This is a genomic window from Luteibacter sp. 329MFSha, from assembly GCF_900111665.1.
In the GTDB taxonomy this organism is placed as follows: domain Bacteria; phylum Pseudomonadota; class Gammaproteobacteria; order Xanthomonadales; family Rhodanobacteraceae; genus Luteibacter.
In genome coordinates, this window is the sequence record NZ_FOJE01000004.1 from 48609 (window position 1) to 104800 (window position 56192).

Sequence of the window (56192 nt, forward strand, 5' to 3'; positions counted from 1 at the left end):
GCCCCCAGCTGTGGGAGCGCACCTGGGCGCGACATCTCTTGAGGCCGTGCCCCGGAGCTGGCGCGCCACCTTGGGAACCGCGGCGAAAAGCTGTCGCGGCCTGGTCAGATCTCCTCGGTGCGCGTGACCTTGGCGCGGCGCATCAGCCATGCCACGCCGCGCAGGTCGGCGAGGCCGACCCAGAGGCGGTCGAGCATGCCGTACTTCGACGTGCCGGCAGTGCGCGGGCGATGGCCCACCGGCACGCTCATGCTGGCGAAGCCCGCGCGCTTGACCAGCGCCGGCAGGTAGCGGTGCATGTGATCGAAGTAGGGCAGGCGCAGGAACGTCTCGCGCTCGAACAGCTTGAGGCCGCAGCCGGTGTCCGGCGTGTCGTCCTGGAGCATGCGCGAGCGCACCGCGTTGGCGATCTTCGACGAGATGCGCTTGTTGAAGCTGTCGCGGCGCGTCACGCGCCAGCCGGCGAAGAGCTTCAGCTCCGGCGCGGCGTCCTTGCGGGCGGCGAGCAGTTTGGGGATGTCGGCGGGATCGTTCTGGCCGTCGCCGTCCAGCGTGGCGATCCACGGGGCGCGCGCGGAACGCACGCCGTTCCACACGGCCGTGCTTTGGCCGCTGCGCGTGATGTGGCGAACGATCCGCAGCTCGGGATACTGCGCCCGTGCCGCGCTCAGCACGGCGACGCTGTCGTCGGTGCTGTCGTCGTCGACGTAGATGATTTCGAAGTCGATCCGGCCACGCAGGGCCGAGGCGATCTCGGCGAGGAGGGGCGGGATGTTGTCGCGCTCGTTGAAGACGGGCACGACCACGGCGAGATCGGTCATCGCGGTTCCGGTGGCGGCGGGATTCGGGGCGGCATTATCGCCCAAGCGGCGGCCGAGCGGACCCCCGCGCCCGGCACCGTTCAGATCCGGCCGACGCTCGGCGCCTGCTGCCCGTCGATGGCATCGCGCCAACCGCGCGCCACGGCGTCCATGGTGCGCCGGCTGGCGCCCTGCGCCAGCACGACCAGCGTGCCGCCGCTCAGGGCCATCTCGCGGCCGTCCCACCCGTCGCGGTGGAAATCGGAGTCGCCGACGGTCATGGTCCCCGGCATGTAGAGCGCGACGACGGGTTCGTCGTTCATCCGGGTGACGAGGTGCACGGCGCGGTACGGACCCACCCAGCAGTCGTGCACGTACGTCACGCCCGCCGGGGCGGGCCCCTTCAGGCGAGCGCCGCGGCCTTCGAAGCCCGCGTCGACCTGGGCGTCGGTCATCGGCCGCGTGAGGTCCAGCGCGTCGAGTTCGCCCGGCATGTGGGCGACCGCGAGCGCCGGCAGCGAGTTCAGGTCCGCGTGGCGCCAGTACATGCCCGCGCCCATGAAGGCGATGATCAGCGACGCGGCCATGGCGAGCCAGCCGCGACGGCGGACCACCTGACTGCGACGCTCGCTCGTCGCCTGCGCCAGCAGGATCCGATCGGCGAGACCGTCGGGCACCGGCACGGCCATGGCCGCCTCGATGTCGTCCTCGAAACGCTGGGCGCGCTGCCAGAACGCGCCGCATCCGTCACGGCAGGCATCGCGGTGGGCGAGGAGCTCGGGATCGCGCGAGCGAGGCTCGGCGCCGATGCGGCGGCGGAAGTCGAGGCAGTTCATTTCCGGCCCCCTTCGGCCACGGCGCGTCCGCCGAGCAGGTCCTTCAGGCGCTGCCGTGCACGGAACAACTGGGTCATCACCGCACCGGGCTGCTGGCCCGTGCGTTCGGCGATCTCGTCGCCGGTCATCCCGCCGAGCACCTGCATGGCGAGCGGGTCGCGGTATTTCTCCGGGAGCCTGAGGATGGCGTCGCGCACCTGCGCGGCGTCGCCGCTGCGTTCGGGGCTCGCGAAGGGCGCGTCCTCGGCCACGGTGTCGTCGAGTTCCACGGTCTCGAAGCGCTTGCGCTCGTACAGGCGCGCGTGTTCGCGGCGCAGGATCGTGAACAGCCAGGGCTTCGCCGACTCGGCGTCGCGCAAGGAATCGAGATTCTTCCACGCGCGCAGGAACGTCTCCTGGACGAGGTCCTGAGCTGTGGCTTCGGAGCGCGACAACCAGTAGGCGTACCGGTAAAGGTCGGCCGACAGGGCGCGCACCATGGCTTCATACTGGCGCTGCCTGGGATTCACACCCTTCTTGACCGGCGCCATGGCCCGTTCCTTACACCGTGTCCTCAGCGGACCTTTGAAAGGATGCCGTCCAGCTCGTCGAGGCTGTGGTAATGGATCACCAGCTTGCCCTTGCCGCCGCGGCCGTGCGCGACCTCCACCCGGGCGGCGAAGCGCTCGGCGAGCTCACGCTCGAGGTTGGCGATGTTCGGATCCACGGGCGCCGCCTTCGCCTTGCCCTTGGGTTCGAGCTGCGCCTTGCGGGCCGCGTCCTCCAGCTCGCGCACCGTCCAGCCGTGACGGGCGGCCTCGAGCGCCAGCGGCTCGGCGATGGTGGACGGCAGCGTGAGCAGGGCGCGCGCGTGACCCATCTCCAGCTTGCTCTCGTCGAGGAGCTGCTTGATGGAGGCCGGCAGCTCCATCAGGCGGAGCAGGTTGGACACGGCCGCGCGCGAGCGGCCGACGGCGTCGGCGGCCTGCTGGTGCGTCAGGTCGAACTCGTCGATCAGCCGCTGCAGGGCCTGGGCCTCCTCGAGCGGCGTCAGCTCCTGACGCTGGATGTTCTCGATCAGCGCCATGGCCAGCACGGACTGCTCGGGCACGTCCTTCACCAGCGCGGGGATCTCGCTCATGGAAGCGCGCTGCGCGGCGCGCCAGCGGCGTTCGCCGGCGATCAGCTCGTAGCTGTTCTTCCCGATGGCGCGGACGACAACCGGCTGGATCAGACCCTGCGCCTTGATGGAGGCCGCGAGTTCGTCGAGGGCTTCATCGTTCCAGTGGCGGCGCGGCTGGTACTTGCCGGCCTGGATGTGGTGGATCGGCAGCGTGCGCAACTCGCCTTCCTGCTCGACGATCGACGGCGGGGCATCGGGCCCCGCGCCACCGCCCAGGAGGGCGTCGAGGCCTCGGCCGAGTCCACGTTTCTTCGCTGCTGCCATGGGAGCTCCTTAAGAGATCGTCGGGGCGGCGCCGGACGGGTCCGGCGCGGCTTCGTCGATGTCGGTCGCGGTATCGGCCGCGCCCTGCGTCGCCAGCGCGCGCTCGCGGCGGATGATCTCGCCGGCGAGGCCGATGTAGGCGATGGCGCCGCGCGAACCGCGGTCGTAGAGATGGATCGGCTGGCCGTGGCTCGGCGCCTCGGCGAGGCGGACGTTGCGCGGAATGATCGAACGCAGGACCTTCTCGCCGAAATGCTGCGTGAGCTGGGCGGACACCTCGTTGCCGAGGTTGTTGCGCACGTCGTACATGGTGCGCAGCAGGCCCTCGACCTCGAGCTTCGGGTTCAGGCGCTGGCGCACGGCTTCGATCGTGTCGAGCAGGCTGGACAGCCCTTCGAGCGCGAAGTATTCGCATTGCACCGGGATCAGCACGCCATCGGCGGCCGTCAGCGCGTTGAGCGTCAGGAGGTGCAGCGAGGGCGGGCAGTCGATCAGGATCGTGTCGTAGCGATCCGCGACGCGCGCGAGCTGCTCCTTCAGGCGCTGCTCGCGGGCCATGGCGTCCATCAGCTTCAGCTCGGCGGCCGTCAGGTCGCCGTTGCCCGGGAGCAGGTCGTAGCCGGCCTCGGTACGCACCAGCACGTCCGCGATGGCGGCCTCGTCGAGCAGGACCTCGCAGCCGTTCGGCTTGGTGTTGTACTTGTCCACGCCCGACGCCATGGTGGCGTTGCCCTGCGGATCGAAGTCGACGAGCAGCACCTTGCGCTTCGCGGCGGCGAGGGCCGCGGCGAGGTTGACGGAGGTGGTGGTCTTGCCGACGCCGCCCTTCTGGTTGGCGACTGCGAGGATGCGGGCCATGGGGTACCGGTAGCTGCCGTGCGCGGAAAGGGCGCTAGCGTAGCATCGCCGCGCGATGGCCGCTGCCGTGGGCGCGTCAGCTCCGCCGGATGACCACCAGGTGGCGCTCGCCATCGACCCCGGGAACCTTCAGCGCGTGGATCGCCTCGACGCGGAAGCCTTCCGGTACGCCGTCCAGCTCGTCGGCCGGGTGCTTGCCCTTCATCGCGAGCCAGGTGCCGTTCGGCGCGAGCAGGTGGCCGCCCCAGCGAAGCATGTCGGCGAGCGTGGCGAAGGCACGCGCCGTGACGCATTCGAAGGTGCCTTCGACGTCCTCGACCCGGCTCTGCAGCGCGCGGCCGTTGGTCAGCTTCAGCGAGCGGATCGCCTCGCGCAGGAAGCGGACCTTCTTCCCGTTGGAATCGACCATGAGCACCTCGCGCGCAGGCTCGGCGATCGCGATGGGGATGCCCGGCAGGCCCGGGCCGGTGCCGAGGTCGGCCAGGCTGCGGCCGTGCACGTAGGGAAGGATCGCCAGCGAGTCCACGAGGTGGCGCGCGATCATTTCCTCGTCGTTGCGGATCGCCGTGAGGTTGTAGGCCGCGTTCCAGCGCTCCAGCAGCTCGCGATAATCGAGCAGGCGCCCGATGGCGTCGTCCGGCAACGACACGCCGAGGCTGGCGATGCCGCGTTCGAGTTGGGCTTGCAGAACGTCGCGCGCGGTCATGCGGCACCAGGGAGGGGCGAGGGTCGCAAAGTATGGAAGCGCAGGCGCGATGGCGCCAGCGCGACGATCAGGCGGCGTCGAGCTCGACGCGGGTGACCAGCATGCCGCGAGCGCGGAGCGAACCGTTCACCGCGTGCTTGAGCTGGGTGCCGACGGCACGGCGGTCCGCCGTGTGGCCGGTGCTCGCGTCGCGCAGAGCGGCGACGACGTTGGTGCGGATGAGCTCCGGCGCTTCGTCGATCACCTCGTCGGCCACTTCCGGCTCCAGCACCTGCCAGTAGACGGTGCCGCCGTCGAAACGCAGCACCTGGCCCCCAAGGTCGATCTTGTGCGCGACACGGTCGATGACGGGCAGCACGACGTGCGTGCCGGCGCCGAGCAGCGCCGGCGAACGGCCCAGGCGGCGAACGCTGTAGACCGTGCCCTCGGGAATACGCCGGACCGACACCGCCGCGAGAGCGAAGGCAACGAGAGTCGTGACGATGAGGGCGGTGGTCAACATGGCTGCTACATCAACGTGTTATTGGCTTTTCCTGTCGCACCGCGTAGCGAGACGCCGCATCACGATGATCGGTGGGGTGTTAATTCTAATTTAACGGCGAGCGTTAACGCCAGTTTTACCAAACCCCGATGTTCAGTTAGCGGTCGGGTTGGTCAAAACTTGAGCAGTGGGCAAATTCTGCTCAGCGGTCGGAGATTTTTCTCATGGGAGTGACCGAGGGCGTCCCTGGCGCAGGGCACGCCAGCCCACGCCCGTTTGACCGGTCCGGCGCGAATGATAATAATTATCAATCAGTCACCTGCCCGGCGCGTCCCATGAACATCCTCGGTTGTCTGGCGGCTTTCATCGCCATGGCGCTCGCCTATCTCTGCTCGCGCAACCAGCGGCTTCTCGCGCGGCCCATCGGTCCCGCGGGGCGGATCGGAGCGGCCGCCTTCGCCGTCGTGGCGCTGGTCGCCTGGATCGCCGGCGAGACGTCGTTGCCGGGGATCTTCGCCGCGGCGACCGCCCTGATGTTCGGCGCCGTGGCGTTGCCCTACATCACCTGGCTGTTCCGCCCCGCCACCGCCCGGAAGACGCCCTGATGCTGGGCAAGACTTTCGCCGGCATCCTGCTCGGGCTGCCCCTGTCGATGGCCCTCATCTCCTTCGTCATCTGGGTGTGGCCGCATTCGAGCGAAGCCGTCTTCATCCCGATGATGGTGGCGTTCTTTCCCCTGTGGATCGGCATCATGGCCGCCACGTATCTCTTCCGCAGCGGTGTCCGCGCCTGGGCCTGGCTCGCCGTGGCGAACGTCGCGGCGTTCGCCGCGTTGTTCCTCGCCAAGCACACGCTGCCCGGGCTCTGACCGATGAAAGCTTCCACCATCCGCACGTTCACCACCGTGCACACCTGGACGGGCCTCCTCGCCGGTTTCGCATTGTTCATCGCGTTCTACGCCGGCGCCCTGACGATGTTCCACGAAGAGATCGACGCGTGGGCGCTGCCGAAGGCCGAGATGGCGCGCGCGGACACGATGGATCGCGCGCACGCCATGCTCGCGGACATCGTCGCGAAGCATCCCGCCGCGGCCGAGCAGATCGGCGTCACCTACCCCGCCGACCACCCGTCGCACGAGGTCGCCGCCTACTGGATGGAAAAGAACGGCGACTGGAAGACGCAGTCGCTTGGCGAAGCCGCGCCGCGCGACTCGGAAGACCACGAACACGGTCTTGCCGACTTCGTCTACGAACTGCACTACGACCTCGGCATCCCGGTGGTGGGCATCTACCTCATGGGCGTCGTCAGCATCGTCTACGGACTGGCGCTGCTCACGGGCCTGCTGATCCACCTGCCCAACCTGACGCGCGAGCTGTTCGCGCTGCGCCCGGGCCACAACCTGAAACGCCTCTGGCAGGACGCGCACAACGTCATCGGCATCCTCAGCCTGCCCTTCCACATCGTCTTCGCCATCACGGGCGCGCTGCTGTGCCTCACCCTCGTGATGCTGGTCGCGTTCAACACGCTGACGTTCGACGGCAAGGTGATGGGCGCGTTCGAACGCATGACCAGCGCGCTGCCCGCGTCGCAAGGCAAGGGCGGTAGCGCGCCGATGCTCTCGCCGGCGGAACTCGGCGCGCGTGCGCGCCAGGCCGCGCTCGCCGCTGGCGCCGCGAATTTCGATCCCGACTACATGCGCTACATGCATTACGGTCAGCAGGGCGCCACCGCGGAAGTGCGCGGCACCTCCGCGAAGACCCTCGGCGAATACGGCGCCGTCGCGCTCGACGCCATCGACGGCCACGTGATCAACGTGCAGCTGACGGGCGCGCGCGACGCGAACCACGCGACGTATTCCGCCATCTTCGGCCTGCACTTCGGCACGTTCGGCAGCCTCTCGCTGCGCTGGCTTTACTTCCTGCTCGGCCTCGCGGGCGCGTTCCTGTTCTACTCGGGCAACCTGCTGTACATCGAGTCGCGCCGCAAACGGCGCAGCGCGGAACAGCCGATGAAAGTGCGCGCGATGGCCACCGCCACGGTCGGCGTGTGCATCGGCGCGTGCTTCGCGATCTCGACGACGTTCCTCGGCAATCTCGTCGGCCCGCTGTTCGGCGCCGAACCGACCGCGATCGTGCAGCCGGTATGCTTCACCGCCTTCGCCGGCGCCATCGCGTGGACGTTCTGGCGGCGTCCCGCGAAAGCCGCGGTCGACCTGCTCTTCGCCACCGCCGCCGTGAGCGTGGCCGTCGGCGTGCTCGACGTGGTGGTCCACCACGACCGCCTGCTCCGCACGCTGGCCGAAGGCCGCTACGCGGTGCTCGGCGTCGATCTCGTCGCCATCGCCATGGGCGCGGGCTTCGCCTGGCTCGGCGTCGCGACGCGCCGCCGTGCGGTCGATGGCGACCCATGCAGCGTATGGTCGTCGCGGCGGGCTGCGGCGAAGGAAGCGCAGCGCGAGCTCCAGGAAGCCTGACCCCGTCGCCAGCAGCACGCGTCCGCCGAAACATGCCGCCCCGGTGTCCGACAGCGCCGTCGGCTTCCACCCTCGGTGCGACTTGCGGAACCGAGCGCGGCGGGCGGACGAAATGTAACGCCCGTTACGTGGTGCTGACCATGGCAGCTATTTATTTCGGTGAAGGCCTTGTGCATGGATCGCGCTGCGTCGCAGCATCCTGCTACGTACCACTCAAGCGCCTGTCTGCATTCGCGAAATTCCTGGTTCTTATCAAGTGGTCTGCAAGTTCGAGTGAGATAGTTCCGCATCGCAGCAAGCCCCTGTTTTCGAACGCTTTACAAGCTCCTGTGAAAACGTTTACGTTCCGCGCCGTCGAGACCCGGGAGGGGTCGCTTTCAAGGGCGTGTACTGGTGAGTGTGACGATCAAAGACGTCGCGAGGATGGCCAACGTGTCGGTGGCCTCGGTCTCGCGTGCGCTCAACGGACACAGCGGCGTGACCGCGGAAACGCAGAAGCGCATCCGCGAAGTGGCCGCCCGTCTTCGCTACGTGCCCCATAACGCCGCCCGCAGCCTCATCACCCGGCGCACCCAGACCATCGGCGCGCTGCTCCCGGACCTGCATGGCGCGTTCTTCTCCGAACTGATCCGCGGCATCGATCTCGCGGCGCGTGCCCGTGGGCTGTACCTGCTGGTGTCGAGCTCGCACGGCGATGCCACCGAGGCCGCGATCGCGCTGCGCGCGATGCAGGGCCGCGTGGACGGACTGCTGGTGATGTCGCCGCATGCCGACGAAGCGTTCCTCGACGAGAATCTTCCGCTGGTGCTCCCCACGGTGCTGATCAACAGCCACGTGCGTTCGGAGCGCCACGCTGCCCTCGACCTTGACGACTTCGGCGGCGCGTACGCGATGACGGAGCATCTGCTCTCGCTCGGCCGCAAGCGCATCGCCTTCATCAACGGCCCCGAAGTGAACCACGACGTGCAGGAGCGTTGCCGCGGCTATCGCGAAGCGATGGCCAAGGCCAGCCTCGCCGATCGCGCGGTGGTGCTTCCGGGCGACTTCACCGAGGAATCCGGTTATCACGCCGGCAAGCAGGCGCTGGCGATGGTGCCGCGCCCCGACGCGATCTTCGCCGCGAACGACATGATGGCCATCGGCTGCCTCTCCGCGCTTTCCGAAGCGCAGGTACGCACGCCCGCCGACATCGCGGTCGCCGGTTTCGACGACATCCCCATGGCGCGCTACGTCTCGCCGCCGCTCAGCACCGTCCGCGTGCGCATCGCCGAACTGGGCGAGTCGGCACTCGAACGTCTCGTCCGCATGATCGAAGCACCCGACGACGCGCCGCCCGAGCCGCGCACCGTCGTCGGCACCGAACTCGTCGTCCGCGCCTCGTGTGGCGGCAGCGACACGGTACGACGGCGGGCCTGACACCCGTCGGACACGCGGCTTGCCGGGCCGCGGACTGGATTCCCAGGACGGCGCTCGACAGGACTTCGCAGCATGCATCCGTTCCGCCATGCGGAAGGATGAGACATACGGGGCGAATGCTTCGACAAGAGTGGCGCCCGAGCCACCCCGAGAACGACAACAAGGTCGACCACCGTACGTTTCGTCCGTGGATCGGATCACACAACACACAGAAAGAGTTTGGGAGAGGGGAACAATGAAAGCCTCGATGCAGTTGAAGAAGAAGATCCTCGCGGGCGTCATCACCGCGACGGTCGCCGCCGCCGCGGTCGCGCCGTCCGCCTATGCGCAGACCGTCGTCGCCACCCTGCGCGGCAAGGCCACGCCGGGCGCGACCGTCACCGCGTTCAATCCGTCCACGGGTCTGTCGCGCAAGGCCACGGCCGGCGCCGATGGCATGTACACCATCAACGGCCTGCCGCCGGCGACCTATCAGGTCGATGCCGGCCCGGGCACGCAGCAGACGGTCACCCTGACGGTCGCCTCGACCGCCACGCTGAACCTTCCGGCCGCGGCCGCCGCCGGCGCCGCACCGGCCGACGCGTCCGCCGCGACGGCGATGGAAGGCGTCACGGTCAACGCGACCACCCTGACGGAAGTCCGCACGCCGGAAGTCGCGAAGACGATCTCGCTGCACCAGATCCAGACGATCCCGCAGGTCTCGCGCAACTTCCTCGAGTTCGCCGATACCGTGCCGGGCATGGTCTTCAGCGTCGACGCGCAGGGCCACACCTCGCTGCGCGGCGGTGCGCAGAACAACAGCTCGGTCAACGTCTTCATCGACGGCGTGGGCCAGAAGAGCTACGTGAAGGAGGGCGGCGTCGCCGGCCAGGTCAACAGCCAGGGCAACCCGTTCCCGCAGCTCGCCATCGGCGAGTACAAGGTCATCACGTCGAACTACAAGGCCGAGTACGACCAGGTCTCTTCGGCCGCGATCACGGCCGAGACCAAGTCCGGCACGAACGAGTTCCACGGCGAGACGTTCTACACGTACACCTCGGACAAGTACCGCAGCCGCACCGCGGCCGAGGAGGACGGCGAGAAGGCCCGTTCGTTCGAAAAGGAATACGGCTTCGCGCTCGGCGGTCCGATCATCAAGGACCAGATGCACTTCTTCGTGACGTTCGAGCAGAAGAAGTTCGACACGCCGATTACCGTGACCCCGGGTTCGAACGTGCCTGACCGCGCCATCGGCCTGCTCCCGGCCGCGGCGCAGTCCGAACTGGGCCCCGCGAACCTTCCGTTCGACGAGAAGCTGTACTTCGGCAAGATCGACTGGGAGTTCTCCGACCGCGACCGCATCGAGATCAGCACGCAGGTCCGCCGCGAAACGCAGGCCGACAACATCGGCGCCGGCCAGTCGCGTTCGCAGTCGATCACGACCGAGAACCACGATACCCGTGGCACCTTCCGCTGGCAGCATAGCGGCGACTGGTACTTCAACGAGTTCAAGGCGACCTACGAGAACTCGTCGAACGACCCGCTGCCTCTGAACTACGGCAACGGCTACAACTACCAGTGGCGCCCGAACAACGACGCCGCGATCATCGGCATCGGCGCCGCCTCGCCGCTTGCGACGCAGATCAAGGGCCAGGAAGGTCCGTCGATCCAGGACGACTTCACGTTCAACAACCTCACCTGGCACGGCGACCATGTCGTCAAGGTCGGCTACAAGTACAAGGAAGTCACCCTGCACGCGCAGGATGCCCAGGACACGAACCCGCAGTTCTTCTACAACGTCGACGATGGTGGCACGCAGCCCCTGCCGTACAAGGCGCAGTTCTCGAACCCGGTCCCCGGCCTGAACTCGGTCGCCGAGACGAAGAGCAAGCAGTACGGCGCGTACATCCAGGACGACTGGTCGGTCAACGACCACCTGATCCTCAACCTCGGCGTGCGCTGGGACAAGGAGAAGACGCCGTCGTACCTCGATTACGTGACGCCGCAGAACGTCATCGACGGCTTCAACTCGCTGGATCAGAACGCCCAGGCGCAGTTCCCGGGCCAGACGTACGCGCAGACGCTGGCGAAGGGCGGCATCAACTACCGCGACTACATCGGCACCGGCAACAATCGCCACGCGCAGAACCAGTGGGCGCCGCGCCTCGGCTTCTCCTACGACCTGTTCGCCGACGAAGAGCACGTGATCCACGGCGGCGCGGGCCGTTCGTACGATCGCAACCTGTACGACTACCTGCAGCTGGAGCAGACCAAGTCCGCGCTGCCGTACCAGGAGATCTTCTTCAACATCCCGAACCGTCCCTGCGAGGTCGGTCCGAACACGAACTGCGTCGCCTGGGATCCGGCGTACCTCAATGGCCTCCAGAACCTGCAGGCGCTCGTCGCCGGTTCGAACAAGGGCCAGGAGGTCGACATGCTCAACAACGACCTGAAGGCACCGTACTCGGACCAGTTCAGCATCGGCATGTCGAACAAGCTGGGAGACTGGAACACGGATGCCACGGTCACGCGCGTCCTGTCGTATGACGGCTTCGCGTTCACGCTGGGCAACCGCTATCCGGACGGCTCGTTCTTCCAGAACGGCACGCAGCCGTGGAACAACGGCATCCCGGGCTTCGGTTCGATGATCATCGGCAACAACGGCATCCGCACGCGTACCACGCAGGTGCTGCTGTCGGCCGACAAGCCGTACACCCGTGAGTCGGGCTGGAGCGCCAACTTCGCGTACACCTACAGCCGCGCGAAGCAGAATCGCGACATCAAGGAACACTACTCGTTCGACGAGCCGACGATCTTCGCCTATCCGTTCGTCACCTCGAACGCGGTGTCGAAGCATCGTTTCGTCGCCACCGGTTCGCTGGACGGTCCGTGGGGCTTCAGCTTCTCGGCGAAGCTGACGCTCGCCACCCCGCTGCCGTGGAACGGCACGGTGGGCTACGGCGGCGGCTATATCTTCCCGACCGGCGAGGCGAACCGTCCGATGGCGTTCACTCCGCCGGGCTCGAAGTTCCTGGTCGGCGGCAAGATCTGGGGCTATCGCGACATCGACGTGCAGGCCACGAAGGACTTCCTGATCAACGAGAACGACCAGACGAAGTTCTACATCCGCTTCGACGTGCTCAACGTGTTCAACTGGAAGAACTTCGTGGACTACACGACGAACTTCGGTACGAACGGCGTGCCGGCGATGGGTACGCCGGTCGTGTTCAACAAGAAGGGCAACATCCAGTTCGTGCCGCGCACAGCGCGCTTCACGGCTGGTTTCAAGTTCTAAACCGCTCCACGGCGCATCCGGTACGCATGGCCGGATGCGCTTCATTCGGCGCCCGCGATTCTCCCCGCGGGCGCCTTTCTTTGACGACGCCAGCGGTCATCATCCATGAGCCACGCCATCACGAACATCGTCGTCGTCGGAGGAGGCACCGCTGGCTGGATGGCAGCGTCGGCGCTGTCGCGCGTACTCAACCGCCAGGCGACCGTGCGGCTCGTGGAATCGGACGAGATCGGCATCGTCGGTGTCGGCGAGGCGACCGTTCCGCACATCAAGGCGTTCAACAACCTGCTGGGCATCAACGAAGCCGACTTCGTGGCGCGCACGCAGGGCACCTTCAAGCTCGGCATCCAGTTTCGTGACTGGGGCAGCCTGGGGGATTCGTACATCCATGGCTTCGGCGTCATGGGCCACGACATCGGCCTCACGCCGTTCCATCAGTATTGGCTCAAGGGCCGGCTGGCGGGCTGCGCCACCGACCTCATCGACTATTCGGTCAACACGGTCGCGGCGATCCGCGGCAAGTTCATGCCGGCGCCGGTCGACGTGCCCGCCAGCAATCCGCTCGGTGGCATCGCCTACGCCTACCACTTCGACGCCGCCCTCTATGCGCGCTACCTGCGTGCGTACAGCGAGGCCCGCGGCGTGCGCCGCACCGAAGGCAGGATTCGCGACGTCGAACTCGATCCGGCGACGGGCCATGTCCGCGCCGTGCTCCTCGACGACGGCGAGCGCGTGGAAGGCGATCTCTTCATCGACTGCTCCGGCTTCCGTGGCCTGCTCATCGAAGGCGCCCTGAAGACCGGTTACGAGGAATGGACCCGCTGGCTGCCCTGCGACCGCGCGCTGGCCGTGCCGTGCGAGCGCGTGGAGGCGCCGACGCCGTACACGCGCTGCACCGCGCGCGAGGCCGGTTGGCAATGGCGCATCCCGCTGCAGCATCGCACCGGCAACGGCTACGTATATTCGAGCCAGTACATCGGCGACGACGCCGCCACCGCGAAGCTGCTGGCGCGGCTCGACGGAAAGGCGCTCGCGGATCCGCGTCCGTTGCGATTCGTCACGGGCATGCGCAAGAAGTCGTGGAACCGGAACGTCGTCGCGCTCGGGCTCGCCAGCGGCTTCATGGAGCCGCTGGAGTCGACCAGCATCCACATGATCCAGGCGGGCATCTCGAAACTGCTCCAGCTGTTCCCTTCGAACGGCGTGATGGATCCGGTGCTCGCCGACCGTTTCAACGAGCAGACGCGCTTCGAGTGCGAACGCATCCGCGATTTCCTCGTGCTGCACTACAAGGCCACCACACGCGACGACTCGCCGTTCTGGAATCACTGCCGCACGATGGAGATTCCGGATTCGCTGCAGGCGAACATCGACCTGTTCCGCCACAGCGGACGCTTCTTCCGCAACGGCGAGGAGATGTTCGGCGCCGTCAGCTGGATCCAGGTGATGATCGGCCAGGGGATCATGCCCACCGGCTACAACCCGCTTGTCGACCAGATGCCGGACGACGATCTTCCGAAGTTCCTCAACAGCGTGCGCGAGATCGTGTCGAAGAACGTCGATCTCATGCCCACCCACCAGCAATTCATCGATCGCGAGTGCCGCGCCGCGGCGGAGGCCGTGTGAAGACGGCCACGGCGATTGCCTTGGGACCATCCGGCCCGTATGGTTCGGAGTTCACGCAAGGCCCTTCGGGGCCTTTATGCGACCCCGCGACGTAAACGTTTACGCAACAGGATTCACGATGCAAGCCAAGACCCTGAAACGCCTCTCCCTCGCCGTCGGCGTCATGCTCGCCACCGTCGCTCCGTTCGCCGTGGCGCAGACCGAAGCGGCGAAGCCGAAGCACGCCGCCGCGTCCGCGATCCGCGACGTGCACACCGTGCCGCCGATGATCGCGGATCTGGAGAAGCGGACGTTCCAGTGGTTCTGGGACAGCGCGAATCCGTCGAACGGCCTGATTCCCGATCATTACCCCACCGATTCGTTCGCATCGATTGCCTCGGTCGGTTTCGGCCTGACCGCGTACGGCGTCGGCGTCGAGCGCGGCTACATCACGCGCGACCAGGCGATCGACCGCACGCTGGCCACGCTGCGCTTCTTCCGCGATGCGCCGCAGAACACCGACGAAGACGGCGCGACGGGCTACAAGGGTTTCTTCTATCACTTCCTCAACATGCAGACGGGCGCCCGCTTCGACCGCTGGGTCGAGGTGTCCACCGTCGACACCACGCTGCTGCTCGGCGGCATCCTGTTCGCGCAGAGCTACTACGACCGTGACACGGCGAAGGAAAAGGAGATCCGCGACATCGCCGACGAGATCTACCGTCGCGTGGACTGGACGTGGGCACAGACCCGCGCGCCGCTGATCAACATGGGCTGGACGCCGGGCGGCAAGGCGATTCCGCACGACTGGGAGGGCTACAACGAAGGCATGCTCGTCTACCTGCTCGCGCTCGGCTCGCCGACGCATCCGGTGGGCGACGATGCCTGGCAGGCCTGGACGAAGACGTATGACAAGACCTGGGGTGAGTTTCACGGCCAGACGTTCCTCAACTTCGCACCGCTGTTCGGTCACCAGTACAGCCACACGTTCGTCGATTTCCGCGGCATCCGCGATGCCTGGAGCAGGGCGCACGACCTCGACTACTTCGAGAACAGCCGCCGCGCGACGTATTCGCAGCAGGCCTACGCCGTCGCCAATCCGGGCGGCTGGAAGGGCTATGGCAAGAACGTCTGGGGCCTCACGGCCAGCAACGGCCCCGGCGGCCTGATCATCAAGCAGGGCGACCGCGAGCGCACGTACGCGGGCTACACGGCGCGCGGCGCCGGTCGCGATTACATCTCGGACGACGGCACCATCGTGCCGACCGCGGCCGGCGGCTCGATCGCGTTCGCGCCCGAGATCGTGATCCCGGCGCTGGAAGAAATGAAGAAGAAGTACGGTCAGTACATCTATACGAAGTACGGCTTCGTCGACGCGTTCAACCTGACGTTCGACACGAAGACCGACCTGCGCACGGGCCGCCTCGTGCCGGGCTTCGGCTGGGCCGATACCGTGCACCTGGGCATCGACCAGGGCCCGATCGTGCTGATGATCGAGAATTACCGCAGCGAGTTCGTCTGGAACGTGATGAAGAAGAACCCGTACATCCGCAAGGGCCTCCAGCGCGCCGGCTTCACCGGCGGCTGGCTCGACGCCGACACGGCCGCGAACCTGTGGTGAAGCGCTTCGCCCGCACGCTTCGCTTCACGCTCGTGCTGGCGCTCGCCGGCGCGGGCGTCGCCGGCTGCGCGAAGAAGGAAGAGGGCACGCGGACGCTGCAGTTCTGGACGATCGGCCGCGAGGGCGAGGCGGTGGCGAAGCTGCTGCCCGAGTTCGAGCGTGAGCATCCCGGCCTGCACGTCGAAGTGCAGCAGCTGCCGCTGACCGCCGCGCACCAGAAGCTGCTCACCGCGTACGCCGGTGATTCCACGCCGGACATCACCCAGCTCGGCAACACCTGGATACCCGAGATGGTGGCCCTCGGCGCGCTCGAGCCACTGGATGCGCGCGTGGCCGCGTCGAAGGTCGTGGATCCGAAGGATTACTTCGCGGCGATCTGGGCCACCAACGTGATCGACGGCCGGCTCTACGGCGTGCCCTGGTACGTCGACACGCGCCTGCTGTTCTACCGGAAGGATCTCCTGGCGAAGGTCGGTTACGACCACCCGCCGCGCGACTGGGCCGAATGGCGCGCCATGATGGCGAAGCTCTCGCAGCCGCCGGGCAAGGCCTATGGCGTGCTGCTGCCCACCAACGAGTTCGAGCAGCTGCTCGCCCTCGCGCTGCAGTCGGACGATCCGCTGCTGCGCGACGACGGACGCTACGGCAACTTCCGCAGCCCCGGGTTCAAGAAGGCGCTCGCGTTCTACGTGTCGCTGTTCAAGGACCAGCAGGCACCGATGATGACGAACGTCGGCATCGGCAATCCGTGGGCGGCCTTCGGCCAGGGCTTCTTCGCGTTCTATCTCTCCGGCCCGTGGAACATCGGCGAATTCCGCCAGCGGCTGCCGAAGGAGCAGCAGGGCGACTGGGGCACCACGCCGCTGCCGGGTCCGACGGGCCCCGGCGCGTCCAACGCCGGCGGTTCGAGCCTCGTGATCTTCCGCCGCTCGCAGCACAAGGACGACGCCTGGGCGCTGGTCGAATTCCTCTCGCGCCCGGCGATCCAGGCGCGCTTCTACGAGATCCTCGGCGACATGCCGCCACGCCGCTCGTCGTGGGAGATTCCCGCGCTGAAGAACGACGACAAGGCCGCCGCGTTCCGCGACCAGCTCGAGCGCGTGAAGCCGACGCCGCCCGTCGCCGAGTGGGAGCGCATCGTCACCGAGATGCAGCTCGTCGCCGCGCAGGCCGCGCATGGCGACCTCACCATCGACCAGGCCGCGGAAGAGATCGACCGCCGCGCCGACCGTTTGCTGGAAAAACGCCGCTGGATGCTCGACCACGGCAAGAAGGCCACGCCATGACCACCTCCCGCGCCGCCTGGCTGTTCATCACGCCAGCGCTGATCATCCTCGGCCTGTTCTTCCTGCTGCCCGTGGTGGCGGCGCTGGTGCTCTCGGTCACCGACTACGACCTCTACGCGCTGGCGGACATCCGCAACCTGCGCTTCGTGGCGCTGGAGAATTACTGGACGCTGCTGCAGCGTCCGCTGTTCTGGTCGGCGCTCGGGCATACCGTGTATTTCGTGGTCGTGGGCGTGCCGCTGTCGCTGATGGCCTCGCTGGGCGCGGCCATGTTGCTGAACTCGCCGCTCGCTCGCTTCAAGCCCTTCTTCCGCACCGCGCTGTTCGCGCCCGTGGTCACCACGGTCGTGGCCGTGGCCGTCATCTGGCGCTACCTGTTCAATACGAAGTACGGCCTCGTGAACTACGTGTTCGATGCGATCGGCATCCCCACCGTGGACTGGCTCGGCGACCCGCACTGGGCGATGCCGACGATCATCCTCTTCGCAGTGTGGAAGAACTTCGGTTACAACATGATCATCTTCATGGCCGGGCTGCAGGCGATCCCGGGCGACCTCTACGAAGCCGCGCGCATCGACGGTGCGTCGGCGTTCGCGCAGTTCCGCCACATCACGCTGCCGATGCTGAAGCCCACGATGGTCATGGTCAGCATCCTCACGGTGTCCGGCTATTTCCAGCTGTTCGCCGAGCCCTACGTCATGACCGAGGGCGGCCCGCTGCAGAGCACGACCTCGGTGCTATACCTGATGTACGAAGAAGGCTTCAAATGGTGGAACCTCGGCTCGGCCTCGGCCGTGGCCTTCATCCTGTTCGTCATCATGTTCGTGGTGACCGCCGCGATGCTTCGCCTGTCGAAGCGGGGAGAGCCGGCATGAGCCCGCGTGTCGCGAAGGCGCTGATCAACGGCCTGCTCATCGGCGCGGCCGTCATCGCGATCGCGCCGCTGCTGTACATGGTGTCGGTCTCGTTCATGCCGCAGGGCCAGGCCAGCTCGCTGCCGCCCCCCGTGCTGCCGAAGAACGCGACGCTCGACAACTACCGCCAGCTGTTCATGAACGCGGGCATGGGACGCTATCTGTTCAACAGCCTGCTGATCTCGACGGCCATCACGCTGATCTCGCTCGCGTTCAACCTGATGGCGGGCTACGCGTTCGCCAAACTGGAGTTCAGAGGGCGCCAGCGCATCTTCCAGGTGCTGCTGGGTGCGCTGGTGATTCCCGCGCAGGTCGCGATGCTGCCGCTGTTCCTGCTGCTGAAGTACATGGGGCTGGTGAACACCTATGGCGCGGTGATCGTGCCCGCGCTCGCCACGATCTTCGGCATCTTCCTCGTGCGCCAGTACGCCAGCGGCATTCCGGACGACCTGATGGAGGCGGCACGCATCGATGGCGCCGGCGAGTTCCGCATCTTCGCCACGATCGTGATGCCACTGCTGAAGCCGATCATGGTGACGTTGGCGATCTTCACGTTCCTCGCCGCGTGGAACGACTTCATGTGGCCGCTGATCGCGCTGACCGGACAGGAGCACTACACGCTGCCCATCGCGCTGGCGTCGCTGTCGCGCGAACACGTGCAGGACAGCGAGTTGATGATGGCGGGTTCCGTCGTCACCATCCTCCCGGTGCTGGTGCTGTTCCTCGCGCTGCAGCGCTATTACCTCGAAGGACTGCTGCTGGGCAGCGTGAAGGGCTGAGCATGCGATCGACGCTTTTCCTCCTGCACGGCCTCCTTATGTTCGCCGGCGTCGCGGGCGCCACCGACCTCGACACCTTCGACACGGCCGCTGGATGGAAGGCCACGCATACCGACGACGTGAGCGCGACGTTGCGCGCGGTGCCGGGCAAGACCGGACAGGCCATCTGCCTCGCTTACGACTTCAACGGCGTCTCGGGGGCCGCGTCGATCCGCAAGACACTGCCCATCGACTTCCCGGACGGCTTCGCGCTGAGCTTCGACGTCCGCGGGCACATGCCGCCCAACACGCTGCAACTGAAGTTCATCGACGACAGCGGCGACAACGTGTGGTGGCTGCAGAAGCCGTCGTTCGTGCCGACCGATACCTGGCAGACCATCGACGCGACCAGCCGTCAGGTGGAGTACGCGTGGGGCCCGATCAAGGACCGCACGTTGCGGCATACGCGCGAGGTGGAGTTCGTCATTTACAAGGAGGCGCCCATAGAGCCGAGCGGGGTCGGGGGCGGATCGGCCGGTACCGCGAGCACCCTTCGCGCGCCAGCGCGCTTCCCACAGGCGGCCCCTGCCGAGAACAAGGGCGAGGTGTGCTTCGACAACCTGCGCATCGTGCCGCGCCCGCCGGAGGCCGTGCCGGCGCAGCCACCGACGCCGAACGCGGTGTTCGAAGGCCGGGCGAAGGCGGTCCGCCGTGGCCTCTATCCGCGCGGTTTCTCGGGCGAGCAATCGTACTGGACGATCGTGGGCGTGGACGGCGGCAGCCGCGACTCCGCGCTGATCTCCGAAGACGGCGCGGTCGAAGTGACGCGCGGTGGCTTCTCCATCGAACCGTTCCTGATCGAGCGCGGCAAGGTCGTCACGTGGGCCGACGTGACGACGACCCAGTCGCTGCGCGACCGCTACCTGCCGATCCCGTCGGTCCGCTGGGAGGCCGGCACGCTGTCGCTGACCACGACCGCCTTCGCCCAGGGAAAGGCAGGCGCTTCGCAACTCGTGGTCGGCTATCGCGTCGCCAACGACGGCGACGCGCCGCGCGATGTGACACTCGCGCTGGCGGCTCGTCCTTTCCAGGTCAACCCGCCGACGCAGTTCCTCAACGCGCCGGGCGGCATCAGCCGCATCGACGACCTCGCCTTCGACGGCAAGGCGCTGACGGTGAACGGATCGCGCAAGCTGCTGCCGCTCCAGCGCACCACCGCGTTCGTCGCCAGCGCGAATGAACCACGGACGCTGAGCGAGCGCCTCGACGCCGGCGAGCGGCCGACGACGTCGTCGTTGCACGACGCCAGCGGTTTCGCGCAGGGCGCGCTGCTCTACGACGTGCGCGTTCCCGCGCACGGTCATGTCGATCTTGGTGTCGTCGTACCAGTAAATCCCGCCGACGCGGTGGCGATACCGGCCGATGCCGGGCGCTGGATCGCCACGCATGCCGATGCGGTGGCTTCCGCGTGGCGCGAGAAGCTGGATCGTGTATCCGTGACGGTGCCCGCCGTGGCGCAGCCCATCGTCGACACGATGAAGAGCGGCGTGGCGCAGATCCTCATGTCGCGTGACGGTCCGGCGCTGCAGCCAGGCACGCGTTCGTACTCGCGCACCTGGGTGCGCGACGGCGCGATGATGCTGGAGGGCCTGCTGCGCACGGGCCACGAGGATGTCGCGCGCGACTTCATCACCTGGTATGCGCCGCACCAGTTCTCCAACGGCAAGGTGCCGTGCTGCGTCGACGCGCGCGGTTCGGATCCGGTACCCGAAAACGACAGTCACGGCGAGCTGATTTTCAGCGTCGCCGAGCTGTGGCGGTATACGCACGACCGCGCCACGCTCGCCTCGCTCTACCCGCATGTTCGCAAGGCGGTCGCGTACATGGAGACGCTGCGCGCGAGCGAGCGCCAGCCGTCGCGCCTCGGCGGTCCGGATCGCGCGCTCTATGGCCTGATGCCGGCGTCGATCAGTCACGAAGGCTACTCGGCGAAGCCGATGCATTCGTACTGGGACGACTTCTGGGCGTTGAAGGGTTACGACGATGCGGTTCAGCTCGCGCAGGTGCTGGGCGAGCAGGGCGACGCCTCCGCCTTTGGCCGATCGCGCGATCAGTTCCGCGCCGACGTGCACGCGTCGATCGCCGCGGCGGTGAAGGCGAAGGGCATCGATTTCATCCCCGGCTCGGCCGAGCTCGGCGATTTCGACGCGACCTCGACGACGATCGCGCTCTCGCCGGGCGACGAGCAGTCGCGCCTGCCGAAGGCGCTCGTCGATGCGACGTTCGAGAAGTACTGGCAGGGGTTCGTCGCACGCCGCGACGGCAAGACCGCCTGGAAGGATTACACCCCGTACGAGTTGCGGACCATCGCGAGCTTCATTCGTCTTGGGTGGCGCGATCGCCTCGACCAGCTCGTCGCGTTCTTCTTCGCCGACCGCCGGCCGGCGGCGTGGAACCAGTGGGCGGAAGTGGTGGGGCGCGATCCCCGGGAGCCGCGCTTCGTCGGCGACATGCCGCATGCGTGGATCGCTTCGGATTACGTCCGGTCGGCCCTCGACATGTTCGCGTACGACCGCGCGCAGGATGGCGCCATCGTCGTGGCGGCTGGCGTGCAGCCCGGCTGGCTCGCGGGCGAAGGTGTCGCCATCCGCGACCTGCGCACGCCGTATGGACGCTTCGGTTACACGCTGAAGGCCGTGAATGGAAAGGCGGTGCTGACGATCACGCAGCCGGTGAAGGCGCCGGGGGGTGTCGTGCTGTCGCTGCCGTCGGGCGAGGTGAGGGTGCCGGAAGGCGAGAGGTCGGTCAGCGCGCCGCTCTGACCTCGGCGCGCGGCTTCACCGGTTTCGGGCCCGCTCCGCGGGATCGCCGATGCGATCGGCTCCCACCCGCACTTGGGTTAAGTTGCTACCGGAGGGTGGGAGCCGATCGTATCGGCGATGGGTACTCGCACGAAGGACCGACGGCCCCGGCCCCCACCCGGCATTAGGGTCACGCTGCCACCGGAGGGTGGGAGCCGATCGCACCGGCGAATCAGTGCGTGGCCACTCGCGTCCGTAGCAGCGCGTCCACGGCCTGCTGCCATTCCGCCGAGCCCGGCGCCGCCTGCGGAGCCTCCTGTCCCAGCTTCCGATTGACCGCAGCGCTCCACTCCGCCGTCCCCGGCTGCGGGCCATGCCCGTCGTCGCTGACCGCCAGGGTTTTGTCCACCCACGCAAGCCACTCGGCCGATCCCAACGCGGGATTGGCCGGGGCCGTCTTGCCCGGCGCGGGCGAGGCGACCGTCGTCGCGGCGGCGGAGGCCGTGTCCGACGCCGGAGCGGTCGGCTCCGAATGCGTGCAGGCGGCGATGATGAAGGCGGTCGCGAGGGGAACGATCGTGAGCAGGAGGCGCATGGCCAATGAAATCCTTGCGAATGCGTAGGCCTGCGATGCTACGAAGCCCACCCAGTCCCTTCCTTAAACGGCGTAGGGAACTTCCTACCCTTGTTCAGCTTCGGGCGGCGACCTCGTCGATGTGGCGCAGCAGGTCGGCCGGATCCTCGAAGACGCGGTAGGCACCGGCGCGCTCGAGTTCGTTCTCCCCATAGCCGCCGGAGAGCAGGCCGATCCCCAGGGCGCGGGCGCGCTGCGCGGCCAGCATGTCCCAGATGGCGTCGCCGATGACCATGGCGTCGCGGATGTCGGTGCCGAGCCGCTCCGCGGCCGTCACGAAGAGGTCCGGGTCGGGCTTGGCGTGGCGGACCTGGTCCCGGGTCACCACCGGCACCTTGTTCGGATCGACGCCGAGGGCGGCGATGTTGTGCGCCGCGGTCTCCATGCGCCCCGACGTGGCGATCGCCCAGGGGATGTTCGCGTCGGTGAGCCATTTCAGCAGCGCGACCGCGCCGGGCAGCGGCTTCACGGCGCCCGCTTCCGCGAGGCGTCCGTACGCCGCGGCGTGGTTGCGGCGCAGGCGGTCGATGCGCTCCGGCGTGATCTCGGTGTTCGTCTCGCGGAGCAGGATGTCGGTGAACAGGCCACCGCTCATCCCGATCTTGCGATGGATCCGCCACACGGAAAGGTCGATGCCCTCCATGTCGAGCGACTCTTTCCATGCGAGGACGTGCTGGTAGACGCTGTCGACGAGCGTGCCGTCGAGATCGAAGAGGAACGCATGTTTTTGTCTGGACATGTCGTTCAGGTTACGCGCCGGGTGGCGCGAGTGGCAACCTCGCGATCAACGTCAGAACTTGCCCGCGCGGAAATCCGCGATCGCCTCGTGGATCTGCGCCGGTGTGTTCATCACGAACGGGCCGTAGCGGGCGACGGGCTCCTTCAGCGGCCGGCCGGCGACGAACAGCACGCGGCTGTGGCCATCGGCGACGAATTCCACCTTCGGGCCTCTCGACAGCACCGCGAGCTCGCTGCGGGCGACGGCTTCGCCACCGATGCGCACTGCCTGGCCTTCGAACACGTACGCGAAGGCGCTGTGGTCTTCCGGGACGTCCAGTTCGAATCGCGCACCGGGCTCGAGCGAGATGTCGAAGTACACCGGCGCCGTGCTGATGCCGCTGACAGGACCCGTCTCGCCGGCCAGGTCACCGGCCACGATGCGCACCGTGACGCCTTCGGCGGGATGCACGACGGGGATCGCCGAAGGCGCGATGTCCTGGTAACGCGGCTCGACCATCTTGTCGGCGGCCGGCAGGTTCACCCAAAGCTGGAAGCCCCACATGAGGCCCTCTTCCTGCTGCGGCATCTCGGAATGCAGGATGCCGCGGCCGGCGGTCATCCACTGCACGCTGCCCGGACCGAGATCGCCGGTGTTGCCGTGGTTGTCGCCGTGACGCATGCGCCCGGCGAGCATGTACGTCACGGTCTCGAAACCGCGATGCGGATGCTCCGGAAAACCTTCGATGTAATCGCCTGCCTGATCGGAACGGAATTCGTCGAGCAGGAGGAACGGATCCAGCATGTCGAGCGCAGGCTGGCCGATCACGCGCTTGAGCTTCACGCCCGCGCCGTCGGCGGTGTCCATGCCGGTGACGCGGCGGACGATGTGACGATGAGTGGTCATGGTGGGCTCCGTGGTAGGCACCCAAGATGCCGCTTTCGCCGCCGCCAGAGAAGCTCCCACCTGTGAACGATGCGTTTCCGCCCTATGCGCCGAGCCGGTGCGGGCGACGCCGCGGCGTCAATGCACCCAATGCCCCGACCGCTGTCGCGGCGGGCCGTCCTCGCCTTCGACGCGCGGACGCGCCAGCGCCTTGAGCTCGTCCTCGCTCGGCGGATTCTCTCGCCAGTAGTTGCCGACCTGGTTGAGCACTTCCGGCAGCTGCCCGAGGCATTCGTCGTATTCGTCGTCGGTGAGCTTCTCGAACTCGGCGTCGGCCTGGAGCACGCCTTCGTCGACCGCGAGCGCCATGATCGGGCCGAGCAGCTGCATCAGGCCCGGATCCTCGGCCAGCCGGGTTTCCCACAGGCCGGCACGCATGTCGATGCCGCGGCTGAAACCTTCGCACCAGCCGGCGGCGGACAGCAGCGGGCCTTCCTCGGTATCGATCTCGCCGAGGATCGGCTCGTAGGCGTCGACGTCCAGCTCGGCGCTGATCGAATCGTTGAGCTTGGCGAGCAGGGCGAGCACGCGGTTGCCCTCGTCCTCGTCGTCGAACGCGTCATGCAGCACTTCGTGCAGCCATTCCTCGGGCTTGACCTCGAGCGGACCGATCGCGATCGCCGACAGCAGCCCATGCACGCCGTCGAGCATGAGGGCGCCGTCGCCGCCATGCGCGCGCAGGAAGGTATCGAGTTCTTCGAGTTCCCTGTCGTCGAGGGAGCTCGGCCATTCGGACTTCGGTGTATTCAAAGGTTCAACTCCAGCGCGACGGGCGCGTGGTCGGACGGCTGTTCCCACTTGCGCGGCGCCTTGTCGATGATGGACGACGTCGCCACGGATTTGAGCGCATCGCTGATCAAGATGAGGTCGATCCGCAGGCCCATGTTGCGGCGGAACGCCGCCTGGCGGTAGTCCCACCAGCTGAAAAGGCCGGCATCTTCGGTGAAAAGCCGGAAACTGTCATGAAGGCCGACATCCAGCAGGGCCTGCAGCGCCGCGCGCTCCGGCGGGGAGCAGAAGATGTCCTCGCCCCAGGCCACCGGGTCGTAGACGTCGCGGTCGTCGCGGCAGATGTTGAAGTCGCCCAGCACCACGAGCTTCTCGTGACGTGCCCGCTCCTGTTCGAGGAAGTCGCGGACCTTCGCCAGCCAGTGCAGCTTGTACGTGTACTTCTCGTCGCCCAGCGCCTTGCCGTTGACGACGTAGAGGTTCACCACGCGGACGTCGCCGACCGTGGCGGCGAGGATGCGCCGCTGCGGATCGTCCAGGCCCTCGATGTCGGTGACGACGTCGGTGGGCTCGTCCTTCGCCAGGATGGCCACGCCGTTATAGGTCTTCTGCCCGGAATACACCGAGCGGTAACCCATGGCGGCGATCTCGTCGACGGGGAACTTGTCGTCGGTGAGCTTGGTTTCCTGCAGCGCGACGATGTTGGGCTGCGCCTCCGTGAGCCACTGCTGCAGGTGGGGGAGACGAACCTTGAGGGAATTGACGTTCCACGACGCGATCTTCATCGCGCCATTGTAAAGGAAGCCGCGCGGCTTGCCGGGGCCGCGCGGCGGTGCCTCAGGCGAGGCCGTAGCTCTTGAGCAGGGCGTCGGGCTCCGGTCCGCGGCCGCGGAACGCCGTGAACGAGGCCAGCGCCGGACGCGTCGCGCCCACCGCCAGCACCTCGCGACGGAAGCGCTCGCCCGTCGCGCGGTCCAGCACGCCGGCTTCCTCGAACGCCTCGAAGGCGTCGGCCGAGAGAACCTCGGCCCAGAGGTAGCTGTAGTAACCGGCCGAATAACCGCCCGCGAAGATGTGCGTGAACGCATGCGGGAAACGCTGCCAGGCCGGCGGATGCATCACGGCCACCTCGTGGCGAACCTGCTCGAGCACGTCGAGCGGACGGGCTCCGCGCTCCGGGTCGTACTCCAGGTGCAGGCGGAAGTCGAAGAGACCGAACTCGAGCTGGCGGACGAGGAACAGGCCGGCGTGGAAATGACGCGCGGCGACCATGCGGTCGTAGAGATCGTCGGGCAGCGGCTCGCCGGTTTCGTAATGCCGTGCGAATTCGCGCAGGGCCTGGCGGTCCCACGCGAAGTTCTCCATGAACTGGCTGGGCAGCTCCACCGCGTCCCATTCCACGCCGTCGATGCCACCGACGGACGGGATGTCGACCTCGGTCAGCATGTGATGCAGGCCGTGCCCGAACTCGTGGAACAGCGTCAGCACGTCGTCGTGCGTGAGCAACGCCGGCGTGTCCGCGGTCGGCGGGGGGAAGTTGCAGGTGAGGAACGCGATCGGCAGCTGGAGGTGCTCGCCGTCGCGGAATCGCGAGGCGCACACGTCCATCCAGGCGCCGCCGCGCTTGCCCGAGCGGGCGTACATGTCGAGGTAGGCACCGGCGAAGACGCTGCCATCGGCGTTGACGACGTCGTAGTACTTCACGTCCTTGTGCCAGGTGTCGACATCGTCGCGCGGCACGAAGCGCACGCCGTACAGGCGCTCGACCACCATGAACAGGCCGTCGATCGCCGCGGATGCCGGGAAATACGGCTTGATCTGCTCCTCGTCGAGCGCGTACTTCTGCTGGCGCAGGCGCTCCGCGGCGAAACCGACGTCCCAGGGCTCCAGGTTGTCGATCTTCAGCTGCTCACTGGCGAAATGGCGCAGCTCTTCCAGTTCCTTCTTCGCCACGGGCTTCGCGCGCGCGGCGAGGTCGCGCAGGAAGTCGAGCACCACCTGGGGCGAGGCCGCCATCTTGGTCGCCAGCGACTCCTCGGCGGCGTTGGCGAAGCCGAGCAGCTGCGCGGCCTCGTGGCGAAGCGCCACGATCTGCTCGATCCGCTCGCTGTTGTCGAACTTGCCCTTGTCGGGGCCCTGGTCGGAAGCGCGCGTCTGGTAGGCGTAGTACACGGCCTCGCGCAGCTCGCGCTTCTCGGCGTAGGTCAGCACGGCCTGCACGCTGGGCTGCTTGAGCGTGACCAGATACCCGTCCAGCTTCATCTCGCGCGCGTATTCGCGCAGCACGGCGCGGCCGGAGGCGGGGATGCCGGCGAGGTCGCGCTCGTCGGTGATGTGCATGTGCCACGCCTCGGAGGCGTCGAGCACGGCGTTCGAGAATTCGGTCGTCAGCTTGGACAGCGCCACGCCGATCTCGCGGAAGCGCGTGCGGGCCGGTTCGTCGAGCGCCACGCCCGAGAGCCGGAAGTCGCGCAGCGCGTGCTCGACCGCCGCCCGGCCGGCGACCGGAAGTCCGGCGAAATCCGGGCGGTCGGCCACGGCCTGGACGGCCGCGTAGAGCTCGCGGTTCTGTCCGACCTCGATCCCATGGTCGGTGAGCTTTTCTTCCGCGGCGCCGTGCGCCTTGCGCAGGGCCGGCGTATCGGCCACCGAGTGCAGGTGGCTGACCGGCGACCAGGCGTGGGACAGCGTCTGGTCGAGCCGCTCCTGGGCCAGGATCACGTGGTCGAAGTCGCGGACGGCGTCCGGCGCGGCGATCGCGTCGATGGCGGCACGCTGTTCGGCGATCAGCGCGTCGATGGCAGGCTCGACGTGTTCCGGACGGATGGCCGAGAACGCGGGCAGGCCGTTGGGGTCGAGAAGGGGGTTCGTGCTGGTGTCCATCGCGGATCTCCTGTCAGGCGGTCAGCGTGGTGTCCCGGGCCGCCCAAATCAAGCGGCGGTGTGTCATGGGGCCGTTGGAGCGGACCTCCCACAGCATCGCGGCCAGGTCCGCTCCTACCGGCGGGCGTCAGGCGAGGTAATCGTCCTTGAGCCGCACGTAGTTCGCCGCGGAGTAGTAGAGCTGCTCCACCTGCGCGTCCGAGAGCACCCGGACCATCTTCGCCGGGTTGCCAAGCCACAGCTCGCGCTCGCCGACCACCTTGCCGGGCGGGATCAGCGCGCCCGCGCCCACGAAGCCGTTCTTCTTCACCACCGCGCCGTCGAGCACCGTGGCGTGCATGCCGATGAGGCAGCCATCCTCGATCGTGCAGGCGTGGATCACCGCGCCGTGCCCGATGGTGACGTCCTCGCCGATGAGGGTCGGGAAGCCGCCGGGCGTGTACGGGCCGTCGTGGGTGACGTGGATGATCGCGCCATCCTGCAGATTGCTGCGGGCGCCGATGCGGATGTGGTGGACGTCGCCGCGGGCGACGGCGCCGGGCCAGATCGACGCGTCGTCGCCCAGCTCGACGTCACCGATGACGGTCGCGGCCGGATCGACGTAAACGCGGGCGCCGAGGCGCGGGAGGATGCCCTTGAAGGGTCGGATGGAGTGGGTCATGGCGCCTAGTGTAAACGCCGGCGCCATGACCCCGGCGTTTACTGGAACGACCCGCCGACGATGCGGCCTTCGCCGTCGAGCTTCGGGAAATAGCGGCTGTTGTTCTGGCGCATCTCGCGCGTGGTCATCATGTCCGGAGTGACCAGGAGGACGTCGGGATAGGCGGCATGGAACTGCTCGGGCGTCGGCTTCGTGGCGATGAAGGTGTCGAAGGCCTTCATGTCGGTGACGAATCCGGAGACGGGCTTCGGCTGGCCGGCCGGCGCGGTCTGGCAGGCGCTCAGGGTGGCGATGCCGAGGCCGGCGGCGAGGAAGAGTCGGATGTGACGGTTCATGGGTGAGGCTCCTTGCCCTGGGGGTGGGCCGCTATCGTAGCGTGATCCGGTGGGAGCGGACCTGGCCGCGACAGCTTCTCGCCCGACGCAACAGGCCCTGTTGCGGATCGCGGGCCGCGCCCAGGACAGCTAACCGTTGCGGCGGCGGATCTGCTCGGCCTTCGCCTCGTCCTCGGCCGTGACGACCTGCTGCTGCGCATCGAGCTTGGCGCCGAGAATGATCAAGGTGTAGTTGGTCGGGTCGAAGTCGCGCAGAAGCGCGATTTCCCGGCGTGCCTCTTCGAGCTCGCGGCGGTTGATCAGCCGTTCGATCTCCTGCGACGCAAAAGGGAGCGTCTCGCGAAGGGCGTCGAGCGCCGTGGCGTTCTCCGGCTCCAGCTGCACGACGCTGAGGTAGTACTCGTACGCGTTGTTACCCTGCGGGGCGACGAGGCGACCCTCGCGCGTGGCGTCTCGCGCCAGCCCCAGGAGGATGTCGACACCCGATTGCCCGGCGTCGGAGGACGACGGGCTCGACGTCGTGGCGCCGGCGGTTTCCGCGCCGGGATGACGGACATGCAGCGTGGCGTACGCCGCGACGGCGGCGAGCGCGACGACGAGGCCGCCGACGAGGATGACCGCGCGGCGGGGAAGCGCGGCGTTGAATGGGTTGGACATGCACGGATCCGGGGGAACGACCCGCGACCAGGCCAGCCCCCTGTCGGCAGGCCCCGGCGGGCGCGCCATCTTCCCGCCCGATTGTTGCAGTTCCATGGCGTACTCACGCCGGACCATACGGAGACGCATGGCATGATGGATCACATATTCGTGCGATGCCCCTGCGTTTGGACGTCCAGATGTGACCCGCGTCCCGTTACGCGCGTGCGGCGACGGTTAGCTTTGCCGCACTGATAGCCCGGCGACGGCGTTGGAATCCGCACGGGATTCCGCACGGGGGGAAAGCCTGCGGCAGGGAACTCGGTGGGCAAACATCACTCACGCATAGGGAGCCATCACGATGTCACGCAGGTACCACACCTGGCTCGCGCTCGCGGGCCTGACGACGGGCTGCGCCCTGTCGTTACCGTCCGCCGCGACGGATCTGCAGCAGGCGACGCGATCCCTGCAACCCAAGGCCGTCGCGCGCGTCACGGGTCGCGTCGAGAGCGTATCGACGTTCGCGCTCCCCGGCACCGCGCCCACATCGGCCCTGGCGAGGCACGACGCCGGCGCGATCGCGCCGGCGCAGACGATCGACAACCTCACCCTGCTGCTCAAACGCGACGACGACACGGAGAAGGCGTTCCGCACGTTTCTCGCCGCGCAGAAGAATCCGGCCTCGCCCGAGTTCCACCACTGGCTCACCGCGAAGGAGCTCGGCGAGCGCTTCGGCCCCGCGCCGCAGGACGTCGAGAGCGTGCAGCAGTGGCTGCGCTCGCAGGGCCTGACCGTCGCGCGGGTGTCGAGCGACCGGATGCGCATCGAGTTCTCCGGCCCGGCCGCGTCGGTGTCGAAGGCCTTCGGCACGGAGTTGCGCCATTACGACGTGGACGGCCAGCGTCACTTCGCGGCCAATAGCGCGACGCGGGTTCCGGCGGCGCTGTCGACGGTGGTGCAGGGCGTGACGCTGCACGACTTCTTCCCGACGGCGCAGCATACGAAGGTCGGCACGAGCACCTTCGACGCGAAGGCAGGCAAGTGGTCCGGCGCGCAGACCGAGAGCCCGTCGTTCACGGTGCCGCCGGGGACGGCGAATCCGCACGTCTCGTACAACCTCGTCCCCGCGGACTTCGCGCAGGTGTACAACGTGAAGCCGCTATGGGAACGCTCGCAGCCGCTGCGCGGCGCCGGCCAGACCATCGCCGTGCTCGGCCGCTCGGACGTGCAGCCGCAGGATGTCGCCAGCTTCCGCAAGGCGTTCCTTCCCCCCGATGCGCAGGGCCGCTTCAGCATCCTCCATCCCACCTGGCGCGGCGAAGCGTGCAAGGCGCCGGGCCTGGCCGGCGACGAGGCCGAAGCCGCGCTCGACGTGCAGTGGGCCGGCGCGGCCGCGCCCGACGCCGACATCGTCCTCGCCACGTGCGCCGATGAAGGCGCCACGTTCGGCGCGTTCCAGGCGGCATCGCGCCTGCTCGAGCCCGGTCCCTACGGCGAGCTGCCGCCGCCCGTCTGGAACCTGAGCTATGGCTCGTGCGAGTCCGCCGATCCGTCGAATGCGTTCCTTGCCGACGTGCTCTGGTCGTCGGCCGCGGCCGAAGGCGTGACGGTCTTCGTGGCCTCCGGCGACGCCGGCTCCACCGCATGCGACCAGGGCGCGCTGTTCTGGTCGACCTCGGGTGCCGCGGTCAACGGCCTGGCGTCGTCGCCGTCCGCGGTCGCGGTGGGCGGTACCGACTTCGACGATCTCGGCCAGCAGTCGCGGTACTGGACGTCGTCCAACCTCCCGTATTACCAGTCCGCCATCGGCTACATCCCGGAGATGACCTGGAACAACACGTGCGCCAGCAGCCATCTCTACACGCTGCTCGGCTACGAGGACGGCGTGACGGCGTGCAACGACGAGTACGGCCCCGGCGCCAGCTACACCCTCGTCGCGGGCGCCGGTGGCGGCGCCAGCATCACGCACGGGCAGCCGGTCGCGCAGATCGGCATCGCCGGATCGACGAACCACGCGTCGCGCACGCTGCCCGACGTCTCGCTGTTCGCGGGCAATGGCCTGTACGGCCATGCGCTCGTGTTCTGCATGTCCGACGCCGCCAACGGTGGCACGGGCTGCAACTTCGGCAAACCCAACGCGGTGTTCGCCAACTCGGCAGGCGGTACGTCGTTCGCCGCGCCGGCCATGGCGGGCGTGCAGGCGCTGATCAACCAGGCCTCGGGCGGCCGCAACGGCAACATGCTGCCGGCGCTGTACGGCGTCGCCGCACGCCAGTACGGCACGGTCGGGTCGCCGAACGCGGACGTGCTGCGCGCGTGCAATTCCAGCAGCGGCGCCACGATCGGCGCGGCGTGCGTGTTCAACAACGTGACCGAAGGCGACATCGTGCAGCCGTGCGGTGCCGGATCGCCGAACTGCGACACGGGCCGCAAGCTCAACAACGTCGTCGGCATCGTGCGCGCCGGCGACCCGACGACCAATACGCTGGTACCCGCATGGCAGGCCAACGTCGGTTACAGCATGGCGACCGGCCTGGGCACCATCAACGCCGCGAACCTCGTCGACGCGGTGGTGGACTGGAATGCTCCCGCTCGCCGCGCTTATACGGCACCGGCGGACTACCTCGCCCTGAACCAGCTCTTCACCGGCGATGGTTACAGCGACTTCGCCTACGTCGATCCGACGCGGCACGTGCTGCACTCCGTGGCGATGAAAGGCGCGGTCAGCCTGTTCGACGAGGGCCAGACGCTCCCGGCGGACCTCGACATCGTGACCTATGGCGATGTCGTTCCCGGCCTCAACGCGCTTTCGCTGCATTCGGGCGAACTGCTGCTCGTCGGAAGCGACAACCGCCTGCACGTGTGGGTGTCGGCGGCCACCGGCGGCTACTTCACGTTCACGGTGGCCGACCCGATTCCGGACAACTATCGCCTGCTCGGCGTCGGCGTCCATGACCCCAGCGGCGTGCAGAAGCTGATCTGGTACGACACGAAGACGTCCCGGATCGCGTGGTGGGCGCTCGATCTCGATCCGGCCACCCAGAACGACATCATCGTGGTCGGCAAGTCGTGGCCGGTCGACGGCATCGCGGGCGCGACGCCGACCCTCGCCGACGTGAACGGCGACGGCTATACCGACCTCGTCTGGACGGCGACGAACCGGACCGGCGTGGCGCTGTGGATCTCCAACCAGCACGGTGGATTCTCGAAGCGCGCACTGGGCGATCGTGCCGCCGGCGACACGCTCTACGGCGTCGGCGACATCGACGGCAACGGCACCACCGACCTGATCTGGACGAACGCGGCCAGCGGCCAGCTGTCATGGTGGACGATGGACGGCTTCCGCGTCGCCGGGCGCGGCTCGGAAGCGGTACCGGCCGGCCTGACCATCGCCGGCATCGGCGACTACGACGGCGACGGGCGTGCCGACATCCTGTGGCGAGACGCCGAAGACCGCATCGTCCAGTGGCAGCGCACGAAGACGGGCTTCGCATCGTTCCGCGTCGCCGATGCCTATGGCGAACCGCTCGTCATCGGCAAGGACGCGACGATCCCCGCCAACCGCTTCCAGGGCGGCCGCCGCGTGACGCCGGCGCTGTAACCGACGCCGACCCGATGGTAGGAGCGCGCCCTGCGCGCGACATCTTTTCGCGAAGAGCCACAGGGCCAGTTGCGCCCAGCCTCAAAAGATGTCGCGCGCAGGGCGCGCTCCTACTAGCCACCATGGGCCTGGGCGGTGCCTAATGCCCTCACCTTCCAGGAAGAGGTGCACGCCATGGTTCTGCTGCTCGCCCTGCTCATCGGTATCGTCGCCGGTCTACGTGCGCTCATGGCACCCGCGGCGGTCGCGTTCGCGGCGCGCTTCGGCGGCCTCGCGCTCACCGGCACGCCACTGGCCTTCATGGGCTACGCGTGGACACCGTGGATCGTCGGCGTCCTCGCCCTCGGCGAACTCGTCACCGACCAGTTGCCGACGACGCCCAGCCGCAAGGTTCCCGTCCAGTTCGGTGCCCGCCTCGTCACCGGCGGACTGAGCGGCGCCTGCGTCGGCGCGGCACACGGCATGCTCGTCGGCGGACTGATCGCGGGCGTGGTCGGTGCGGCGATCGGCACCTGGGGCGGCGCGGCCCTGCGCGCGAAGATGGCCGCCGCGTTCCGCAAGGACGCTCCCGCCGCCATCATCGAGGACATCGTGGCGATCGTGCTGGCGATCGCCGTGGTCACGGCGGCCTGACCGCGACGAACGCCCGTTGGAGCGCACCTGGGCGCGATGGGTGCTTGCCGCGAGCACCCATCGCGCCCAGGTGCGCTCCAGCATAACGGATGGACGTCTAGCCATCCATCCGGAGAGCGGCTACAGTCGGGTCTACCCGTCCCGGGAGCCCCCCCGTGATCGACTTCAATGCCATCGCCCTGGTCTTTTCCGTCTACGTCGTCGGTGTCGTGATTCCCGGCCCGAACTTCGTCGGGATCGCGCACCGCGCCGCGTCGGGTACGACGCGCGAGGCGCTTGCGATGGTGGGTGGCACGGTGCTCGTGAACCTGTTCTGGGCGAGCTGCGCGATCCTCGGCATCGGGGTCGTGTTCGCCACGTTCCCCTGGATCGCGCTCGCGGTGAAGATCGTCGGCGCCTCCTACCTCATCTGGTTCGGCGGACGTCTCATCGTCAACGCGCGCCATGCCGGTGCGGATAGCCCGGCACGCGGCGGTCCGGGTGGTGTGGCTCGTGCGTTCCGGGCGGGCATCGTCACCAATATCGGCAATCCGAAGGCGATGGCGTTCTACGCCGCCGTCTTCTCGGCGGCCGCGCCACGGCACGTTTCGCTGCCCACCTTTCTTTGCATGCTCGGCGTCGTCGCCGTCGTGGCCTCGCTCTGGTACGGCTTCGTCGCCGTGGTCTTCTCCACGCCTGCCGTCGCCGCGCGCTACCGCCGCGGCAAGGCCTGGATCGATCGCGTGTGCGGCGCGGTCATCGTTTCATTGGGGGTGCGCCAGCTGCTGGTGCGCTGACACGAGCCGGTCATCGGGCCGGCGCACGCTCCCTCGGAAAGGAGGAACCCGATGCGTTACACGAGCCGTTGTCTCCACGCCGCGCTGATGGTCGCCCTGGCGGGCTGCGCAGCCACGCCGACGCCCGTCGCCGTCGCGCCACGCGTCGCACCCATCGCCGTTTCATGCACCGAGGCATCGCTCAGCGACGCGCCCTGCATGGCCATGGCGAAGGAGAAATGCGCCGCGCCGGCGGTGGACACGATCCACCTCGTGCTCGCGACACCGGAAGGCCCCGGCACGAACGCACGCTACGACTACGAAGCGACGTATGCGTGTCCGAGGAGCGTGGCGATGTAGGAGGCGCGGGGCGCGCTCCTACACGGGGCTCGCGGACGTGGCGCGTTCCAGGCGGGTGATCCACGCCAGCGCGTGATCGCGGTCCGGGCCGCACATCGATGCCTCAGGCCGCAGGCCGCCGCAGACCTTCGGCCGCTCGGGGCGGCCGAAGATCGCGCAGCGGTTGTCGTCGGTGAGTTGCACGCAACCCACGCCGGCCGGCTTGCCGTGGGGCATGCCGGGGATCGCCGAACTGATCGACGGGGCAATGCAGCAGGCCCCGCAACCGGCGCGGCAGGCGAGGCTCATCAGAAGCGCTGACGCAGCTGCGCGTAGACCGGATCGGTGTCCGGGCGCTGACCGTGCCAGCGCTCGAAGGCGTCGGCCGCCTGTTCGACGAGCATGCCCAGGCCGTCGCGGAACCAGTCGGGGCGGACGCCCGCCGCGACGGCCCAGCCCTTGAAGCCGGCGGCTGCCGCGCCGTAGCAGAGATCGTAGGCCGTGGAATGGTCCTGCACGATGGACATCGGCAGGTCGAAATCGCCGCCGGTGACGCCGATGGAGGTGGCATTGACCACGAGGTCGAAACACTCGCCTTCCAGGCCGTCCCAGTAACGGGTGTGGCAACGCGCCGGTTCACCGATGGCGTCGGCGATCTCGTCGGCACGCTCGGGCGTGCGGTTGACGATCGTCAGCGTCTTCACCCCGGCGTCCATCAACGCCCAGGCGACGGCCTTCGCCGCGCCGCCGGCGCCGAGGAGCAGGGCGTCGTGGCCGCGCAGGTCGAAACCGTGGCGCTCGGTGATGTCGCGGACGAAGCCGCTGCCGTCGGTGTTGTGTGCCTGGATGCCGCCGCCGACCAGCGGCGTGAGCGTGTTCGCGGCGCCGGCACGGGTGGCCGCGTCCGTCCGGGCGCTGGCCAGCCCGAAGGCGGCATTCTTGTGCGGCAGGGTGACGTTGGCGCCGAGGCCGCCTTCGCGGAAGAAGCCGCGTACCGCGGCGTCGAAGTCGGCGGGCGCGGCGTCGATGGTCTCGTAGCTCAGGCGTATACCGAGCTGCTCGGCGAACGCCTGATGGATTTCCGGGGACAGCGAATGCGCGATCGGGTGACCGAACACGGCGAAACGGTGCGCTTCAGCGCTCATGGACTCTCCTGGCACGGCGCCGGACACGCCGCCCGGCGTCACGGATTCTAATGCGGCTGGTGGTCCGCGCGGTCAGTGTGCGGCGCGCCGGGTAAAGCGCCGGTCAACAGTCGCGACTCCTGAGACGGGGGCGCGCGAGGCTAAGCCCATCGACACGTCCGCCGGGAGTCCGCCATGAACGACACGCTTTCGCCGCGCCGCCTTCGCGCCCTCATCGCCATGGCCTGGCTGGCCGCCGGCGCGCTGCTGCTCCTGCTCACCCCGTTGACCGGCCACAGCGAGAGCCTGGGCTGGACGCCGGCGTTCTGGCTGCTGCTGGCCCCGGCGAGCATTCTGGTGGCGATGAAGCCGGGCCTGCCGATGTCGTTGCTGGCCGCGCTGTTCCGCCGATAACGGCCGTCGTAGGAGCGCGCCTTGCGCGCGACAGCTTTTCGCGATGAGCGGCGGCCCCTGCTGCTCACGGCCCTAAAAACTGTCGCGCGCAGGGCGCGCTCCTACGCTGCACGGCCGACAGGGTTCATCATCCCTGGATGCCCAGCCGCTTCAGCTCCAGCCGGCGGAGGAACTCCTGCATGATCCGCAGGTACAGGTCTTCGCCGAGGTAGGCATCCTCGACGCCCGCGTCGATCGACGGGTTGTCGTTGACTTCGATCACCACCGGGCGATCGCCGACCTGCTTCAGGTCGACGCCGTAGAGGCCGTCGCCGATCGTCTGCGTCGCCTTGAGCGCCAGCTTCACCACTTCGGAAGGGGCGTCACGGACGGGGACGGTGCGGAAGCCGCCGGATTTGGCGGTGCCCTTGGCGCCGTGGTTGTAGATCTGCCAATGGCCGCGCGACATGTAGTACTGGCACGCATACAGCGGCTCGTGGTTGAGCACCCCGATGCGCCAGTCGAACTCGGTGTACAGGTATTCCTGCGCGATCAGCAGCGCGCTGTGCGAGAACAGTTCGCCGGCCGCCTTCTCGAGCGCCTCGCGGGTTTCCACCTTGACGACGCCGCGCGAGAACGAGCCGTCGGGAATCTTCAGCACGATGGGCAGGCCCAGGCGCTCGGGGAGGTCGCGCAGGCGCTTCGCGTCGTCGCGGTAGAGTATCTCCGTGATCGGCGTGGCGAGCTTGCGCGCGACCATGAGGTCGTTCAGGAAGATCTTGTTGGTGCAGCGAAGGATCGACGTGGGGTCGTCCATCACCACCATGCCTTCCTTCTCGGCGCGATGCGCGAAGCGGTACGTGTGATTGTCGCTGGCGGTCGTTTCGCGGATGAACAGGCCGTCGTATTCGGCAAGCCGCTGGTAGTCGTTGCGTCCGATCGGATCGACTTCCATGCCCAGGTGCTTGCCGGCTTCGATGAAGTGCTTCAGCGCCTTCTTGTTCGATGGCGGCATGGCCTCGTTCGGATCGACGAGCATCGCGAGGTCGTAACGGAAACGGCGCCGGGCGCGCGGCTTGCGCCAGATCTTCCGCGAGAACTTCTCGAGGGCCTGCGCGAAGGCGTCCTCCTGCGCATCGTCCAGCGTGTGCAGACCCACGGCCTTGATCGCCGACACCTGCCACACGCGGTCGCGCTCGAACTCGATGCGCATCAGCGGGCACGGGAACATGTCGAAGACCTGCCTCGCAAGATCCTGCAGATCGGGTAGCGCGGTCTCGCCGAAATAGACGAGCACGCCGAAGTCGGTGGTGTCGCGTCCACCGGCCGGCAGGAAATTCGACAGCTTCTGATTGAGGTCGTCGATGTCCAGGCCGTAGAGCGAGCGACGGCGCAGGTCGTTCACCGTGCGCACCGACGGGATCACCTTGTGCCCACGCGCCTCGGCGAGCAGCGACACGTAGTAACCCGTGCCCAGGTACTTGTAGCTGCGGCAGAGGTTGATGACGTGGGTGCGTTCGTCGTCGCCGCCGACCGGCTGGCGGAGGTAATCCATGGCGCTGACGACATCGGCGGACGGGTAGTACGAGGCCCAGTCCGAGGCTTTCTCCACGACGATGACGAGCCGGCTCATGAGACCTCGTTCGATGGCGAACCTGTCGTTTCGACTCCGCCCGGAGCCGTTCGTTTCGCCGGTGCGCAGTGTGTGCCTTCCTCCGCGACACGCACAAGCGCCATCGGTGCCGGATTCATGAAAAAGTCATTGATCCTCGCGGGCCCGGGGTCTACAGTGCCGCGCTTCCCCCGGCCCCAGCGGCCGTCGATGCCTTTCCCTCGCGCCGGAGTCCGATCAAGCGCATGCGTCCAGCCCCGGTCACCGCAGCGGTGCGCGTACGTCGCGCCGAAGTGAGCGATCTCGACGATCTTGTCGCCCTCGAGGAATCGAGTTTCGCGCAGGATCGCCTGAGCCGCGCCCAGTATCGCAAGCATCTCGACAGCGAAAGCGCGACGGTGCTCGTCGCCAGCGCGAACCACCGGCGGTTCCTCGGCACGGCGGTCGTGTTCTTCCGCAAGGGCACCACCGTGGCGCGCCTTTATTCGATCGCGACGAAACCCGAGGCCCAGGGCAAGGGCGTCGGTTCCGCACTGATCGAGGCGGCCGAGGATGCCGGGCGCGCGCGCGGATGCCGAGCCCTGCGCCTCGAGGTGCGCAAGGACAACGCGGTGGCGATCCGCCTCTACGAGCGGCTCGGTTACGCGCGCATCGGCGAATACGCGAACTACTACGCCGATGGCGCGGACGCCTTCCGCTTCGAGAAGCTGCTTTGACGGGAGGCAGGGCTATACTGCGGGTCGTTTCCGGGGAACCGCCCATGCGCCGACTCATCCTGCCGCTTGCCCTCGCATCCACGCTCGCCGCGCTGTCCGGCTGTGGCCAGAAAGGTCCGCTGTTCATGCCGCCCCCGCCGCCGGCGTCGGCCACCGCGGCGCCCGCCGCGCACCCGGCCGCAAGCTCGACGTCCCTCGCGCCGCCGCCGGCCAGCACGGCCCGCACGCCGTTCAACCCCGTCATCCACCAGTAAGCCGCCATGCCGTCCCGCTTCACCAAGATGCATGGAATCGGCAACGACTTCGTCATCGTGGACTGGCGCGAGGACGCGCCGCGCGTGCCCAACGCCGCGCGCGTGGCGGCGCTCGCCGATCGTCACACCGGCATCGGCTTCGACCAGCTGATCAGCATCGAGCCGGCCCGCGACCCGTCCTGCGCGTTCTATTACGGCATCTGGAACGCCGATGGTTCCCCCTCGGGGCAGTGCGGTAACGGCGTCCGCTGCGTCGCCGCCTGGTTGTTCCGCGACGGCGCCATCGAGCGCGACACCGATGTCCGCCTCGAAAGCCCGTCGGGCCCCGTCGTCGTGCGCGTGCTCGACGAGAACCGCGTCGTCGTCGACATGGGCGAACCCGATTTCGATCCGGCGCACGTCCCGCTGGATCGTCCGGCGCACGCCACCTATACCGTGTCGGTCGATGGCGAGGACGTCTCGTTCGGCGCCGTCTCGATGGGCAACCCGCACGGCGTCGCCTTCGTCGACGACGTCGCCGATCCGCGTGTCGACCGCCTGGGACCCTTGCTCACCGCCCACCCCGTGTTCCCGCAGGGCGCCAACATCGGCTTCGCGCAGCGGCTGGGCCCCGACCTGATCCGCCTCCGCGTGCACGAGCGCGGCAGCGGCTGGACCCAGGCCTGTGGCACGGGCGCCTGCGCCGCCGCCGCGGTGGCCCAGTCGCTCGGCCTGGCGACGCCGGTCGTGGGCGTCGAACTGCCCGGCGGCACGCTCACGATCGAATGGCACGGTCCCGGCCACACCCTCTGGATGACGGGCCCCGCGGCCTTCGTCTTCGAAGGCGAAGTGTGACGTTCTCGCCCGAACGCGGCACACTGCCCGGCAACGCAGATCGCACCACCCGAGGAACCGAGCCATGACCGATACCGCGATCGACGGCGATATCAAGCCAGCCACCGTGGCGTCGTACCTGCGCCGGCATCCGGCGTTCCTCGCGGACTACCCCGACCTCGCGAACGACCTCGTGCTGCCGAGCGCGAACGGCCCGGCCGCGTCGCTCGCCGTGCATCAGCTGCGCGGCCTGCGCGAGAAGAACGCCGAGCTCGAATCGCGCCTGCGCGAGCTCACGGCGGTGGCCGGCGACAACGAGAAGCTCATGCGTCGCGTCCACGGGCTCATGCTCGCGCTGCTCGGCTCGCGCGACATCGAGGAGACGGTGCGTAACGTCGTGCGCCGGCTCACCGAGGATTTCCAGTCGGAGCGGATCCGCCTGATCTTCTTCGGCGACCTCGCCGGCCTGCCCGATGAGCCCTGGCTCCTGCGCGAGCCGCACGGGGTCTCTGGCCTGCCCGAATTCGCTTCCTTCCTGGAGCACGGCGATCCGGTCGCGGGCCGCCTCGCTCCGGACAAGCTGCACCGCCTGTTCGGCGACGCCGCGCCCGACGTCCGGTCGGCGGCGCTGATGCGCATCGGCCCCGACGCGATCCTCGCGATCGGCAGCGCCGACGCCGACCGGTTCCATCCGGGCATGGGCACGCTGTTCCTGGACATGATCTCGACGACCGTCGGCTCGGCGATCGAACGGGCGCGGAAGGTGGCGTGACCCCGCGCGCGTCCGTCGAGGCCTTCCTCGGCCATTTCGCGGCCGAGCGAGCGCCTTCGGCGCATACGCTGGCCGCGTACCGGCGCGATCTCGAGAAGCTGCTTGCCTTCATGGACTCCGAGGGGCTCGCCAGCTTCGACGACCTGAGCCCGGACCGCCTGCGCACGATGATCGCCCGCCTGCACCGGCCGCCGCCGGGCCGGAAGGGCGCGGAGACCCGGGCCCTCGAACCGAACAGCATCCAGCGTCTGCTCTCCGCCTGCCGCACCCTGTTCCGCTACCTCACGCGCGAAGGACGGCTCGCCCACGATCCGGCGGCGGGCGTCCGCGGGCCGAAAGTGCGCCGGAAGCTGCCGCAGGTGCTCGACGCCGACGAGGCCAAGGAACTGGTCGAGACGAACCTCGGCGGGACGCTCGCCCCGCGCGACACGGCGATGATGGAGCTGTTCTATTCCAGCGGGCTGCGCCTCTCGGAGCTCTGCGGCCTGCGCTGGGGCGACCTCGACCTCGATGGCGGCCAGGTCCGCGTCCTGGGCAAGGGCAACAAGGAACGGATCCTGCCCGTCGGCCGCTTCGCCGTGGCCGCGCTCCAGGCGCTGGCCGCGCTCGGCGGCGCGGGGCAAGATCAGGCCGTCTTCAAGGGCCGCGGCGGGGCGCCCATCGGTGCCCGGGCCGTGCAGCTGCGTCTCGCGAAGCTGTCGAGCGGCCAGGCCAAGCGCGTCCATCCGCACATGCTCCGGCATACCTTCGCCAGCCACATGCTGGAGTCCTCGGGCGACCTGCGTTCGGTGCAGGAGCTCCTCGGCCACGCCGACATCGCCACGACCCAGATCTACACGCACCTCGACTTCCAGCACCTGGCGAAGGTGTACGACGCCGCGCATCCGAGGGCGAAGCGGAAATAGGAGCTGGGAGACGGGAAGTGGGGGCGCCGTTCGCGGCGATCGTTCGAGGGGGCCGGTCACTTCACCCCGGCGACAACGCGCCCGGGCGGTTCACGCACCCTCGGGCGCTCGCCGGAGCGCACCCCCACTTCCCATCTCCCACCCCCAACCATCCCTCCCTTTGGTTCACCCGCACCCATCCCCACCTAACTTGTTCCCCAAATGGAACGAGAGCCCCCCATGGAACCGATGCATGCCACGACCATCGTCTGCGTCCGCCGCGACGGCAAGGTCGTCATCGGCAGTGACGGACAGGTCACCCTCGGCAATACCGTGATGAAGGCCAACGCCCGCAAGGTGCGCCGCCTCGGCAAGGGCGATGTCCTGGCCGGGTTCGCCGGCGCGACGGCCGACGCCTTCACCCTGTTCGAGCTGTTCGAGGAGAAGCTGGTCAAGCACGGCGGCAACCTCACCCGCTCGGCCGTGGAAATGGCCAAGGAATGGCGTACGGACCGCCGCCTGGGCCGCCTCGAGGCCATGCTGGCCGTGGCCGACAAGGAAGCCTCCCTGCTGATCTCGGGCAACGGCGACGTGCTGGAGCCGGAGCACGGGCTGATCGCGATCGGCTCGGGTGGCCCCTATGCCCAGTCGGCCGCCTTGGCCCTGATGGAGAACACCGACCTCGATGCGCGCACGATCGTGGAAAAAGCGCTGAAGATCGCCGGCGATATCTGCATCTACACCAATCACAACTATTCGATCGAAGAGCTCTGAGCCGATGTCTGAACTCACTCCCCGCGAGATCGTCAACGAACTCGACCGCTACATCATCGGGCAGCACGACGCCAAGCGCGCCGTGGCCATCGCGCTGCGCAACCGCTGGCGCCGCATGCAGCTGGACCCGGCGATGCGTGACGAAGTCACGCCGAAGAACATCCTCATGATCGGTCCCACCGGCGTGGGCAAGACGGAGATCGCCCGCCGCCTCGCCACGCTGGCGAACGCGCCGTTCGTGAAGGTCGAAGCCACGAAGTTCACCGAAGTGGGCTATGTCGGCAAGGATGTGGAGTCGATCATTCGCGATCTTGCCGATGTCTCCTACAAGCTCGTTCGCGAGCACGCCAAGGGCCGGGTCCGCAGCCAGGCCGAGGACGCGGCCGAGGACCGCCTGCTCGACGCGCTCCTGCCGCGCCGCCAGGCCAGCGGCTGGGATGACACCGGCAGCGGCGCGCCCGCCATCGACAGCGACACCCGCCAGAAGCTGCGCAAGCAGTTGCGCGAAGGCGCCCTCGACGATCGCGAGATCGAGCTCGACTTCGCCATGAACGTGGGCGTGGAGATCATGACGCCGCCGGGCATGGAGGAGATGAGCCAGCAGCTGGGCAAGATGTTCCAGAACCTCGGCGGGCAGAAGTCCCAGCGCCGCAAGATGACGATCCGGCAGGCCCGGCCCATGCTGGTCGAGGAAGAGGCCGGCAAGCTCCTCAACGATGAGGAACTGCGCGCGCGCGCCGTCGACAGCGCTGAGCAGAACGGCATCGTCTTCATCGACGAGATCGACAAGGTCGCCCAGCGTTCGGAGTGGGGCGGCGCCGGCGTCAGCCGCGAGGGGGTGCAGCGCGACCTGCTGCCGCTGGTGGAAGGCTCCACGGTGTCCACGAAGTACGGTCCCATCAAGACCGACCACATCCTGTTCATCGCCTCGGGCGCCTTCTCGCTGGCGAAACCGTCCGACCTGATCCCCGAGCTACAGGGTCGCCTGCCGATCCGCGTCGAGCTGAGCGCGCTGTCGGTGGACGACTTCAAGCGCATCCTCCGCGAGCCGAACAACGCCCTGACCAAGCAATATGTTGCGCTGCTCAATACGGAGGGCGTGACGCTGGAGTTCACCGAGTCGGGCATCGACCGCCTCGCCGACGTGGCCTTCCAGGTCAACGAGCGCACCGAAAACATCGGCGCGCGCCGCCTGCACACGGTCATGGAGCGCCTCCTGGAGCGCATCTCCTTCGAAGCGGCCGACAAATCCGGCGAAAAGTACGACATCGACGCCGATTACGTCGACAAAAACCTGTCGTCGCTGGTCAAGGACGAGGACCTGAGCCGTTACATCCTCTGAACACCGGGATGGGCCCCCTCTGCTAAACTATTGAACGATATGGGCAAGGTAATTCAACTTAAAACGAGCGGTCAGCGAGCCAGCCTGCGCGAAGCACAGGAAAGCGGTCAGCTGGTGCGTCTGTGGCGCGACGAACTCGAGCACGGCAGCTTCTGCGGCTATGTCGGCGGAGTGGGTCGCGAGTTCTTCCTGCTGTGGGTCGTCGGTGACGGCGTGAGCTATGACGGCATGTACGTCATGCGGCATCGCGACATCTCCGAATTCGAGGCGCCGGACAAACATGCCGGCTTCCTCGAGAAGGCGCTCGCGCTGAAGGGCATCCACCCGACGCCGCCCGCCGACTTCCCGCTCGACGACATCAACCAGGTCGTCCAGGCGGCGGCCGCGCATGCGCCGGTGATCGGCGTCCACGTCGACAGCGAAGACGAGGCCGAGGTCTGCTACATCGGCCGCGTCGTCAGCGTGGAAGAGGAAGGCTTCAACATGCAGGAGATCACTCCCGACGCGGAATGGCTGCGCGAGCCGTCGTTCTTCTCGTGGGACGAGATCTCCACCATCAGCATGGAAGACGCCTACGCCACGGCCCTTCTGGCGGTCGCGGGCGATCCGCCGCCGCTGGAGCAGGGCTCGGGCGACGGCTTCGGCCGCGCGCATTAATCCTCGAAGGTAGGGGCGCCCCCGCGCGCTCCTGCGATCCATTGCTTCCCGCGCCAAGACCTCCGGCCCCATGCCCCGTCCCACCGATATCGTCCTGCACTCCGCCTCGCGCGTCCTCGAAGTGACGTTCGACAACGGCGAGCGCTTCCGCCTTCCGTGCGAATACCTCCGGGTCAACTCCCCCAGCGCCGAAGTGCAGGGGCATGGTCCCGGCCAGAAGGTACTGGTGCACGGCAAGCGCGACGTGAACATCACCGCCCTCGATCCCACCGGCCACTACGGCGTGCTGATCCACTTCGACGACGGCCACGCCAGCGGCATCTTCGGCTGGGACATGCTCCATGCCATGGGGCGCAACTACGAAACGTCGTGGGCCGCCTATCTCGCCGAGCTCGAATCGAAAGGTCTCTCCCGCTAGTGGAAAGCACGCGCATGAAAGCTTCGTGCGCGCGCAGGGCGTATATTTGCCCGCCACCCACATCCACCAGCGAACGACGGATGTCCCGCAAGCCCGTTCCGGAGCCAGAGCAGCATGACGCGAATCGTCGTCGTCGGTAGCATCAACATGGACCTGGTCACCCTTGCACCGCGCTTCCCCGACCCGGGCGAAACGCTGACCGGCGACCGCTTCCTCACCATTCCCGGCGGCAAGGGCGCGAACCAGGCGGTCGCCGCCGCGCGTCTCGGCGCCACCGTGTCGATGGTCGGCTGCATCGGCGACGACGCCTTCGGCGACCAGCTCTACGACGGCCTCGTCGCCGAAGGAATCGACGTCACGCACGTCGCCCGCATCGACGGGATCGGCAGCGGCACCGCGTCGATCACGGTGGCCGGCGGCGAGAACACCATCGTCGTCGTGCCCGCGGCCAACGGTCGCGTCACGCCGGCGCAGGTCGAAGCCGCCCGCGCGATCATCCGCGAGGCCGACGCTGTGCTGGTGCAGCTGGAGATCCCGCTCGACGCGGTCGAGGCCACGCTGCGCATCGCCGAAGAAGAAAGCACACCCGTCATTCTCAATCCCGCACCCGCGCAGCGCCTGCCGGTCGAGTGGCTCTCCCGCGTGCGCTTTTTGACGCCGAACGAGCACGAGCTGGCGCTGGTGCTCGGCGCTGGCGACGACGTCGACTTCCGCGAACTCATGCGCCGCGCTCCCTGCCCGGTCGTGCTGACGCGCGGATCGGACGGCGCCTGGTTCCGCGATGGCGACGACGAACCGCGGCACCAGCCGGGCTTCCGCGTGGAAGCCGTGGACAGCACCGGCGCGGGAGACACGTTCAACGCCGCCCTCGCGGTGTACCTCGCCGAGGGGCTCGACGTCGCCGTCCGCAAGGCCTGCGCCACCGCCGCGATCGCCGTATCGCGACTCGGCGCCCAGGGCGGCATGCCGCGCGCCGACGAAGTGACGGCTTTCCTGGAGACACATGCATGAGACGCACCGGGCTGCTGCACGCCGAACTCAACCGCGTGATCGCGGCCATGGGACACACCGACACGCTGGTGATCGGCGACGTCGGACTGCCGGTGCCGCCCGGCGTGCCGTGCATCGACCTCGCCGTGCTGCCAGGCACGCCGTCGTTCGCCGCGGTGTTCGATGCGATCTACGCCGAACTCGCGGTGGAACGGGCGACGCTCGCGCACGAGATCCACGGCTTCAACAAGGCGCTGGAGTCGCTCGCCGACCGGCTGCGGGCGGATGGCGTGGGTGTGGACGAAGTCTCGCACGACGATTTCAAGCGCCTCTGCGCCCGCGCGGCGGCGGTGGTGCGTACCGGTGAGACCTCGCCTTACTCGAACATCATCCTGCATGCCGGCGTGACCTTCTGATGAGCACGCCACTCGTCACCATGCGGGACATCCACAAGGCCTTCGGGCCGGTGAAGGTGCTCGAAGGCGTCGACTTCGAGCTGCTCCCCGGCGAAGTGCATGCGCTGATGGGCGAGAACGGCGCCGGCAAGTCCACGCTGATGAAGATCCTCACGGGGATCTACGCGCCGGACTCCGGCACCGTGGAAGTGGACGGCAAGGCCGTATCCATCACGACACCCGCGGATGCCGAGAAGTACGGCATCGCGATCATCCATCAGGAACTGAACCTGATCCCCGCGCTCTCCATCGCGGACAACCTCTTCCTCGGCCGTGAGATCCAGCGCTTCGGCCTGCTCGACCACCGCGCGATGACAAAGCGCGCGCTGGAATGGCTGGCGCGCGTCGGCATGGAGCGCCTCGATCCCACGACGAAGATCGAACGCCTCTCCGTCGGCCAGCAGCAGATGGTGGAGATCGCCCGCGCGCTCGGCCAGAACGCGCGCGTGCTGATCATGGACGAGCCGACCGCGGCGCTGACGGAGCACGAGACCAACGTGCTCTTCAAATTGATCCGCGACCTGCGCGACCAGGGCACCGGCATCGTCTACGTGTCGCATCGCATGGAAGAGATCTTCGCGCTATGCGACCGCATCTCGATCCTGCGCGACGGCAAGTTCGTGGGCACGCGTCCCGTCCCGGGACTCGCCTTCGACGAGGTGGTGAAGATGATGGTCGGGCGCACGCTCGACGCCCGCTTCCCCACGCGCACGCCGAACATCGGCGCGGTGCGGCTGAAGGTCGATCACGTGACTGGCGGCATCGTGCAGGACGTCAGCTTCGAGCTGCACGCCGGCGAAGTCCTCGGCGTCGCCGGCCTGCTCGGTGCGGGCCGCACCGAAATGGCGCGACTGCTCTTCGGCCTCGACAAGCTGGAGCACGGTACCGTCACGCTGGACGGCAAGGTCATCACGCCGAAGTCTCCCAGCGAAGCGATTCATTCCGGTTTCGGCTTCGTCACCGAGGATCGCAAGGCGCAGGGTCTCGTGCTCGACATGAGCCTGCGCGAGAACGTCAGCCTGCCGCGCGTCCCCGCGCATGCCGGCCTGATCGACCGCCCGGGCGAGAAGAAACAGACGCGCGGCCTCATCGACGCGCTGAAGATACGCACGCGCGACATGGAGCTCGACGTCCGCGCGCTGTCCGGCGGCAACCAGCAGAAGGTCGTGCTGGCCAAATGGCTGGCGCTCAAGCCGCGCGTGCTCATCCTCGACGAGCCCACGCGCGGCGTCGACGTCGGCGGCAAGGCCGAGATCTACCACATCATCAACCAACTCGCGGAGCAGGGCGTGGCCATCCTCATGATTTCCTCGGAGCTGCCGGAGGTCCTCGCCATGAGCGACCGCATCCTGGTGATGCACGAAGGTCGTGCGACCGGACTGCTCGAAGCCCACGGCGCCACCCAGGAAGCCGTGATGACCGCCGCGACCGGAGGCAAGTGACATGACGCTCCAACTCAACTGGAGCCGCGCCGCGACGCTCCTGCAACGCCTCGGTTCGGTCATCGGCCTGATCCTGCTGTTCATCGTGCTGTCGGTGATGAGCCCGGACTTCCTGACCACGGGCAACCTGCTCACCGTGCTTCGCCAGGTGTCGATCAACGCGCTGATCGCCTTCGGCATGACGTTCGTGATCCTTTCCGGTGGCATCGACCTCTCCGTCGGCGCGATCCTCGCGCTCACGGGCGCCGTCACCGCGGGCCTGATGGCGGCGGGACACGGCATCGTGCTCGCCGCGGGCGCCGGCCTGCTGCTCGGCCTCGTGCTCGGCATCATCAACGGCGCGCTGGTGTCGTGGGGCAAGGTGGCACCCTTCATCGCCACGCTCGGCACGCTCACGCTGCTGCGCGGCGTGACGCTGTCGTACACGCAGGGCAGTCCGATCCCCGTGACGAACGGCAGCTTCGCGCTGCTCGGCGGCGGTTACGTCGCGAACCTCGTTCCGCTGCCGGTGATCTGGATGTTCATCGCCTTCGTCGTCTGCGGCTTCCTGCTGCGCGGCACGGTGTTCGGCCGCCACGTCGTCGCCATCGGCGGCAACGAGGAAGCCGCGCGCCTGTCCGGCGTGCGCATCGCGCCGATGAAGCTGGCGATCTACGGACTGTCGGGCCTGCTCTCCGCCTTCGCCGGCGTCGTGCTGACCTCGCGCCTGTATTCCGCGCAGGCCACGGCCGGCGCCGGCTACGAGCTCGACGCGATCGCCGCGGTCGTGCTGGGCGGTACCAGCCTCGCGGGCGGCCGCGGCTGGCTCTTCGGCACGCTCGTCGGCGCGCTGCTCATCGGCTTCCTGAACAACGGCCTGAACCTGCTGGGCGTAAGCTCGTTCTATCAGCAGATCGTCAAGGGTATCGTCATCCTGATCGCCGTCCTGCTGGACCGGCGGCAGTAATCCCACGAGGACACACCATGCGTAAACTCACTTTCCTCGCCGCCGCCGCGGCCACGCTCCTCGCCGCCTGCTCGCAGCAGGGTCCGGGCGAATCCGCTCCCGCGACCGCCGGCACGGCCGGTGGCGCCGCGTCGTCCGGTACGCCGGTCGTCGGCCTGGCGCTGTCGACGCAGAACAACCCGTTCTTCGTCGAACTCAAGGACGGCGCGCAGAAGGCCGCCAAGGACGCCGGCGTGCAGCTCGTCGTCGTCGATGCGCAGGACGATCCGGCCCGCCAGATCTCCAGCGTGGAAGACCTGATCCAGAAGCGCGTCTCGGTCATCCTTCTCAACCCGACCGATTCGTCCGCGCTCGCCGGCGCGGTGCAGTCCGCGCAGCGCGCGAACATTCCCGTGATCACGCTCGACCGCGGCGTCGACGGTGCCGAAGTCGCCTCGCACATCGCGTCCGACAACGTCGCCGGCGGCAAGATGGCGGCCGACTTCCTCGCCAAGGCGCTCGGCGGCAAGGGCAACATCATCGAGCTGCAGGGCGTGGCCGGCACCTCGGCGGCGCGCGAGCGCGGCAAGGGCTTCGACGACGAAGTCGCCACCACGGGCATGAAGATCGTCGCGCAGCAGCCGGCGAACTTCGATCGCGCGCAGGGCCTTTCGGTGAGCGAGAACCTGCTCCAGGGCAACCCGGATGTCCAGGCGATCTTCGCGCAGAACGACGAGATGGCCCTCGGCGCGGTGCAGGCCCTGGCCGGCAAGAACAAGAAAGTGCTCGTCGTCGGCTTCGACGGCACGCCCGACGGCAAGACAGCCGTGGCGAACGGCACGCTCGCCGCCACCGTGGCACAGCAGCCGGAAGAGATCGGCAAGCTCGGCGTCGACACGGCGAAGAAGCTCATCGACAAGCAGCCGGTCGAGAAGTCGATCGCTGTGCCGCTGAAGCTCCTGACGAAGGAATAACGACCCGGCCTTCCGACGCGTCGATCGCCGATACGATCGGCTCCCACCCCTTCGGTAGCAACGCGGCTACTGGAAGGGTGGGAGCCGATCGTATCGGCGATCGATCAGTCCTGCGGCCCCGGCGCGATCACCTCGCGCTGCCCGTTGATGCCCATCGACGACACGAGCCCCGCGGCTTCCATCGCCTCGACGAGGCGCGCCGCGCGGTTGTAGCCGATGCGAAACTGGCGCTGCACGAACGAGATCGACGCGCGGCGCGAGCGCAGCACGAACGCGGCCGCCTCGTCGTAGAGCGGATCGAGTTCCGCGTCGATGCCCTCGTCGCCCGGTTCGCCCTCGACGGCTTCGCCCGGCGGCCCGGCGAGGATTTCGTCCTTGTAATCCGGCTCGCCGAACTGCTTCAGCCACGCCACGATGCGGTGCACTTCCTCGTCGGCGACGAACGCGCCGTGGATGCGCTGCGGGTAACCCGTACCCGGCGGCAGGAACAGCATGTCGCCCTGGCCGAGCAGGCTCTCGGCGCCCATCTGGTCGAGGATGGTGCGTGAGTCGATCTTCGACGAGACCTGGAACGCGACACGCGTCGGGATGTTCGCCTTGATCAGACCCGTGATGACGTCGACGGAGGGACGCTGCGTCGCGAGGATGAGATGGATGCCCGCGGCGCGCGCCTTCTGCGCGAGGCGTGCGATCAGCTCTTCGATCTTCTTGCCCGCGACCATCATGAGGTCGGCGAGTTCGTCGATGACAACGACGATCATCGGCAGCGTGTCGAGATGCTCGGGCACTTCCGGATGCGCGGGGAACGGATTGAACAGCGGCTTGCCCGCGGCGCGCGCTTCGCGGACCTTCTGGTTGTAACCGGCGAGATTGCGCACGCGCAGGTCTGACATGACCTTGTAGCGATTCTCCATCTCCGCGACGCACCAGTTGAGCGCGTTCGCGGCGAGCTTCATGTCGGTGACCACGGGCGCCAGCAGGTGCGGAATGCCTTCGTACACCGAAAGCTCCAGCATCTTCGGGTCGATCATGATCATGCGGACGTCTTCGGGCGTCGCCTTGTAGAGCATCGACAGGATCATCCCGTTCACCGCGACGGACTTGCCCGAGCCCGTCGTGCCCGCGACCAGCATGTGCGGCGCCTTCGCCAGATCGGCCACCACCGGCTCGCCCGTGATGCCCTTGCCCATGGCGAGCGTCAGCAGCGAATCGGAATCGCGATACTCGTGCGAGTCGAGGATCTCCGACAACGCGATCATCTGGCGCTGCTCGTTCGGCAGCTCGAGGCCCATGCAGGTCTTGCCGGGAATCGTCTCGACCACGCGGATGGACGACCGTCCGAGGCCGCGCGCCAGGTCCTTCATCAGCGCGACGATCTGGTTGCCGCGCACGCCGACGGCCGGCTCGACCTCGTAGCGCGTGATGACCGGGCCGGCCGAGGCACCGACGACCTGCACCGGCACCTTGAACTCGCGCAGACGCTGCTCGATGAGTTCGCCGGTCTCGGCGAGTTCGGAATCGGAGATGATTGCGAGCGCGTCGTGACGTGCGCCGGCCAGCAGGGACACCGGCGGCAGCGTCGCCGCGTTCGGGTTGCCCGCGCGCAAGGGGCGCACCGGCGTCAGCGTGACCGTGCGCGGCGGTTCGACGACCGATTCGTCGTTCGCCGCGATCGCGAAGCGCGAAACGGGTTTCACCGGGGGCGGCGGGGGAACGGCGGGCGTCTCGTCGGCGGGCGCCACGATGTCGATCGGCGGCGGCAGATCGGGCACCGTGAGCGATTCTCGCGGCGCGACGTCCACGCCGGCGGCGACAGCGTTCGTGGCGACCGGTCGGGTCGCGGCCGGCGACATGGCCATGGCCGGCTGTGGACCGACGCCTGCCATCGGGGGCGCGACGGGCGGTGCCACCGCCGGCTCGGTCGGCGTCGACGCGCGCGGCGCCAGCCATGGTTCGCGGATCACCGTATCGGGTCGCGCGCGATGACGCGGCGGCACGGGCGTCGTCACCGAGGGGCGGACCGCAGGCGTCGCGGGTTCGGTGCGCGGCGCTTCGGTGCGCATGGCAACGGCGGAAGCGGCGGGTCGCTTCGCGGGCGTCTTTTCGCGCGGTCGGCGCCGTGCCGGCGCGCGGTCTGCCCGACGCACGGCGGCAGCGGGGCGGCGCCCCGTCACGCGGCTCGCGGAGCGTGAGAACAGCCGGCGCGTGCCTTCGATGGCCAGCGCGCCGATCGGTTCGAGCAGGCCGTTCGTCCGTGCGAGGAACGACGACCACGACACGCCGAGGTACCACGGCAGCGCCACGGCGAACACGACGATCGCCGCGAGCGTGGTCGCGGCGCCGCCCGGGAACGCGGTGAAGACACCCGCGAGCCAACGGCACACGGCGGCGCCGACGGTCGGATCGTCGGTGTAGTGGGAGACGACCAGTCCTTCGAGCGTCGCGCTCGACAACAGCACGAGCACGAAGCCCGCCCAGAAGCGAATCGCACCCGGGCCCATGGTCGGCGGACGGCGCCGGCGGACGAGCGCGGCGGCGAGGCGCCAGAACAGGGGAAGCAACCAGAGGGTGGACAGCCCGAAGGCGGCGAACACGAAAGAAAGCATGCCGAACCGCGAGAACCTAGCGAGTCCGACAGTTTACCGCGCATTCGTACGCGGCGAAGCAGAACATGCCGCTAAGCAGCTGTTGACGTTCACAACGCACCGTTCCGCTGTGGGAGCGGACCTGGCCGCGACGCTCTTCGCGCATCGCGACCAGTTCCGCTCCTACGACGCGTGGACGATCAGCCGCGATAGCGCGGCGCCACGTCCTTGCGCGAGAGGTTCGGGCCCATCACGAGGCGCGAATACTCGTACGCCTTGTACTGGTTCTCGTCCTGCAGCGGCGGGATGGTGACCACTTCGCCACGGTCGTAACCGAGCAGCGCGGCGTCGACGAGATCGTGGGTGTCCATGACCATGCCCGGAAGCAGCGCGTCGACGTCCTTGCCCGACTTCTCCCAGATTTCCGAACGGGTCGCGCCCGGCAGCACGGCCTGCACACGGACGTTCTTCGTCGGCAGCTTCGCGGCGAGGCTGAGGCTCAGGTTGAGGAGGTGGGCCTTGGAGCCGCTGTAGACGCCGTCGAACGCTTCCGGTGCGAACGCCAGCACCGAGGCGATGTTGATGATGCCGCCCTTGTCGCGGGCGACGAACGCCTTCGCGGCGGCACCCGTCAGCAGGGTCGGCGCGAGGATGTTGACCGTCACGATGCGCTCGAGGTTCTCGCTGCCGTTCTCGAGCAGGCTGCCGTCGAGCGAGATGCCGGCGTTGTTGACCAGCAGGGTGATCGACGCGTCTTCCGCGAGGCGACGCTCGACGGCGGCGATGTCGGCGCGGTCGCTCAGGTCGGCGCGGAGCACCTCGACCTTGCGGCCGGTGCGGTCGTGGATCTTCTTCGCGACGGACTCGAGACGGTCGACGCGGCGCGCGGCCAGGATCAGGTCGTAACCGCGGTCGGCCAGGCGCTCCGCGTAGAGCTCGCCGATGCCCGACGAAGCGCCGGTGACGAGGGCCGTGCCTTTGGTTTCAGTGCTCATGGGGGTGACTCCGTATGGTAGGTTGCAAAGTGATATCGACTACGTTGCCATACGATAGTGACTCGACTATCATAATGCAATGGACATCGACAGACTTTCTTCGGGCACCTGCGCCATCTCCCGCGGTCTCGCTCTGGTGGGAGACGCGTGGAGCGCGCTCATCCTTCGCGACGCCAGTCGCGGCATGACCCAGTTCGACCAGTTCCGCACCAGCCTGGGCATCGCGCCGAACATCCTGTCCCGTCGATTGAAGGCCCTCACCGAAGCCGGCGTATTGGAGAAGCGCCGCTATAGCGAGCGCCCCCCGCGCGACGAATACGTCCTCACGGACGCCGGGCGCGACTTCATCCCCGTCCTCGCCGCGATGGGCGAATGGGGTCGTCGTTACAACGGAGGCGGACAGGCGCTGTCGCACCTCGTCGACGAGTCGACGGGTGCACCGGTGCGCGCGCTCGTGGTCGACGAAGCGTCGGGGCGGCCGTTGCGCGAGGTTCCGATGCGCCTCGTCATGCCTGACGAGGCCACCTGATTCACTTCAGGGGCAGCGCGGCACGTCGAACAGGTGTCGCGGGTCGCCGTCGCGCGAGGCGACGATCGGATGCTGGGCGCCCGTGAACCAGTGCTGCGCCGGCCACCAGCGGGCCACCGCCGGATGCGTGGTCGGCTCCACGGCCTGGCCGGGCTCCGGCACCAGGACGTCCACGCCGCGGCAACGCGCGGCGGCGAGGATCCGTTCGGGCGGCTCGGTCCACGCATGGTGGGCGAGCTTGATGAGTCCCCAGTGCACGGGAATCAGCGTGCGACCACGCACCTGTTCGTGCACGAGCACGGCCTGCTCCGGACCGAGGTGCCAGTCGGGCCACTGCGGATCGTACTGGCCCGACTCGATCAGCGTGACATCGAACGGGCCGAAGGCGGTGCCGACATCCGCGAACGTGGCATTGAGGCCGGTGTCTCCGGAATAGAACGCGCGATGCGCCGGTCCGACGATCGCGTAGCCCGTCCATAGCGTCTGATCGCTTTGCGCGGAAAGCCGTCCGGACGCATGGCGCGACGGCGTCGACACGACGCGCACGCCACCGACGGTGGTTTCCTGCCACCAGTCGAGTTCGGTGATGCGATCTTCGGGCACGCCCCAGCCACGAAGGTGAGCACCGATACCCAGCGGCACCACGAAGCGGACGCCGCGCGCGTTCAACGCCTGGACGGACGCGCGGTCCAGGTGATCGTAGTGATCGTGCGAGATCACCACCGCGTCGACACGCGGCAGATGGTCGATCGGCACGGGCGGTTCGTACCAGCGCTTCGGACCGAGCCAGGGGAAGGGCGACGCGCGCTCGCTCCACAACGGATCGACGACGATGTTCACGCCGTCGATTTCGAGCAGCATCGAGGAGTGACCGAACCATGTGACGCGCAGGCCGCTCGCGGGCGGCGTGGCGTACAGCGCCGACGAGTCCTTCGTGGGTACCGGCGCATCGGGCTCTTCGCCCGGCGCGGACTCGAAGATCTGCAGGATGCCGCCCTTGAGGTTGCTGTACATCGGCAACGGGTTGGCGAACTGACCGCCATGCCATTGCGGCGAGGCGTGGTACCGGCTCGCGTTGTCGCCGTCGGGGCGTTTGCCGATGTTCGGCCATGCCGATGCGGCCGCGAACGCGAGGAAGGCCACCAGCACGGCGGCGAGCAGGGCGAGGATGCGGAGGAAGCGCTTCACGCGTCGACGATAGCCTTTCGCACCGGCTAAGTCATCGCTCCCACCCGAGCCAGCGACATCGCTACCTTCGGGTGGGAACGCGTTTACGCGCGAACGGTCTGACTCAGGGCATCAACCCTTCGGCATCGTCGCCATGTCGATCACGAAGCGGTAGCGCACGTCGTTCTTCACCAGGCGCTCGTACGTCTCGTTGATCGAGGCCATGTCGACCATCTCGATGTCCGACACGATGTTGTGCTTGGCGCAGAAATCCATCATCTCCTGCGTCTCGGCCATGCCGCCGATGGCGGAGCCGGCGATCGTGCGGCGCGGGAGCATCAGGCTGCCGCCGGCGAACGCGTCGATCGGCGTGAGGGCACCGACCAGCACCATCGTGCCGTCGAGCTTAAGGAGCGCGACGTACGGCGCGACGTCATGCGACACCGGAATGGTGTTGAGCAGGAAGTCGAAGCTCGCCGCTTCCTTCGCCATCGCGTCGGCGTCCTTCGACACCAGCACGGCGTCGGCGCCGAGGCGTTTCGCGTCCGCACCCTTGGCTTCCGAGGTGGTGATCATCGTGACGTGCGCGCCCATCGCCTTGGCGAACTTCACGCCCATGTGGCCGAGACCGCCGAGGCCGATGATGCCGACCTTCTGGCCCTTGCCGACCTTCCAGTGACGCAGAGGCGAGTACGTGGTGATGCCCGCGCAAAGCAGCGGTGCGGTCGCCTTGAGGTCGAGCTTCTTGGAGATCTTCACCACGAAGCGCTCCTCGACCACGATGTCGGTCGAATAGCCGCCCTGCGTCGGCGTGGTCTTGTCCTGTTCGGTGCCGTTGTACGTGAAGCTGGTATGGACCAGGCAATACTGCTCGAGGTCCTTCTTGCACGACTCGCATTCGCGGCACGAGTCGACCATGCAGCCGACGCCGGCATAGTCGCCGACCTTGAGCTTCTTCACCGCGGAGCCGACGGCCTTCACGCGGCCGACGATCTCGTGGCCCGGAACCATGGGGAACGTGGAATTGCCCCAGTCGCCCTTGGCCTGGTGGAGATCGGAGTGGCAGACGCCGCTGTAGAGGATTTCGATGTGGACATCGTGCGCGCCGACGTCGCGGCGGCTGATCTTGAACGGCGCGAGCGGCTTCGTCGCGTCCGTGGCGGCATACGCGTGGACTTCGAACATGGGGAGTCTCCTCTGCTAAGGCCGGGAACAATAACGCTCAACAATCCCGCCCGCCAACGGGGATTTCGCGATGAATCGTTGAGGTATCCTTGATAATCATGCGACCGGACAACCTCTCCCATCTCGCCGCCTTCGCCTCCGTGGCCCGCCACGCGAGCTTCCGCAAGGCCGGCGCGGAGCTGACCCTCACCACCTCGGCGATCAGCTACGCGATCCGCAGTCTGGAAGAACGGCTCGGCGTCGTCTTGTTTCATCGCACGACGCGGAGCGTGTCGCTGACCGAGGCGGGCCAGCGGCTCCTCGAGCGGCTGGAGCCCGCGCTGTTCGACGTCGGCGAGGCGCTGGAGGAAATGAACAATTTTCGCGCCACCCCCGCGGGCACCCTGCGCGTGAACATGCCCCGCGTCGCGGCCCAACTGCTCATGCCGGCGCTGTTGCCGCGCTTCCTGGCGCGCTACCCGGACATCCATTTCGAGGCCGTCGACAACGACGGGCTCATCGACATCGTGGCATCCGGCTTCGACGCGGGCATCCGCTTCCACGAGCACGTGCCCGAGGACATGATCGCGGTGCCGATGGGGGGACAGCAGCAGGGTGCGTGCGTCGCCTCGCCGGACCACATCGCGAAGCACGGCGTGCCCATGCATCCGAACGACCTGTTCCAGCACGACTGCATCCGCTTCCGCTTTCCGAGCGGGCGGCTCTACAAATGGGAATTCGAGCAAGGACCGAAGAAGCTCGAGCTCGACGTCCGCGGTCGGGTCACCTTCGGCGACCTGCGCCTGGCGCTCGACGCGGCCATGGCCGGCATCGGCTACACGCTCGTGCTGGAAGATCAGGTGACCGAGCTGGTCGCCGCGGGCCGACTGGTCAGGGTGCTCGAGGACTGGTGTCCGCCGTATCCCGGGTTCGTGCTCTATTACCCGAGGCAGAGGCGTGTCACCTCGGCGCTGCGGGCGTTCATCGAGTTTGTGCGGGACGAAAACGCGGCATAGCCGTCCGTAGGAGCGGACCTGGCCGCGATCGGGTGCTCGCGGCAACCTCCATCGCGGCCAGGTCCGC

The 56192-nt window shown here is 67.9% G+C and carries 55 protein-coding genes; 32 read left to right on the forward strand and 23 right to left on the reverse strand.

Translation table 11 applies throughout. The annotated features are described in order from the left end of the window. Positions 1-104: 104 nt before the first annotated feature. From BMW54_RS15815 to BMW54_RS15845, 7 genes are all read right to left on the reverse strand, one after another. Positions 105-821: a glycosyltransferase gene (locus tag BMW54_RS15815; RefSeq protein WP_090057964.1), complete on the reverse strand. Its 717-nt coding sequence runs from the start codon at positions 819-821 to the stop codon at positions 105-107. An 80-nt stretch (positions 822-901) separates the two neighbouring features. Further along, positions 902-1636 carry a DUF3379 family protein gene (locus BMW54_RS15820; protein ID WP_090057967.1) on the reverse strand — a complete coding sequence of 245 codons (735 nt, stop codon included), beginning with the start codon at positions 1634-1636 and terminating at the stop codon, positions 902-904. After that, a complete protein-coding gene (locus BMW54_RS15825) occupies positions 1633-2166 on the reverse strand; it encodes a sigma-70 family RNA polymerase sigma factor (RefSeq protein WP_090057969.1) in 534 nt (177 codons plus the stop codon). The genes BMW54_RS15820 and BMW54_RS15825 overlap by 4 nt, the downstream gene beginning before the upstream one ends. Before the next feature lie 23 nt (positions 2167-2189). Then, on the reverse strand, positions 2190-3062 hold the full coding sequence (locus BMW54_RS15830) for a ParB/RepB/Spo0J family partition protein (protein WP_090057972.1): 873 nt from the start codon (positions 3060-3062) through the stop codon (positions 2190-2192). Positions 3063-3071: 9 nt separating this feature from the next. Further along, positions 3072-3920, reverse strand: a complete 849-nt coding sequence (locus tag BMW54_RS15835) for a ParA family protein (protein WP_090057974.1) — start codon at positions 3918-3920, stop codon at positions 3072-3074. A gap of 76 nt (positions 3921-3996) precedes the next feature. Beyond that, positions 3997-4626 carry a 16S rRNA (guanine(527)-N(7))-methyltransferase RsmG gene (gene rsmG / locus BMW54_RS15840; protein ID WP_090057976.1) on the reverse strand — a complete coding sequence of 210 codons (630 nt, stop codon included), beginning with the start codon at positions 4624-4626 and terminating at the stop codon, positions 3997-3999. Positions 4627-4693: 67 nt separating this feature from the next. Beyond that, on the reverse strand, positions 4694-5128 hold the full coding sequence (locus tag BMW54_RS15845; protein WP_090057979.1) for an SPFH domain-containing protein: 435 nt from the start codon (positions 5126-5128) through the stop codon (positions 4694-4696). A gap of 314 nt (positions 5129-5442) precedes the next feature. On the opposite strand from BMW54_RS15845, the gene BMW54_RS15850 reads away from it, so the two are divergent. The 11 genes from BMW54_RS15850 to BMW54_RS15900 all read left to right on the forward strand — a co-directional run bounded on the left by BMW54_RS15850 (position 5443) and on the right by BMW54_RS15900 (position 21276). After that, positions 5443-5712, forward strand: a complete 270-nt coding sequence (locus BMW54_RS15850) for a hypothetical protein (protein ID WP_090057981.1) — start codon at positions 5443-5445, stop codon at positions 5710-5712. Next, positions 5712-5975 (forward strand): hypothetical protein, encoded by a 264-nt coding sequence (locus BMW54_RS15855; protein ID WP_090057982.1) that lies wholly within the window; start codon positions 5712-5714, stop codon positions 5973-5975. Before BMW54_RS15850 ends, BMW54_RS15855 begins: the two co-directional genes overlap by 1 nt. Before the next feature lie 3 nt (positions 5976-5978). Then, positions 5979-7580: a PepSY-associated TM helix domain-containing protein gene (locus BMW54_RS15860; protein ID WP_090057984.1), complete on the forward strand. Its 1602-nt coding sequence runs from the start codon at positions 5979-5981 to the stop codon at positions 7578-7580. A 390-nt stretch (positions 7581-7970) separates the two neighbouring features. Then, on the forward strand, positions 7971-8996 hold the full coding sequence (locus BMW54_RS15865; protein WP_090057985.1) for a LacI family DNA-binding transcriptional regulator: 1026 nt from the start codon (positions 7971-7973) through the stop codon (positions 8994-8996). A 247-nt stretch (positions 8997-9243) separates the two neighbouring features. Further along, positions 9244-12270 (forward strand): TonB-dependent receptor, encoded by a 3027-nt coding sequence (locus BMW54_RS15870; RefSeq protein ID WP_254779405.1) that lies wholly within the window; start codon positions 9244-9246, stop codon positions 12268-12270. 105 nt (positions 12271-12375) lie between these two features. After that, positions 12376-13896 (forward strand): tryptophan halogenase family protein, encoded by a 1521-nt coding sequence (locus BMW54_RS15875; protein ID WP_090057989.1) that lies wholly within the window; start codon positions 12376-12378, stop codon positions 13894-13896. A 118-nt stretch (positions 13897-14014) separates the two neighbouring features. Then, positions 14015-15496 (forward strand): glucoamylase family protein, encoded by a 1482-nt coding sequence (locus BMW54_RS15880; protein ID WP_090057990.1) that lies wholly within the window; start codon positions 14015-14017, stop codon positions 15494-15496. Continuing rightward, complete coding sequence (locus BMW54_RS15885) at positions 15493-16782, forward strand: sugar ABC transporter substrate-binding protein (RefSeq protein ID WP_090057992.1); 1290 nt, start codon at positions 15493-15495, stop codon at positions 16780-16782. The genes BMW54_RS15880 and BMW54_RS15885 overlap by 4 nt, the downstream gene beginning before the upstream one ends. Beyond that, a complete protein-coding gene (locus tag BMW54_RS15890; protein ID WP_090057995.1) occupies positions 16779-17657 on the forward strand; it encodes a carbohydrate ABC transporter permease in 879 nt (292 codons plus the stop codon). The genes BMW54_RS15885 and BMW54_RS15890 overlap by 4 nt, the downstream gene beginning before the upstream one ends. Next, positions 17654-18475 carry a carbohydrate ABC transporter permease gene (locus BMW54_RS15895; protein WP_090057996.1) on the forward strand — a complete coding sequence of 274 codons (822 nt, stop codon included), beginning with the start codon at positions 17654-17656 and terminating at the stop codon, positions 18473-18475. Before BMW54_RS15890 ends, BMW54_RS15895 begins: the two co-directional genes overlap by 4 nt. A 2-nt stretch (positions 18476-18477) precedes the next feature. After that, on the forward strand, positions 18478-21276 hold the full coding sequence (locus BMW54_RS15900; protein WP_090057998.1) for a glycoside hydrolase family 15 protein: 2799 nt from the start codon (positions 18478-18480) through the stop codon (positions 21274-21276). A gap of 211 nt (positions 21277-21487) precedes the next feature. Here BMW54_RS15900 and BMW54_RS15905 read toward each other — a convergent pair whose 3' ends face one another. The 9 genes from BMW54_RS15905 to BMW54_RS15945 form a co-directional block, all read right to left on the reverse strand. Continuing rightward, a complete protein-coding gene (locus BMW54_RS15905) occupies positions 21488-21850 on the reverse strand; it encodes a hypothetical protein (RefSeq protein ID WP_090057999.1) in 363 nt (120 codons plus the stop codon). 94 nt (positions 21851-21944) lie between these two features. Continuing rightward, complete coding sequence (locus BMW54_RS15910) at positions 21945-22628, reverse strand: HAD family hydrolase (protein WP_090058002.1); 684 nt, start codon at positions 22626-22628, stop codon at positions 21945-21947. Positions 22629-22679: 51 nt separating this feature from the next. Further along, the gene (locus BMW54_RS15915; protein ID WP_090058004.1) at positions 22680-23513 is read right to left on the reverse strand and encodes a pirin family protein; all 834 of its coding nucleotides are present in this window, start codon (positions 23511-23513) and stop codon (positions 22680-22682) included. 117 nt (positions 23514-23630) lie between these two features. Continuing rightward, entirely contained in the window at positions 23631-24302 is a 672-nt protein-coding gene (locus BMW54_RS15920; RefSeq protein ID WP_090058006.1) for a YecA/YgfB family protein, read from the reverse strand. After that, positions 24299-25066 carry an exodeoxyribonuclease III gene (xth, locus tag BMW54_RS15925; RefSeq protein WP_090058007.1) on the reverse strand — a complete coding sequence of 256 codons (768 nt, stop codon included), beginning with the start codon at positions 25064-25066 and terminating at the stop codon, positions 24299-24301. The genes BMW54_RS15920 and xth overlap by 4 nt, the downstream gene beginning before the upstream one ends. 52 nt (positions 25067-25118) lie before the next feature. After that, on the reverse strand, positions 25119-27164 hold the full coding sequence (locus BMW54_RS15930; protein ID WP_090058009.1) for a M3 family metallopeptidase: 2046 nt from the start codon (positions 27162-27164) through the stop codon (positions 25119-25121). A 127-nt stretch (positions 27165-27291) separates the two neighbouring features. Continuing rightward, positions 27292-27825: a gamma carbonic anhydrase family protein gene (locus tag BMW54_RS15935; RefSeq protein WP_090058010.1), complete on the reverse strand. Its 534-nt coding sequence runs from the start codon at positions 27823-27825 to the stop codon at positions 27292-27294. A 38-nt stretch (positions 27826-27863) separates the two neighbouring features. After that, positions 27864-28160, reverse strand: coding sequence for a hypothetical protein (locus BMW54_RS15940; RefSeq protein ID WP_090058012.1), 297 nt, complete (start codon positions 28158-28160; stop codon positions 27864-27866). A 129-nt stretch (positions 28161-28289) separates the two neighbouring features. Beyond that, entirely contained in the window at positions 28290-28817 is a 528-nt protein-coding gene (locus BMW54_RS15945; protein WP_090058014.1) for a hypothetical protein, read from the reverse strand. 340 nt (positions 28818-29157) lie between these two features. Between BMW54_RS15945 and BMW54_RS15950 the strand changes: the two genes are divergently transcribed. From BMW54_RS15950 to BMW54_RS15965, 4 genes are all read left to right on the forward strand, one after another. Then, on the forward strand, positions 29158-32397 hold the full coding sequence (locus BMW54_RS15950; RefSeq protein WP_090058016.1) for a protease pro-enzyme activation domain-containing protein: 3240 nt from the start codon (positions 29158-29160) through the stop codon (positions 32395-32397). Between the two features lie 174 nt (positions 32398-32571). Further along, positions 32572-33030, forward strand: a complete 459-nt coding sequence (locus tag BMW54_RS15955) for a DUF4126 domain-containing protein (protein ID WP_090058017.1) — start codon at positions 32572-32574, stop codon at positions 33028-33030. A 155-nt stretch (positions 33031-33185) separates the two neighbouring features. Then, a complete protein-coding gene (locus BMW54_RS15960; protein ID WP_090058019.1) occupies positions 33186-33806 on the forward strand; it encodes a LysE family translocator in 621 nt (206 codons plus the stop codon). 51 nt (positions 33807-33857) lie between these two features. Then, positions 33858-34145: a hypothetical protein gene (locus tag BMW54_RS15965; RefSeq protein ID WP_090058022.1), complete on the forward strand. Its 288-nt coding sequence runs from the start codon at positions 33858-33860 to the stop codon at positions 34143-34145. 18 nt (positions 34146-34163) lie between these two features. Here BMW54_RS15965 and BMW54_RS15970 read toward each other — a convergent pair whose 3' ends face one another. Together BMW54_RS15970 and aroE are read right to left on the reverse strand one after the other, a co-directional pair. After that, positions 34164-34433, reverse strand: coding sequence for a YkgJ family cysteine cluster protein (locus tag BMW54_RS15970; protein WP_090058024.1), 270 nt, complete (start codon positions 34431-34433; stop codon positions 34164-34166). Then, positions 34433-35269 carry a shikimate dehydrogenase gene (aroE, locus tag BMW54_RS15975; protein ID WP_090058026.1) on the reverse strand — a complete coding sequence of 279 codons (837 nt, stop codon included), beginning with the start codon at positions 35267-35269 and terminating at the stop codon, positions 34433-34435. Before aroE ends, BMW54_RS15970 begins: the two co-directional genes overlap by 1 nt. 174 nt (positions 35270-35443) lie before the next feature. Between aroE and BMW54_RS15980 the strand changes: the two genes are divergently transcribed. Further along, positions 35444-35662 (forward strand): hypothetical protein, encoded by a 219-nt coding sequence (locus tag BMW54_RS15980; protein ID WP_090058028.1) that lies wholly within the window; start codon positions 35444-35446, stop codon positions 35660-35662. Between the two features lie 127 nt (positions 35663-35789). On the opposite strand, the gene BMW54_RS15985 is transcribed toward BMW54_RS15980, so the two are convergent. Next, positions 35790-37274, reverse strand: a complete 1485-nt coding sequence (locus BMW54_RS15985; RefSeq protein WP_090058030.1) for a RimK family protein — start codon at positions 37272-37274, stop codon at positions 35790-35792. 224 nt (positions 37275-37498) lie between these two features. On the opposite strand from BMW54_RS15985, the gene BMW54_RS15990 reads away from it, so the two are divergent. The 14 genes from BMW54_RS15990 (at position 37499) to rbsB (ending at position 48669) form a co-directional block, all read left to right on the forward strand. Beyond that, entirely contained in the window at positions 37499-37969 is a 471-nt protein-coding gene (locus BMW54_RS15990; RefSeq protein WP_090058032.1) for a GNAT family N-acetyltransferase, read from the forward strand. 44 nt (positions 37970-38013) lie between these two features. Continuing rightward, entirely contained in the window at positions 38014-38223 is a 210-nt protein-coding gene (locus BMW54_RS15995) for an LPS translocon maturation chaperone LptM (RefSeq protein WP_090058035.1), read from the forward strand. Positions 38224-38229: 6 nt separating this feature from the next. Further along, complete coding sequence (dapF, locus tag BMW54_RS16000) at positions 38230-39057, forward strand: diaminopimelate epimerase (RefSeq protein WP_090058037.1); 828 nt, start codon at positions 38230-38232, stop codon at positions 39055-39057. Between the two features lie 64 nt (positions 39058-39121). Then, a complete protein-coding gene (locus BMW54_RS16005; protein WP_090058040.1) occupies positions 39122-39808 on the forward strand; it encodes a DUF484 family protein in 687 nt (228 codons plus the stop codon). Beyond that, complete coding sequence (locus BMW54_RS16010) at positions 39805-40713, forward strand: tyrosine recombinase XerC (RefSeq protein WP_090058042.1); 909 nt, start codon at positions 39805-39807, stop codon at positions 40711-40713. Before BMW54_RS16005 ends, BMW54_RS16010 begins: the two co-directional genes overlap by 4 nt. Positions 40714-40932: 219 nt before the next feature. Next, positions 40933-41466 (forward strand): ATP-dependent protease subunit HslV, encoded by a 534-nt coding sequence (hslV, locus tag BMW54_RS16015; RefSeq protein WP_029213542.1) that lies wholly within the window; start codon positions 40933-40935, stop codon positions 41464-41466. 4 nt (positions 41467-41470) lie between these two features. After that, positions 41471-42808 (forward strand): ATP-dependent protease ATPase subunit HslU, encoded by a 1338-nt coding sequence (gene hslU / locus BMW54_RS16020; protein WP_090058044.1) that lies wholly within the window; start codon positions 41471-41473, stop codon positions 42806-42808. A 39-nt stretch (positions 42809-42847) separates the two neighbouring features. Next, positions 42848-43465, forward strand: coding sequence for a hypothetical protein (locus tag BMW54_RS16025; RefSeq protein ID WP_090058045.1), 618 nt, complete (start codon positions 42848-42850; stop codon positions 43463-43465). Positions 43466-43535: 70 nt separating this feature from the next. Further along, entirely contained in the window at positions 43536-43883 is a 348-nt protein-coding gene (locus tag BMW54_RS16030; protein ID WP_090058048.1) for a gamma-butyrobetaine hydroxylase family protein, read from the forward strand. Positions 43884-43997: 114 nt separating this feature from the next. After that, the gene (gene rbsK / locus BMW54_RS16035; RefSeq protein ID WP_090058050.1) at positions 43998-44894 is read left to right on the forward strand and encodes a ribokinase; all 897 of its coding nucleotides are present in this window, start codon (positions 43998-44000) and stop codon (positions 44892-44894) included. Next, positions 44891-45289: a D-ribose pyranase gene (gene rbsD, locus BMW54_RS16040; RefSeq protein WP_090058052.1), complete on the forward strand. Its 399-nt coding sequence runs from the start codon at positions 44891-44893 to the stop codon at positions 45287-45289. The genes rbsK and rbsD overlap by 4 nt, the downstream gene beginning before the upstream one ends. Then, entirely contained in the window at positions 45289-46770 is a 1482-nt protein-coding gene (locus BMW54_RS16045; RefSeq protein WP_090058055.1) for a sugar ABC transporter ATP-binding protein, read from the forward strand. Before rbsD ends, BMW54_RS16045 begins: the two co-directional genes overlap by 1 nt. A 1-nt stretch (position 46771) precedes the next feature. Then, entirely contained in the window at positions 46772-47716 is a 945-nt protein-coding gene (locus tag BMW54_RS16050; RefSeq protein ID WP_090058057.1) for an ABC transporter permease subunit, read from the forward strand. Positions 47717-47733: 17 nt separating this feature from the next. Then, entirely contained in the window at positions 47734-48669 is a 936-nt protein-coding gene (gene rbsB, locus BMW54_RS16055; RefSeq protein ID WP_090058059.1) for a ribose ABC transporter substrate-binding protein RbsB, read from the forward strand. A 104-nt stretch (positions 48670-48773) separates the two neighbouring features. On the opposite strand, the gene BMW54_RS16060 is transcribed toward rbsB, so the two are convergent. Both BMW54_RS16060 and BMW54_RS16065 read right to left on the reverse strand, forming a co-directional pair. Beyond that, complete coding sequence (locus tag BMW54_RS16060) at positions 48774-51275, reverse strand: FtsK/SpoIIIE family DNA translocase (protein WP_090058061.1); 2502 nt, start codon at positions 51273-51275, stop codon at positions 48774-48776. 179 nt (positions 51276-51454) lie between these two features. Beyond that, on the reverse strand, positions 51455-52249 hold the full coding sequence (locus BMW54_RS16065; RefSeq protein ID WP_090058063.1) for an SDR family NAD(P)-dependent oxidoreductase: 795 nt from the start codon (positions 52247-52249) through the stop codon (positions 51455-51457). Between the two features lie 79 nt (positions 52250-52328). On the opposite strand from BMW54_RS16065, the gene BMW54_RS16070 reads away from it, so the two are divergent. Further along, positions 52329-52778, forward strand: a complete 450-nt coding sequence (locus BMW54_RS16070; RefSeq protein ID WP_090058066.1) for a winged helix-turn-helix transcriptional regulator — start codon at positions 52329-52331, stop codon at positions 52776-52778. Positions 52779-52784: 6 nt separating this feature from the next. Here the strand turns inward: BMW54_RS16070 and BMW54_RS16075 are convergent, their stop codons facing one another. After that, positions 52785-53966 (reverse strand): MBL fold metallo-hydrolase, encoded by a 1182-nt coding sequence (locus BMW54_RS16075; protein WP_217642666.1) that lies wholly within the window; start codon positions 53964-53966, stop codon positions 52785-52787. A 111-nt stretch (positions 53967-54077) separates the two neighbouring features. Beyond that, a complete protein-coding gene (locus tag BMW54_RS16080; protein ID WP_090058067.1) occupies positions 54078-55130 on the reverse strand; it encodes an NAD(P)-dependent alcohol dehydrogenase in 1053 nt (350 codons plus the stop codon). Positions 55131-55228: 98 nt separating this feature from the next. Here BMW54_RS16080 and BMW54_RS16085 point away from each other — a divergent pair, with 98 nt between their 5' ends. Further along, on the forward strand, positions 55229-56125 hold the full coding sequence (locus BMW54_RS16085; RefSeq protein ID WP_090058069.1) for a LysR family transcriptional regulator: 897 nt from the start codon (positions 55229-55231) through the stop codon (positions 56123-56125). The last annotated feature ends 67 nt before the right edge of the window (positions 56126-56192 follow it).

Excerpts from the sequence above, each read along its gene's own strand:
- BMW54_RS15900 (WP_090057998.1), top strand. The coding sequence starts at position 18,478 with ATGCGATCGACGCTTTTCCTCCTGCACGGCCTCCTTATGTTCGCCGGC.
- BMW54_RS15890 (WP_090057995.1), top strand. The coding sequence starts at position 16,779 with ATGACCACCTCCCGCGCCGCCTGGCTGTTCATCACGCCAGCGCTGATC.
- BMW54_RS16060 (WP_090058061.1), bottom strand. The coding sequence starts at position 51,275 with ATGCTTTCTTTCGTGTTCGCCGCCTTCGGGCTGTCCACCCTCTGGTTG.
- BMW54_RS16045 (WP_090058055.1), top strand. The coding sequence starts at position 45,289 with ATGAGCACGCCACTCGTCACCATGCGGGACATCCACAAGGCCTTCGGG.
- BMW54_RS15910 (WP_090058002.1), bottom strand. The coding sequence starts at position 22,628 with ATGTCCAGACAAAAACATGCGTTCCTCTTCGATCTCGACGGCACGCTC.
- rsmG (WP_090057976.1), bottom strand. The coding sequence starts at position 4,626 with ATGACCGCGCGCGACGTTCTGCAAGCCCAACTCGAACGCGGCATCGCC.
- BMW54_RS15935 (WP_090058010.1), bottom strand. The coding sequence starts at position 27,825 with ATGACCCACTCCATCCGACCCTTCAAGGGCATCCTCCCGCGCCTCGGC.
- BMW54_RS15955 (WP_090058017.1), top strand. The coding sequence starts at position 32,572 with ATGGTTCTGCTGCTCGCCCTGCTCATCGGTATCGTCGCCGGTCTACGT.
- BMW54_RS15870 (WP_254779405.1), top strand. The coding sequence starts at position 9,244 with ATGCAGTTGAAGAAGAAGATCCTCGCGGGCGTCATCACCGCGACGGTC.
- BMW54_RS15825 (WP_090057969.1), bottom strand. The coding sequence starts at position 2,166 with ATGGCGCCGGTCAAGAAGGGTGTGAATCCCAGGCAGCGCCAGTATGAA.
- BMW54_RS16025 (WP_090058045.1), top strand. The coding sequence starts at position 42,848 with ATGGGCAAGGTAATTCAACTTAAAACGAGCGGTCAGCGAGCCAGCCTG.
- BMW54_RS15965 (WP_090058022.1), top strand. The coding sequence starts at position 33,858 with ATGCGTTACACGAGCCGTTGTCTCCACGCCGCGCTGATGGTCGCCCTG.
- aroE (WP_090058026.1), bottom strand. The coding sequence starts at position 35,269 with ATGAGCGCTGAAGCGCACCGTTTCGCCGTGTTCGGTCACCCGATCGCG.
- hslU (WP_090058044.1), top strand. The coding sequence starts at position 41,471 with ATGTCTGAACTCACTCCCCGCGAGATCGTCAACGAACTCGACCGCTAC.
- BMW54_RS15880 (WP_090057990.1), top strand. The coding sequence starts at position 14,015 with ATGCAAGCCAAGACCCTGAAACGCCTCTCCCTCGCCGTCGGCGTCATG.
- BMW54_RS15845 (WP_090057979.1), bottom strand. The coding sequence starts at position 5,128 with ATGTTGACCACCGCCCTCATCGTCACGACTCTCGTTGCCTTCGCTCTC.
- BMW54_RS15985 (WP_090058030.1), bottom strand. The coding sequence starts at position 37,274 with ATGAGCCGGCTCGTCATCGTCGTGGAGAAAGCCTCGGACTGGGCCTCG.
- rbsK (WP_090058050.1), top strand. The coding sequence starts at position 43,998 with ATGACGCGAATCGTCGTCGTCGGTAGCATCAACATGGACCTGGTCACC.
- BMW54_RS16050 (WP_090058057.1), top strand. The coding sequence starts at position 46,772 with ATGACGCTCCAACTCAACTGGAGCCGCGCCGCGACGCTCCTGCAACGC.
- rbsB (WP_090058059.1), top strand. The coding sequence starts at position 47,734 with ATGCGTAAACTCACTTTCCTCGCCGCCGCCGCGGCCACGCTCCTCGCC.
- rbsD (WP_090058052.1), top strand. The coding sequence starts at position 44,891 with ATGAGACGCACCGGGCTGCTGCACGCCGAACTCAACCGCGTGATCGCG.
- BMW54_RS15950 (WP_090058016.1), top strand. The coding sequence starts at position 29,158 with ATGTCACGCAGGTACCACACCTGGCTCGCGCTCGCGGGCCTGACGACG.
- BMW54_RS15830 (WP_090057972.1), bottom strand. The coding sequence starts at position 3,062 with ATGGCAGCAGCGAAGAAACGTGGACTCGGCCGAGGCCTCGACGCCCTC.
- BMW54_RS15895 (WP_090057996.1), top strand. The coding sequence starts at position 17,654 with ATGAGCCCGCGTGTCGCGAAGGCGCTGATCAACGGCCTGCTCATCGGC.
- BMW54_RS15905 (WP_090057999.1), bottom strand. The coding sequence starts at position 21,850 with ATGCGCCTCCTGCTCACGATCGTTCCCCTCGCGACCGCCTTCATCATC.
- BMW54_RS16070 (WP_090058066.1), top strand. The coding sequence starts at position 52,329 with ATGGACATCGACAGACTTTCTTCGGGCACCTGCGCCATCTCCCGCGGT.
- BMW54_RS15970 (WP_090058024.1), bottom strand. The coding sequence starts at position 34,433 with ATGAGCCTCGCCTGCCGCGCCGGTTGCGGGGCCTGCTGCATTGCCCCG.
- BMW54_RS15940 (WP_090058012.1), bottom strand. The coding sequence starts at position 28,160 with ATGAACCGTCACATCCGACTCTTCCTCGCCGCCGGCCTCGGCATCGCC.
- BMW54_RS16080 (WP_090058067.1), bottom strand. The coding sequence starts at position 55,130 with ATGTTCGAAGTCCACGCGTATGCCGCCACGGACGCGACGAAGCCGCTC.
- BMW54_RS16085 (WP_090058069.1), top strand. The coding sequence starts at position 55,229 with ATGCGACCGGACAACCTCTCCCATCTCGCCGCCTTCGCCTCCGTGGCC.
- BMW54_RS15980 (WP_090058028.1), top strand. The coding sequence starts at position 35,444 with ATGAACGACACGCTTTCGCCGCGCCGCCTTCGCGCCCTCATCGCCATG.
- BMW54_RS15915 (WP_090058004.1), bottom strand. The coding sequence starts at position 23,513 with ATGACCACTCATCGTCACATCGTCCGCCGCGTCACCGGCATGGACACC.
- BMW54_RS15930 (WP_090058009.1), bottom strand. The coding sequence starts at position 27,164 with ATGGACACCAGCACGAACCCCCTTCTCGACCCCAACGGCCTGCCCGCG.
- BMW54_RS15945 (WP_090058014.1), bottom strand. The coding sequence starts at position 28,817 with ATGTCCAACCCATTCAACGCCGCGCTTCCCCGCCGCGCGGTCATCCTC.
- BMW54_RS15990 (WP_090058032.1), top strand. The coding sequence starts at position 37,499 with ATGCGTCCAGCCCCGGTCACCGCAGCGGTGCGCGTACGTCGCGCCGAA.
- BMW54_RS15820 (WP_090057967.1), bottom strand. The coding sequence starts at position 1,636 with ATGAACTGCCTCGACTTCCGCCGCCGCATCGGCGCCGAGCCTCGCTCG.
- xth (WP_090058007.1), bottom strand. The coding sequence starts at position 25,066 with ATGAAGATCGCGTCGTGGAACGTCAATTCCCTCAAGGTTCGTCTCCCC.
- BMW54_RS15835 (WP_090057974.1), bottom strand. The coding sequence starts at position 3,920 with ATGGCCCGCATCCTCGCAGTCGCCAACCAGAAGGGCGGCGTCGGCAAG.
- BMW54_RS15860 (WP_090057984.1), top strand. The coding sequence starts at position 5,979 with ATGAAAGCTTCCACCATCCGCACGTTCACCACCGTGCACACCTGGACG.
- dapF (WP_090058037.1), top strand. The coding sequence starts at position 38,230 with ATGCCGTCCCGCTTCACCAAGATGCATGGAATCGGCAACGACTTCGTC.
- BMW54_RS16065 (WP_090058063.1), bottom strand. The coding sequence starts at position 52,249 with ATGAGCACTGAAACCAAAGGCACGGCCCTCGTCACCGGCGCTTCGTCG.
- BMW54_RS15850 (WP_090057981.1), top strand. The coding sequence starts at position 5,443 with ATGAACATCCTCGGTTGTCTGGCGGCTTTCATCGCCATGGCGCTCGCC.
- BMW54_RS15875 (WP_090057989.1), top strand. The coding sequence starts at position 12,376 with ATGAGCCACGCCATCACGAACATCGTCGTCGTCGGAGGAGGCACCGCT.
- hslV (WP_029213542.1), top strand. The coding sequence starts at position 40,933 with ATGGAACCGATGCATGCCACGACCATCGTCTGCGTCCGCCGCGACGGC.
- BMW54_RS15995 (WP_090058035.1), top strand. The coding sequence starts at position 38,014 with ATGCGCCGACTCATCCTGCCGCTTGCCCTCGCATCCACGCTCGCCGCG.
- BMW54_RS15855 (WP_090057982.1), top strand. The coding sequence starts at position 5,712 with ATGCTGGGCAAGACTTTCGCCGGCATCCTGCTCGGGCTGCCCCTGTCG.
- BMW54_RS15815 (WP_090057964.1), bottom strand. The coding sequence starts at position 821 with ATGACCGATCTCGCCGTGGTCGTGCCCGTCTTCAACGAGCGCGACAAC.
- BMW54_RS16005 (WP_090058040.1), top strand. The coding sequence starts at position 39,122 with ATGACCGATACCGCGATCGACGGCGATATCAAGCCAGCCACCGTGGCG.
- BMW54_RS16030 (WP_090058048.1), top strand. The coding sequence starts at position 43,536 with ATGCCCCGTCCCACCGATATCGTCCTGCACTCCGCCTCGCGCGTCCTC.